The organism is Armatimonadota bacterium, from assembly GCA_031081585.1.
Lineage (GTDB): Bacteria > Sysuimicrobiota > Sysuimicrobiia > Sysuimicrobiales > Humicultoraceae > Geohabitans > Geohabitans tengchongensis.
Genome location: JAVHLY010000026.1, coordinates 1 through 43,564, shown reverse-complemented (window position 1 = coordinate 43,564; position 43,564 = coordinate 1). Strand labels below are relative to the sequence as shown.

Annotated in this window: 39 protein-coding genes and 2 tRNA genes; 8 read left to right on the top strand and 33 right to left on the bottom strand. The window is 71.0% G+C overall.

Features of this window, described 5'->3' with window-relative positions:
• Window positions 1-343 precede the first annotated feature (343 nt).
• From RB146_10760 to RB146_10610, 31 genes are all read right to left on the bottom strand, one after another.
• Window positions 344-769, bottom strand: coding sequence for a cupin domain-containing protein (locus RB146_10760; GenBank protein MDQ7829455.1), 426 nt, complete (start codon window positions 767-769; stop codon window positions 344-346).
• 36 nt (window positions 770-805) lie between these two features.
• Window positions 806-1,192: an ester cyclase gene (locus RB146_10755; GenBank protein ID MDQ7829454.1), complete on the bottom strand. Its 387-nt coding sequence runs from the start codon at window positions 1,190-1,192 to the stop codon at window positions 806-808.
• A gap of 136 nt (window positions 1,193-1,328) precedes the next feature.
• Window positions 1,329-3,302 (bottom strand): winged helix-turn-helix domain-containing protein, encoded by a 1,974-nt coding sequence (locus RB146_10750; GenBank protein MDQ7829453.1) that lies wholly within the window; start codon window positions 3,300-3,302, stop codon window positions 1,329-1,331.
• 188 nt (window positions 3,303-3,490) lie between these two features.
• Window positions 3,491-4,561 (bottom strand): aminopeptidase, encoded by a 1,071-nt coding sequence (locus RB146_10745; protein MDQ7829452.1) that lies wholly within the window; start codon window positions 4,559-4,561, stop codon window positions 3,491-3,493.
• 36 nt (window positions 4,562-4,597) lie between these two features.
• Window positions 4,598-5,380, bottom strand: coding sequence for an SDR family NAD(P)-dependent oxidoreductase (locus RB146_10740; protein MDQ7829451.1), 783 nt, complete (start codon window positions 5,378-5,380; stop codon window positions 4,598-4,600).
• Window positions 5,377-6,906 carry an FGGY family carbohydrate kinase gene (locus RB146_10735; GenBank protein MDQ7829450.1) on the bottom strand — a complete coding sequence of 510 codons (1,530 nt, stop codon included), beginning with the start codon at window positions 6,904-6,906 and terminating at the stop codon, window positions 5,377-5,379. The genes RB146_10740 and RB146_10735 overlap by 4 nt, the downstream gene beginning before the upstream one ends.
• A 14-nt stretch (window positions 6,907-6,920) precedes the next feature.
• Complete coding sequence (locus RB146_10730) at window positions 6,921-7,733, bottom strand: ABC transporter permease (GenBank protein ID MDQ7829449.1); 813 nt, start codon at window positions 7,731-7,733, stop codon at window positions 6,921-6,923.
• 107 nt (window positions 7,734-7,840) lie between these two features.
• Window positions 7,841-8,785: an ABC transporter permease gene (locus RB146_10725; protein ID MDQ7829448.1), complete on the bottom strand. Its 945-nt coding sequence runs from the start codon at window positions 8,783-8,785 to the stop codon at window positions 7,841-7,843.
• Window positions 8,786-8,799: 14 nt separating this feature from the next.
• The gene (locus tag RB146_10720; GenBank protein MDQ7829447.1) at window positions 8,800-9,636 is read right to left on the bottom strand and encodes a BtpA/SgcQ family protein; all 837 of its coding nucleotides are present in this window, start codon (window positions 9,634-9,636) and stop codon (window positions 8,800-8,802) included.
• A gap of 62 nt (window positions 9,637-9,698) precedes the next feature.
• Window positions 9,699-10,709 carry a hypothetical protein gene (locus tag RB146_10715; protein MDQ7829446.1) on the bottom strand — a complete coding sequence of 337 codons (1,011 nt, stop codon included), beginning with the start codon at window positions 10,707-10,709 and terminating at the stop codon, window positions 9,699-9,701.
• Window positions 10,710-10,756: 47 nt separating this feature from the next.
• Window positions 10,757-11,650, bottom strand: a complete 894-nt coding sequence (locus RB146_10710; GenBank protein ID MDQ7829445.1) for a prolyl oligopeptidase family serine peptidase — start codon at window positions 11,648-11,650, stop codon at window positions 10,757-10,759.
• Window positions 11,647-12,090, bottom strand: a complete 444-nt coding sequence (locus tag RB146_10705) for an ester cyclase (GenBank protein ID MDQ7829444.1) — start codon at window positions 12,088-12,090, stop codon at window positions 11,647-11,649. The genes RB146_10710 and RB146_10705 overlap by 4 nt, the downstream gene beginning before the upstream one ends.
• A gap of 46 nt (window positions 12,091-12,136) precedes the next feature.
• Window positions 12,137-13,687, bottom strand: coding sequence for an ABC transporter substrate-binding protein (locus RB146_10700; protein MDQ7829443.1), 1,551 nt, complete (start codon window positions 13,685-13,687; stop codon window positions 12,137-12,139).
• A 78-nt stretch (window positions 13,688-13,765) separates the two neighbouring features.
• On the bottom strand, window positions 13,766-14,833 hold the full coding sequence (locus RB146_10695) for an LLM class flavin-dependent oxidoreductase (protein ID MDQ7829442.1): 1,068 nt from the start codon (window positions 14,831-14,833) through the stop codon (window positions 13,766-13,768).
• 6 nt (window positions 14,834-14,839) lie between these two features.
• Complete coding sequence (locus tag RB146_10690; protein MDQ7829441.1) at window positions 14,840-15,433, bottom strand: DeoR/GlpR family DNA-binding transcription regulator; 594 nt, start codon at window positions 15,431-15,433, stop codon at window positions 14,840-14,842.
• Window positions 15,434-15,845: 412 nt separating this feature from the next.
• Window positions 15,846-15,921 (bottom strand) — tRNA-Gly (locus RB146_10685).
• A gap of 71 nt (window positions 15,922-15,992) precedes the next feature.
• Window positions 15,993-16,697, bottom strand: a complete 705-nt coding sequence (locus tag RB146_10680) for a phosphopantothenoylcysteine decarboxylase (protein MDQ7829440.1) — start codon at window positions 16,695-16,697, stop codon at window positions 15,993-15,995.
• A gap of 7 nt (window positions 16,698-16,704) precedes the next feature.
• On the bottom strand, window positions 16,705-17,766 hold the full coding sequence (locus RB146_10675; GenBank protein ID MDQ7829439.1) for a hypothetical protein: 1,062 nt from the start codon (window positions 17,764-17,766) through the stop codon (window positions 16,705-16,707).
• A gap of 40 nt (window positions 17,767-17,806) precedes the next feature.
• Window positions 17,807-18,478, bottom strand: a complete 672-nt coding sequence (locus RB146_10670; protein MDQ7829438.1) for a hypothetical protein — start codon at window positions 18,476-18,478, stop codon at window positions 17,807-17,809.
• Window position 18,479: 1 nt separating this feature from the next.
• Window positions 18,480-19,811, bottom strand: coding sequence for a serine hydroxymethyltransferase (gene glyA, locus RB146_10665; GenBank protein ID MDQ7829437.1), 1,332 nt, complete (start codon window positions 19,809-19,811; stop codon window positions 18,480-18,482).
• Window positions 19,812-19,864: 53 nt separating this feature from the next.
• Window positions 19,865-21,283 carry an FAD-dependent oxidoreductase gene (locus tag RB146_10660; protein ID MDQ7829436.1) on the bottom strand — a complete coding sequence of 473 codons (1,419 nt, stop codon included), beginning with the start codon at window positions 21,281-21,283 and terminating at the stop codon, window positions 19,865-19,867.
• Window positions 21,280-21,975 carry an HD domain-containing protein gene (locus tag RB146_10655; GenBank protein ID MDQ7829435.1) on the bottom strand — a complete coding sequence of 232 codons (696 nt, stop codon included), beginning with the start codon at window positions 21,973-21,975 and terminating at the stop codon, window positions 21,280-21,282. The genes RB146_10660 and RB146_10655 overlap by 4 nt, the downstream gene beginning before the upstream one ends.
• Window positions 21,972-24,041, bottom strand: coding sequence for a DUF4127 family protein (locus RB146_10650; GenBank protein MDQ7829434.1), 2,070 nt, complete (start codon window positions 24,039-24,041; stop codon window positions 21,972-21,974). The genes RB146_10655 and RB146_10650 overlap by 4 nt, the downstream gene beginning before the upstream one ends.
• Before the next feature lie 3 nt (window positions 24,042-24,044).
• Window positions 24,045-24,839 (bottom strand): carbohydrate ABC transporter permease, encoded by a 795-nt coding sequence (locus RB146_10645; GenBank protein MDQ7829433.1) that lies wholly within the window; start codon window positions 24,837-24,839, stop codon window positions 24,045-24,047.
• A 43-nt stretch (window positions 24,840-24,882) separates the two neighbouring features.
• Complete coding sequence (locus RB146_10640) at window positions 24,883-25,866, bottom strand: sugar ABC transporter permease (GenBank protein ID MDQ7829432.1); 984 nt, start codon at window positions 25,864-25,866, stop codon at window positions 24,883-24,885.
• On the bottom strand, window positions 25,850-26,848 hold the full coding sequence (locus RB146_10635) for an alpha/beta hydrolase-fold protein (GenBank protein MDQ7829431.1): 999 nt from the start codon (window positions 26,846-26,848) through the stop codon (window positions 25,850-25,852). The genes RB146_10640 and RB146_10635 overlap by 17 nt, the downstream gene beginning before the upstream one ends.
• Window positions 26,845-28,980, bottom strand: coding sequence for a beta-N-acetylhexosaminidase (locus RB146_10630; GenBank protein MDQ7829430.1), 2,136 nt, complete (start codon window positions 28,978-28,980; stop codon window positions 26,845-26,847). Before RB146_10630 ends, RB146_10635 begins: the two co-directional genes overlap by 4 nt.
• Window positions 28,981-29,007: 27 nt before the next feature.
• Window positions 29,008-30,264 (bottom strand): sugar ABC transporter substrate-binding protein, encoded by a 1,257-nt coding sequence (locus RB146_10625; GenBank protein MDQ7829429.1) that lies wholly within the window; start codon window positions 30,262-30,264, stop codon window positions 29,008-29,010.
• A 216-nt stretch (window positions 30,265-30,480) separates the two neighbouring features.
• A complete protein-coding gene (locus tag RB146_10620; GenBank protein MDQ7829428.1) occupies window positions 30,481-30,951 on the bottom strand; it encodes an Hsp20/alpha crystallin family protein in 471 nt (156 codons plus the stop codon).
• Between the two features lie 194 nt (window positions 30,952-31,145).
• Entirely contained in the window at window positions 31,146-32,174 is a 1,029-nt protein-coding gene (locus tag RB146_10615) for an asparagine synthase-related protein (GenBank protein MDQ7829427.1), read from the bottom strand.
• A gap of 33 nt (window positions 32,175-32,207) precedes the next feature.
• Window positions 32,208-32,297 (bottom strand) — tRNA-Ser (locus RB146_10610).
• A 44-nt stretch (window positions 32,298-32,341) separates the two neighbouring features.
• Between RB146_10610 and pruA the strand changes: the two genes are divergently transcribed.
• Entirely contained in the window at window positions 32,342-33,892 is a 1,551-nt protein-coding gene (pruA, locus tag RB146_10605; protein ID MDQ7829426.1) for an L-glutamate gamma-semialdehyde dehydrogenase, read from the top strand.
• A 198-nt stretch (window positions 33,893-34,090) separates the two neighbouring features.
• Here the strand turns inward: pruA and RB146_10600 are convergent, their stop codons facing one another.
• Window positions 34,091-34,267: a type II toxin-antitoxin system prevent-host-death family antitoxin gene (locus tag RB146_10600; GenBank protein MDQ7829425.1), complete on the bottom strand. Its 177-nt coding sequence runs from the start codon at window positions 34,265-34,267 to the stop codon at window positions 34,091-34,093.
• 91 nt (window positions 34,268-34,358) lie between these two features.
• Here RB146_10600 and RB146_10595 point away from each other — a divergent pair, with 91 nt between their 5' ends.
• The 6 genes from RB146_10595 (at window position 34,359) to RB146_10570 (ending at window position 41,900) form a co-directional block, all read left to right on the top strand.
• Window positions 34,359-36,395: a DEAD/DEAH box helicase gene (locus RB146_10595; GenBank protein ID MDQ7829424.1), complete on the top strand. Its 2,037-nt coding sequence runs from the start codon at window positions 34,359-34,361 to the stop codon at window positions 36,393-36,395.
• Between the two features lie 111 nt (window positions 36,396-36,506).
• A complete protein-coding gene (locus tag RB146_10590) occupies window positions 36,507-37,307 on the top strand; it encodes a hypothetical protein (protein ID MDQ7829423.1) in 801 nt (266 codons plus the stop codon).
• 35 nt (window positions 37,308-37,342) lie between these two features.
• The gene (locus RB146_10585) at window positions 37,343-37,528 is read left to right on the top strand and encodes a hypothetical protein (GenBank protein ID MDQ7829422.1); all 186 of its coding nucleotides are present in this window, start codon (window positions 37,343-37,345) and stop codon (window positions 37,526-37,528) included.
• The gene (locus tag RB146_10580; protein MDQ7829421.1) at window positions 37,525-38,697 is read left to right on the top strand and encodes a metallophosphoesterase; all 1,173 of its coding nucleotides are present in this window, start codon (window positions 37,525-37,527) and stop codon (window positions 38,695-38,697) included. Before RB146_10585 ends, RB146_10580 begins: the two co-directional genes overlap by 4 nt.
• 77 nt (window positions 38,698-38,774) lie before the next feature.
• Window positions 38,775-38,975 carry a cold shock domain-containing protein gene (locus RB146_10575; GenBank protein ID MDQ7829420.1) on the top strand — a complete coding sequence of 67 codons (201 nt, stop codon included), beginning with the start codon at window positions 38,775-38,777 and terminating at the stop codon, window positions 38,973-38,975.
• 45 nt (window positions 38,976-39,020) lie between these two features.
• A complete protein-coding gene (locus RB146_10570) occupies window positions 39,021-41,900 on the top strand; it encodes a tetratricopeptide repeat protein (GenBank protein MDQ7829419.1) in 2,880 nt (959 codons plus the stop codon).
• On the opposite strand, the gene RB146_10565 is transcribed toward RB146_10570, so the two are convergent.
• Window positions 41,855-42,541: a hypothetical protein gene (locus RB146_10565; protein ID MDQ7829418.1), complete on the bottom strand. Its 687-nt coding sequence runs from the start codon at window positions 42,539-42,541 to the stop codon at window positions 41,855-41,857. The two genes, RB146_10570 and RB146_10565, sit on opposite strands and share 46 nt — an antisense overlap.
• A gap of 176 nt (window positions 42,542-42,717) precedes the next feature.
• On the opposite strand from RB146_10565, the gene RB146_10560 reads away from it, so the two are divergent.
• On the top strand, window positions 42,718-43,563 hold the full coding sequence (locus tag RB146_10560) for a hypothetical protein (GenBank protein ID MDQ7829417.1): 846 nt from the start codon (window positions 42,718-42,720) through the stop codon (window positions 43,561-43,563).
• Window position 43,564 lies beyond the last annotated feature (1 nt).

The window sequence follows — 43,564 nt, the reverse complement described above, 5'->3', positions numbered from 1 at the left end:
CTGCCCCCGGTCTCTTTGTCACCACCGCAGGCAGCACGACGCCCATGCCAACGAGATGCGGACAGCCCGTGGAAAATTGCTGCCCGCACCTGCTCCGGCTGGCTCCCGGGTGCCATCCCTTTGCCCCGCCCGCTGGGGGCAGCACGATGAAACAGGCCCGGGGGCAGGCGGGGGATTGAGGGAGCCGACGGACCACGCTTGCCGGGTCGACCAGCAGACGCTCGAGGCGCGCAATCCGCGCCCTCAGGGCACCCTCGTCCCCCTCACCGCCCCCCGGTCCGGTGACGTGAGCCTCAGCGACGTCGAAGCCGATACGTCGCTTGCGGCGCCCCGCCATGGACGTCTACGGACGAACGGCCGTCGGCCTGCCTTCTTCGGCCGCGTAGACCACCAGGAACTTCACAGGCGTCGTGCCCCGGTTCAGGCCGTTGTGCCAGGTGCCCATGGCTTCTACGTACCCCTGTCCGGCCTGGTACTGCCTGGGTGGATGGCCGTCCGTCTCCACCGTGAACGTCCCTTCGAGGACGTAGACAAAGGTGGGGACGGGATGGCGGTGCCGGCCGACCTCCCCTCCGGGCGCGAGTTCGATGAGGAACGCCCTCACCTCGTTCCGGAAGAGAGGGAAAAGGATCGGCTGCCCGATGGAGGTGGTCGTTGTCTGAAGCACCAGCGAGGATTTGAACCCTTGCTGAGCCCCCGCGCCGGGGCCCAGGACGAAAATGGACGTCATTACCAGTCCCACCAGTCCGAGCCTGATGTTGGTTCTCATGCTCTACCCCCCTTTGCCCCGATTTCGGCGGTTTCCTCACGCGCTGGCAGCGGGAGCGCGGCGGATCCCGCCGATCTGTTCCAGAATGGCCAGCAGATCCCAGTTGACCCAGGACTCGACGATCTGTTGGCCCTGGACGTGGTAGAAACCGCAGCAGGTGGCCGTCCACCGCTTCCCGGTGGGGGGCACGCCCTGAAACAGCCCATGGTGTGTTCCGCGGGCGAGCAGGCGCGCCCCAACGATGTTGGCCTCCGTCACGAGCAGGGTGGGCGTGACCTCGAGGTCTGGGAAGGCCTGGAGGAACGCCATCACCCGATGCCTGAGGATGGGGCTGCTGATCAGCTCGTTGGCGGCGTCGAGGTCCTTCCCGTTCAGGATCTCGTCGAGAAAGTGCTGGACGACTGTTCTGGGATCTCGCGACACCCTTCCCACCCCGCCCGGGTGCGTCCTCGACCCTGCGGTCGGACAGCGAGAGCGTACGCCGGGGAGTCCCCAGTTGAGTGAGGTTTCGATGAGATGCTGGTGAGAACTGCGGGCGGACGGAGTGGCCCGCGGGCGATCAAGCGAGCAGGTGACGCCAGTCCCGTCTGAGCCGGTACCCGACGCCGCGGACGGCCTCGATGACCTCGCCGCGGGTGCCCAGCTTGCGGCGAAGTGCACAGACGACCGCGTCGACGACGTTGCTTCCCCTGCTGAACTTGTATCCCCAGACCTCCTCCAGCAGCTCGGCCCGGGACACCGTCCTGCCCTCGGCGTCCAGGAGGGCCTTCAGCACCCCGAACTCCAGCTGTGTCAGGCGAATCTGCCGGCCGTCCAGGGTCAGTTCCCGGGCCCTTTCGTCAAGGGCCGGTCCCCTGTCGATGCCCGTCTCTGCCGCCACGAGGCCGGCCAGCCAGCTATCGACCGACCCGGGGCCGAAATCCAACACCAGATTGCTGGGATCGAGCTGCGGTGCCACAGCGAACGCTGGTCCCGCCCCAGGCACGGGCAGCGCGCGGAACCCCAGGGTTTCGAGGACCGGCCCCAGGGAAGGCAGGACTGGCCCCGCAGCGTACACCCGGCGCAGATGAGGTCGCAGCGCCATATACGTGCGCTTCACATCCAGCCAGCAGGCGGACCGGGACACGGAGGGACCACTGCCATGTTCCAGGTCGAGGAACTGCCGCAGCCCAATCACCGTCTGCCCTCGAGGGATCGGGTGATCCTGGAGATGCCTCCACCACTTCTGGACCACCGGATCGTCCCGAAGGAGCGGCGGCGCTATCGCGTTGACGTCGAGGAGGCAGTAGAAGGCGATGATCGTCCCGTCCCGGTCCCTGATCACGGAGAAGGCCGAGGGCAGGCGCCTCCACCAGGCCTCAAGCAGTGCCGCGGCCTCCGGTGGCTCGTGCCGCTGGAAGATCTGGCGGATGGCCGAGGCGTCCTCCTGCCTGGCCGGTTCGACGGCGAGCGGCTGCGCCTCGGTGGGGAAGAACGCCTCCCGGACGAGCGGGTTTTCGACCAGGTAGAGCATGTCGGCGGTATAGCGCCACAGGTCCGCGGCCGCCGCGCCGCTCGCCTCCTGACGGAGCTGACGCCACGCCGCCTTCCGGTACTGCCGGTGCCGCTCGGGATCAGTGGACCGCAAAAGGCTCGAGATGGCCTCCTGAACCGTTTCGTGCACGACCAATCCGTCATGCCGCATCTCGACGAAGGGCAGCGCCTGAAGGCGCTCGAGGGCGCTGTGCGGATCCACGTCAGGGAGGAGAGCCCGAAGGAGCGTGAGCGTCGTGCGCCGGACAACCGAGGACGCCGCCAACGCCTGTCGCGTCACCGCATCGGACACGTCGGCGAGGTAGACGCGCGTCAGTTCCTCCACGACGCGATGAGCAGCGAGATCCTCGGTGCCCAGATCCGGCCGTTCTGCGACGGCCCTGGCCGCCAGCTTGATGGCGAGTGGGTGTCCACGGACGAGCGGGAGCAGACGCCGGCCCATGGTCGGCGAAACGCCCGAGCGGATCAGGAGTTCGAGAGCTGCCCCCTGGGGAAGGGGGCCAACGGGCAGCACATCAACCAGACCCTCGAGTTCGGACGAGGCGAGCCAGGCGGCGACCGGCGGCTGGCGCCCGGACAGGATCAGGCGGACGTTGGTGGGCAATGACACCACGAACACCTGCCGCAGCCAGGTGTCCATCAGACGGAACACCTCGTAGTTGTCCAGCGTCACGATCACGACGGGTGCCAGACGGCCGAGACGCGCCGCGGCCTGAGCCACCGTGCGCGTTCGACCGCCCAGGGCCCGCCCCACCTCCTGGAGGAAGCCACGCTCCGTGGGTTCGATCACCCTGCAGTCGAGCGCGACCACCGCGGCACCCGCCCGTCTGGCCCTGGCAGCGAAGGCCACCAACAGTGCGGACTTCCCCACGCCGGCGATGCCGTGCAGGTGGACGATATACCCTCGGGCGTCCTTCCCAAGGAGCTGCGCGAGCCTGCGGAGTTCGGCTTCCCGGCCGACCATGGCCTGAGCGGCGCGCGTCTGAGAGACCTGGGTCATGCGGGCAGGCATCCCACACCCCCTGCCGGGTTGCGCCGCAGCGAGAAGACCGTGGCTCGACTTGGGGCAACGTTCGTGGCGGCCGCCTGCTTTCCCTTTAGCGCTACCGGAACAGGGGGACCGGCGCTCCCGAGAGCTCCTCGAAAGACTCCAGCCTGGGTTGCCACCGGTCACGGTGGCACGGACGGCTAGAATCGAAAGCTTCCGTTTCTAAAGACCTCTTCTCCGTCGAGGCTGATGGTCCCACCTGTCCGCAAGTCCTTCACCACATCCCAGTGGATTGCCGAGTCGTTGGTACCACCGCACTCCGCGTAGGCGCGGCCCAACGCCAGATGAACTGTGCCCCCCATTTTCTCATCGAAGAGCACGTCACCAATGAAGCGGTCGATGCCAAAGTTCACTCCAACGCCGAACTCACCGACGCGTCTGGCTCCCACGTCGGTGTCAAGGATGCGGCACAGGAGGTCGGCGTTGGCGGACGCGGTGGCGGAAACCACCTGCCCGCGCTCGAAGACCAGGCGGATGTCGGGGATCCGCACCCCTCCGTAGACGCCAGGAAATTCAAAGGTGATGACGCCCTCTACGCTGTCCTCCACCGGGGCTGTGTAGATCTCCCCGTCAGGCATGTTGTGACGGCCGTCGCCGATGATGTAAGTCCGACCGACGGTGGAGAAGGTGAGTTCGGTCTCGTGGCCGGTGACTCGCACCGTCCGGGCACGCTGAAAGCGCTCGCGGATTTGCTCGTAGGTACGAGCCTCTTCCGCCCAATCGCGCAGGGTTGCCCGGAAAAAGAACGCCATCATCTCGTCCAGGGGCATGCCGGCCTGCTGGGCCAAGGCCTCCGTTGGGACTCGCATTAGCACCCACCGCGTCCCCTCGTTCCGGGCCCGGGACACTATCCCCATGGCACGCCGGTGTGCTGCGAGGACATCCGCTGGGACTCCCGCGAACTCGTGGGGGCTGCGCGCACCGCGCAACCCGATGTACGCGTCGGCCCAACGGATCTCGTCGAGCTCAGGTTCGGGCACCCAGTTCACCTGGATCTCATTGCCGTACTGCATCAGAGCCCGTTCCAGGTACGCGGAGCCAAACTGCACGTGGGGCAGCCCCCCCGAGCGGATCACAGCCTCATAGACCGCAACCGCCAGGGGAAAGGTCTCCGGCTCGACCATGACGATCAGGACCCGATCCCCCGGCCGGACCTCCGCGGAGTAGTTAACCAGGACTTCTGCCGTTCGCCTCCAGCGCTGGTCGATCACGGCTGATGTCCTCTTGCCTGGCGCCTTCCCGCCGCCTCACTCGGGCTCCCATTCCAGCCCGGCGATGGAGTAGCCGTGGTCTACAGTGAGGATCTGGCCGGTGAGGTGGTCGGAGAGTGACGAGGCGAGGAAGACCACCACACCCACCAGATCCTCAGGGCGGACAAGACTTCCGGTAGGTGTCCGGGTCAGGACCCTTTCCCGGTTGCGGGGGTTCTCCAGCCGAACCTGCATCCGCTCCGTGAGCACCACGCCTGGTGCGACGGCGTTCACGGTAATCCTGTGCGGAGCGAGGGCGACCGCAGTCGCCTTCGTGAACATGTGCAGCGCCGCCTTGGCAGAGCAGTAGGGCACCAGGACGGAGGTCGCCAGGTCAGCCACAATCGAGCCGACGTTCACGATCTTCCCGCCTCCCGCCCGTACCATATGGGGAACCACAGCGCTGGTGCAATGGAACGCCGTGTCCACGTTGGCGGCAAAAGTTCGCCGCCAGAGCTCGGGGGTGACCTCAACGAAAGGTCTGCGCCATGCCCCGCCGGCGTTGTTCACCAGCACGTCGCACCGCCCGAAGTGTGCCACGGTACCGTCCACCACAACCCGCGCCTGCGCCGGATCGGCTAGGTCGCCTTGCAGTAGCACCGCTTCGCGTCCCAGCGCCCGGATGCGTGCTGCCAGCGCCCCGGCCTCTTCGGGTCGGCTCCGATAGTGCAGAGCCAGGTCCGCCCCGGCTTCGGCCAGACCAATGGCGAGACGACGACCGATGCCTCCCGTCGCCCCCGTCAGCAGGATGGCGCGCCCATCCAACATTGGCGCGATCATCTTGGCTTTACCCTCCCCAATCGTTGGAAGATCCCGCCCTGGTCAAGGATCTCAACGAGGTGGCGGTATGCTCCATAGAGGTCTTCATAGAAGGCGGCATGGCGCTGAGTCGGCTCAAAGCGTTCCCGCGGGCGGGCGAAGACCTCTGCCGCCGCGTGAAAGTCCCGGTAGGCCCCCATGGAGACGGCGGCGCAAATGGCGGCTCCCGTCACTGCGGCGTCGGCCACATCGAGAGTCGTGACAGGGAGGCCCAGGACATCGGCGTGAATCTGGTTCCAGACCGGCGAGAGGGAGCCACCGCCGACCAGCCGCACTTCGCTGACCTCACCCCCCGCCTCCCGGACCGCCTCCAGCATCCAGCGGATCTCCAGGCTGATTCCCTCGAGGACCGCTCGGATGATGTGCGCCCGCGTGTGTGCCAGCCCCAGGCCCAGGATGGCGCCCCGAAACTCGGGACGGATGAACGGGGCACTGACGCCGTTGAAGGTGGGAAGCACCAGCAAACCTTCGGCCCCGGGCGGGACCGCCGCGGCCTCTTGGGCCAAGCGGTCATAGGCGGACTCGATCCCTTGCGCGTGCTGTGCCTGATCACGGGCCAATTCATCCCGAACCCACCGGAAGACGGCTCCCGAGGCCTGGGTGTGTCCCTCCATCTCCCAGGCCCCCGTCACCACGTGCGCGCCACAGTTCAGCACCCGTCGAGGATCGAGACGCGGTTCGGCAAGAAAGACCTGAACTCCCGCCGCCGTGCCGATGTTCACCATCACCCGGCCGGGAACGGTCACACCGCTGCCTGCACCTGCACACTGCCCGTCGCCGCCGCCCGCTATCACCCGCGTCCCCACCCGCAGCCCGCACGCCTCCGCTGCTCGCTGCGAGACGGCGCCGGCAACGGTGACCGACGGCGTTATCCGCGGCAGTTTCTCCCGGGGAAGGGCGAGGGCCGCGAGCAGGTCGTCGCTCCAGTCCATCCGACGGATGTCGAACGGGCCGAAGAACGTGGCCACCGAGGTGTCACAGAGGAGCTCGTCGGCGCCGAGCCACCGAAGGTAGAGCGTCTGGGGCGGCCCAACCACCCGGGAGCGTGAGAAGAGATCGGGCGCGTCGCGCTGCAGCCACAGGACTTTCGAAAGCCCGGTGTAGGGGACCAGGGGGTGCCCGGCGGTGTCGTAATAGCGCTCTGGGCCGACCGCCCGGCGGGCTTCTTCCAGTCGGGCGACGCCCCGCTGGTCCATCCAGACGATGTGGTTCGTCAGCGGCTCCCCGCTCCCGTCAAGCGCGATCACCGTTCCCCGCTGAACCGAGAGCGTGACCGCCTCGACCCCCTCGGGGGCCACCTCGGCCCGGGCCAGGGCCTCGCGCAATGCCTCACACTGCAATGCCCAGGTGCGATGAGGGTCCTGCTCGACACGGCCTGCCGCCGGGAAGAGCAAGCTCTGTTCCCGGGAGGTCGAGGCCAGCAGTGATCCGGCCAGGTCGAAGATACCGACCTTGATTCTCGTCGTCCCCAGGTCGATGGCCGCCACGTAGGGTCCCGGCTTCATCCTGCGCCACCAGTTCGTGTCTGTCCCCGCAGGTGCGGATCGGCGAGGTCGCGCAGACCGTCCCCAAGCAGGTTCAATCCCAGGACCGTCAGCATGATGGCCACGCCAGGGAAGATGGTGATCCATGGCGCCCGCTGCAAGAACATCCGCCCCGCAGCGATAATCGTGCCCCAGGTAGGGACATCGGGCGGGAGGCCCGCGCCCAGGAAGTCCAGGGCCGCCTCAGCCAGGACCGATTCAGCAAAGATGAAGGTTCCCTGGACAATCATCGGTCCGCGCGCGTTGGGCAAGACATGCACGCGAATGATCCGCCAGTCGGTGGCGCCCAGGGCCCGGCCCGCCTGAACGTATTCCATCTCGCGCAGGCTCAGCACGACTGCGCGGACGACCCTCGCCATCCGCGGCGTGAAGATGGCGGCCAGGGCAATGACCACGTTCTCCAGACGCTGCCCCGTCGCGGCCATGAGTGCGATCGCCAACAGGATCCCGGGGAAGGCCATGAGGCCATCCACCACCCGCATCAGGATGCGGTCCAACCGCGGGTGGAAGCCAGCGAGCATCCCGATGAGGGTCCCCAGTGCACCCGAGGTGCCCACCACCAGCCCGCCGATCAGCAGGGAGAGGCGAGCCCCGAAGAGGACGCGGCTGAAGATGTCCCGGCCGAGGTTATCGGTCCCGAAGGGGTGGGCCCATGTCGGAGGACTCAATCGGCCGAGCACGTCGAGGGTCGCCGGATCGTGCGGGGCGATCACCGGCGCAAGGAGCGCCGCCAGGGCAACGGCGCTGACGATCGTCCCGCCGATCGCCATCGAGACATTCCGCTGACCCACCCGGACCAGTGTGCGGAGTGACTCCCACCGGCCCCAGACAGGGGAAAGGGGACGCTCGTCAACGGTCAAGCGCTGCTCCGTCACGCTCATACGTAGGTGATGCGAGGATCCAGGTAGACGTAGATCAAGTCCACCAGGAGGTTCACGAGGACGTAGACAGTCGCGGCGAAGAGCAGGACTCCCTGGATGACAGGCAAGTCGCGGCGCAGTACGGAGGAGATCACCAGGAGGCCTACGCCGGGGATCGCGAAGACGGTCTCAACGGTGACCGCCCCGGCGAGCAAGGTCCCCATGGAAAGCCCGATGACCGTGACGACGGGGATCAGGGCGTTCCGGAGGGCGTGCCGGACCAGCACGCGGCGCCCGGGGACGCCCTTCGCCAGGGCCGTTCGGACGTAGTCCTGATGCAGGACCTCCAGCATGGCCGACCGGGTCATGCGGGCGATCAACCCGGACGCGCCGACTCCCAACGTCAGCGCCGGCAGGACCAGCGACCGCAGGGCGGCTGTCCAGTTCTCGTGGAGCGGCACGTATCCTGAGACCGGGAACAGGCCCAGCGCCAGGGAGAAGACCAGGATCAGGTTGAGACCCAGCCAGAAGCTCGGCATAGAGACGCCGAGCAGCGCTACGCCCATCAGCAGCTGGTCGACGAGGCTGTTCCGGCGCACGGCCGAGGCCACTCCTGCTGGAACGCCGATGGCCATGGCTACCACCATCGCCAGCAGCGTCAGCAGCACCGTCGGCTCCAGGCGATTGCGAATGACCTGGGTGACGGGGTCCCCCTCGAAGACGGAGCGGCCGAAATCGGCTCGGAGGACCCGCTGGTACCACCGCAGCAACTGGACCGGCACGGGCTCCTGCAGCCCCAGGTCGCGCCGCAGCTCCGCTACGCGGTCCGGTGAGGCATCAGGCCCCAACATTACCACGGCCGGGTCCCCCGGCGCCAGCCGGACGATGACGAAACCGACCGTCGCCACGATCAGCATGACCGGCACGAGGGCCGCCAGGCGGCGCAGCAGGTAGGCGAACACGAAGGCTGACTCCTCTACTCCCGAACGATTCCCGCCTCCGGTTCATTCTGCCGGAGAGCACGCACGACCCGCATCAGCGCCTCCACACGCCGAGGGTCCACGCGATTCCAGGTCACCCCGTCCACCTTGAAGCCGGTGCCCACGATGGCGCCGTCTGCCACGGCGAGCTTGCGACTCACGTTCTCGACGGTCACTCCTGTGTTGGCCAGCACCGGGACTTCCCCGGCGGCAGCCTTCACCCGTTCCAGAAGCTCATTGGCCACCTCCTCCCCCGTCATCGACCCCGACACGCAGAGGGCCTCAGCCATCGCGCTCATAACTGCCGAGCGTGCCACCGCCTCGATGGGACGCGGCGCCAGAGGGGCGGCGAATTCAGCATTGATGTTGTAGAACAGCTTGACGTTGGCCGCGCCGATGGAGGCGCGGTAGCGCCAGACCCGGCCCGGATCGGTATTCCAGATGCCGAAGTCGCCAGCATAGGCGCCCGTAAAGACGCCTCGGACGAACTGCGCTCCCGTAGCTTTGGCCACGGCTAGCGCGGCGAGCGGATCCCAGAGGACGTCCACGCCGAACGGCACTCGTACGTAGGGCAGGAGGTCCGTAACGATGCGCGTCATGCTCGCGACGACCTCCGGGCCGACGGTCAGCGTGTACGGCCGATCGTTCTCGTTGCAGAAGAGGACGCCATCCACCCCTCCTTCCTGGAGGGCATCCAGGTCAGCCCGGACCCCGCGGACGAGCGTTCGGAGCTCCGTCGACCCACTGAAGAGGGGGGTCCCCGGGAGCGCCGGCAGGTGGACCATGCCGATGATGGGCCGGGTGACAGCGAAGACCTCTTGGAACCAGATCATGACCATACCTCCTCAAACGGGTTCATGGAGCGTGGCGGCACTCGGCACAGCTACGGCAACGGTCATGGGGTTGTCCCTTGACCGAATTGAGGGTGCTGACCGCGCAAGGTCGCGATGAGACCGCTCTGAGGCAGGCCCTGCATGAGCGCGGCGGCTGCCCCGGGATGGATAATGCCGGCCTCGGTGATGATCTCCGTGATCAACGATGCCGGGACCACCTCGAAGACCGGATTGCGCACGGTCACCTGGCGATCGAGAGGTTCACGGATCTCCGGGGGCGGCGCCCTGAGAATGTCCGAGGCCGGCATTTCCCGGATTTGCAGGGGCTCCCCCCAGCGGGTGGTGGGGTCGAATTTGGACGTGTCCGCAGCGACACGGAAAGGGATCCCGTAGCGATGGGCCACGAGCGCCGCGGGGAAGGATCCCACCTTGCACAGGGCGCTGCCTCCCGCAGTCACCGTGTCCGCACCCACCACGGCCGAGGTACAGCTCCGCATCAACTGCCCCATGGCTGCGTCGATCCCGATGGTCACCGGGACCCCCAGGGCAGCCATCCGTGGAATCGTCGTCAGCCCTTCGTTTCCCGGTCGCGACTCAGTAGTGACCAACCGCACCCGTTTCCCCTCACTACGCGCCCGCTCGATCATCCGGAAAACCGTGGAGCTGATGCTGTAGGTGAAGATGACGTCCCCATCCGCGAGCAGAGCGGCACCAGTCGCGGCAACCCGCTCCAGCGCCTCCTCGAGCCAGCCGATGAAGTCTAAGGCAGCCTGTATGGCGTGCTCCCGGGGGGATGCCGGGTCCGATTCCTCCTGGACCTCAATGGCTCGCCCAACGAGGTGCAGCACCCGGGACACCGGTGCGATCGAGGGCGTGACCCTGATGATGGCAGCGAGGGCTGCCGTCATCTCCTCTCGGAACTCTTCGGAGCTCTTCGCGTCGCTTTGTCGAGCCGCCGAGGCAAGCGCCTGGGCTACCTCACGCGCCATGTCAGCTGCCCCGCCGATCAGGTCGTGTTCAATCCGATGGATTACCGTCCGCACAGCGGGGGGGATGGGGACAGAGTGGAACATCGTGCCTCCTATAACGGGGCCGTTAGGGCCCTCTCTCCGTTACGTCGTCAGAGGGCCTTGCGGTGGCGTAGCAGCCAACACAGGGCCAGGTCGTAATCGGCATACTCGTGCAGTCGCCAACCGGCCTCCCAGTCGCCCTGGGACGGAAGGGAGCCGTGACTCAGCGCGTGCTCGTACTCCGCCACTGGGCTCGTCACAGATCGGGACTTGATCTCACGGTAGAGACGTAAGGCGTGGTGCGTAGTTTGCCGCGGCACCACGGTGTCGAAGCGCGTCCAGTAGAGCATCAGGGGAGTGCGCGTGAGTCCCTCCAGGTAGGCAAACCCGCTGCGACGGTGATAGGCGTCCGGCACCTCGTCCGGATCCCCCCCGACTTCGCGAGCGATCCGCTCCCAGGTCCGGTAGGATCGGATGTCAGCCACAGGGCTCGTGCGCAGGTCCTCATACCAGGCGGCCAGGTCCACGACCGGGTTGAACGCGAAGCCGGCGGCGATGCGGTCGGGGTAGCGCCCCAGCAGGACGATCGCCTCGAGGCCCCCCATGCTGAGGCCGCAAGCGTAAACACGGCTGCGGTCCACGAGGAAACCGTGCGCGGGGAGCGCGTCGATCAGGAAGGCCATGTCGTCGATTTGCCCCTGGAAGGCGCAGGACGCCAGCGGCTCGACACGGCCGTGGCCGTGGGGCTGGAGGATCAGGACGCCATAGCGGTCAGCCAGGCCCCTCCACCCTTGATGGGTCCCTCGCTTCAGGCCCTCGATCCCCCCGGAGTAGTCTTGCGCCGCGGTCCAGCCGATCGGGTGCGGAGCGAGGACGAGAGGAAGCGGCTCTCCCAAGTCCGCTCCTGGCGCATGGACATCGGCCTGCTGCAGGGTGCCGTCGTAGGGCGAGTGGAAAGCGATGGTGATGTGCCGGCTGCGATCCGCCGGTGCAGTCCCGCTCACGCCCTTGTCCCATCCCCGTGCCGTAGCCCCAGTTGTTCCTCCGCCGTCTTCTGGTCCAGATAGATGCGGGCGCGGTGGATCTTGCCGTCCTTCAGCTCGAAAAAGACGCCTTCTCGGATCGCAAAGGACCTCCCTGTGGGCTGCACCCCCTTGAGGGGTTTCAGGAAGGTCGCCGTGAAGACATTCTCGACAGCCACCTGGTTGCCCTGAGCCACCATGTTCTGGGTCTCGATGCGGGCGTCGGGGTATGCCTCCAAGAACTCTTCCAGGAAGGCCCGGAACGCGTCCCGCCCTAGCGGCTCCGGGAAGTAGACCTCGTGGGAGGTCGTGTCCTCGGTGTGGAGCGAGAAGAAGCGATCGAGGTCGCGGTCATTGAAGGCCTGGATAGCTTGCCGAATGACCTCCTTGTTCCGCTCCTCCAACGTCTGCTCGGCTTTCACGGGAATCGCCTCCTCCGGGTCAGCACTCTCCAGCAGGCCGTCCCGGCTACCGCTGCAGCCAGGCGTTCCAGTAGTACAGGAGCAGCGGGCCAGTGAAGCCCTTGAGCTCCCGGCGGTAGGGCGAGAACCAGAAGAAGTCCCCGAACTTGATCGCCGGAAACTCGCGGTAGAAAATCTGTTGCCCCTGGCGCCAGAGGTCGGTGCGAACCTTCGGATTACTGTGACGGCTCATCAGGCGCAAGACGCCCTGCATGTTCCGGCTCTCATACCACCCCGGCCAAGTGGGGAGAAGGACCCAGAGGAAGGAGGGGTCGGGTACCGGTGTCACGCCTCCACTAGCGACATCCCAGAGGTCGGGGTTGCTCCAGCGGCTCAACAACGTAGGAAAGTCTACTACCTGCAGGTCGACGGTGAAGCCGGCGCGCTCGAGCATCGCCTTGGCGACTTGCGCGGAGATGCCATACGGCGGGACCGCCATCGACGTGAGCCAGCGCACGGGCTGGCCGCGGTAGCCGGCCTCCTGCAGGAGCTGACGGGCGCGCTCCACGTCCTGTCTCCGGTAGACCTCGGCTCCCGCGTCGTTCCACATCGGGTGCTCTTTGACCATCACACCGGGGTCGACTCGCCAGAACTGGCGCGGGCCCATAGTGCCCCGCATCACCTCCTCCTTGTTGGTGGCCAGGTGGAAGGCTTCCCGGAGGCGCACGTCGGCGAAGAGACCGCGGCGAACGTTGAACTTCGCGGTGAGCCACCAGGGGACGGGGTCGATCCATGGCTCGATGTTCGGGTCGGCCCGAAGGCGATCGTACTCGTCGCTGGGCGCGAACTGGATTTGATGGAACTCCCCCCGCTGCAGCCCGGCGACCCGAACGGCCGTGTCCGGCACGGGGACGAAGAGCAGAGCATCCAGGTAGGCGACCTTCCGTCCAGCCATCCCATCTGGCGGGTCGGTGCGAGAGACGTAGCGGTCGAAGCGCTCCAGCCGATAGTGGCGGTCCCGGATGTGCTCCACGAAACGGTAGGGACCCGTTCCGATAAAACGGCGGATGGGACCGGTCCCTGCCTCCTCGATGACTTCCCGCGGGTAGATCACCGCTGCCTGATGCGGCCATCCCAAAGCCTCGACGAGCAAGCTGTAGGGCTCCGTGAATCGCACAACAACCGTCGACGGGTCAGGGGCCTGCACCTCCTGGACGGAGTTGAAGACGAGCCTTCCCACGGTGCTGATGCGCCCCCAGCGCGTCAGCGACGCCGCGGCATCGGCGCTGGTCATCTCCCTCCCATGGTGAAAGAGGACCCCCCGCCGCAGCGTGATCGTGTATGTCCGGCGGTCGCTGCTCACAGTCCAACGCTCGGCGAGCATGGGCCGCGTCCTGAGCCGACTGTCAACGGTGAACAGCCCCTCGAAGATGTGGGCGGCGACGTAGCCGGCGGTGAACGACGTCGTGAACTGCCAGTCCAGCGTCGGCAGTTCACCGCTGAGGGCAACTCGGAGGGTCCCTCCACGGCTTGGCTGGAGCGCGGGTCCTGCCTGGACGGGCGAGAAGGACGCCACAATCATGCCGATTAAGGCGGCAAGCCTGAGCAGCTTTCTCACCGGATCACCTCCATTGGTCTCGTCCGCTGCACAGTGGTGGTGGACGGTCCGCCCGCCTGCTGCGGCCGGCCGCCCGAGTCATTGGTCCACGAGCCTTGGGACGAAGTATTCCGCCATCAGGCGGAGCTGCTCGCCGGGGTCGACACCTGCAGGGAAGACCCCCACGGCCTCTGTCACGCCGGCCTCGCGGTACCGCTCCAGCACCTCGAGGCACTCCTCGGGGGTCCCGGCTACTGAAAAATCGCGCACAAAGGCATCGCTGATGACCTCCCGGGCCGTCCCGCCGCTGGAGAGGCGCGCGTAGAGGTCCTCGAAGATCCCAAGGTCAAACTCGCCCAGCTCTGCAACACGCGCCCAGTGAGTCGGATCGGGGCCATAGGAATGGACGATGAAGAAGGCCAGCATCTCCTTGATGCGGTCCTTGGCGCGGCGTCCGTCCAGGTCCACGCACATGGGGAAGTACTGCACAACCTCGAAGTCATCCAGCGCGCGCCCGGCGCGCGCCGCTCCTCGGCGAATCAGCCGCAGGCTGTTCCGGACGTAGGGAACAGGGCAGAGGATGGAGAGAATTACCCCGTCACCCAGTTCTCCCGTCTGTTCGAGGGAGCGTGGGTACATGGAGGCGACGTAGATCCGAGGATTCCGATACGCCGGCGTAAAGTCGAGCCTCACGTCCTCCACGCTGAACTTGCGCCCCGCATGGCTGGCGGTCCCTGTGGTCAGCAGCTGACGGACGATGACCACCGTGTCCCGAACCGCGCTCAGCGGGCGAGTGAAGGGGATGCCCTGCTTGGCTATCGGGGGCTCCCAGGAGGCACCCACACCAAGGATCGCACGGCCACCAGCCAACTCGTCCACGGCGGCGAATTCCATGGCCATCCAGACCGGTGGATGGTCGTAGGGGTTGACCACACCCAGGCCGATGCGGATTCGCTCGGTCGCCCAGGCACAGGCCCCTGCGGTGGGCATCGCCCCCCGGAAGAAGGGTTCGTCGGTGATCCAGATGCTTGGGATACCCAGCGTATCCGCGTACCGAGCCAGTTCCACCGTGCGGCGGGTATCCAGGTCCCCCAGAACGAGGAAGCCGATGCCGCGGCGTCCCGGGGGACGGGCAGAGGCAGCCGAGCTCGCCTCGACGTCCGGCATCTCCCTTCAGGCCAGCGTCAGTCGGATCCCCATCTCGGAAAGGGCTTGCTGCCACTCCGGGGCGAGGTCGTTATCGGTGACGACATGGTGGACTTGGCGCAGATCACAGACGTGGACGAGGCTAACCCGGCCGAACTTGCTGGAATCGGCCACCAAGATGACCTCCTCCGCGGCTGCAATGGCGAGGCGTTTGATGGGGACCTCTGCGGGGGAGGCGTTGCCGATGCCTTGACGGTGGTCGACCGAGTCGGCACCGAGGAAGAGACGGTTGACATGGAGCTGACGCAACATCTCCTCGGCGAACGGGCCGACGACCGCGTAGAGCTCTCTGCGAACCTGACCCCCTACCACCAAGACATCCACCGTGGGGGAGTCGGCGAGGTCGAGAGCGGTCGGGAGGTCAAGGGCCACTGCGGTTATTCGGCGGGTGCGCGCAAACCGGGCAACGCTGCGGGCAGTCGATCCGGAGTCGAAGATGACCGTATCCCCCTCGGCAATCAGGGCAGCTGCCGCCCGGCCAATCCGCTCCTTGGCCTCCTGACGTAAGCGCACTTTCACGTTGTACTGAGGCTCGTAGGCGGTGCTGTGGGTGATGCTCATGGCCCCGCCTCGGGTCCGCACGATGAGCCCCTGCCGTTCGAGCGCGCGCAGGTCCCTGCGAACGGTTGGAAGGGACGCCCCGACTCGCTCAGCCAGGGCCAGCGTCGTCAGGCCCCCGTTTAGCTGGATCAGGTCGAGGATGACCTTCCTTCGATCAGGAACAAACATAGAAGAATCATAGAACGCTCAGAAGTTATACACTAATTGGGCATGATCGATCAAATTTTGTCAAGAGTTGAGTTGGGAGAGAAGTTGCTCCCTGAGAGAGGCGCCGTGCAGAGGGCTCCCAAAAACCTAATGCCGCTGCCGGCCGGGCTCCCCTTGCAGGGTTTGCAGGGGCTTGCCAAGGGCGGATTCAGGATGGGATGAACGCGACGGGACGCGGGTCAGAATCCGCGTCCCGACTGGGTGATGGAGCGGGCGACGGGATTCGAACCCGCGACCCTCGGCTTGGGAAGCCGATGCTCTGCCAGCTGAGCTACACCCGCTCGCTACCCTGCAGTATAGCCCGGACCAGGGGGGCAGGCAAAGGGGAACCCTGGGGATGCCAGGCAGCGCCTCATCGCGGCGAAGCCCGCCGACCCTCGGACCCGCTGGCACGGGGCCCCAGGCGCTCCTCCAGGAGCCCCACCAGCGTGCGGGCGATGGCCTCCTTGCCCTCCGCCACCGCCACCACCTCGCCGCTGGGGTCGACGAAGTACCCGGTGTGGCGGCCCGCCTCGATCTCCCGCTGATCGTTGGCCACCACCAGGTCGGCGCGGCTCTCCCGCAGCAGGCGCAGCGCGCTGGCCACCAGCTCCTGCCGCGGCTTGCCCACCTCCAGCTTGAACGCCACCAGGAAGGTCTGGGGCGCCAGCTCCTTCACCAGGCGCACCGCCTTGGGCGTGGGGACCAGCCGGACGACCCACTCCTCCTCCGAACCGGTCTTGCCCGGGCGCACCTGGGCCGGCGCGAAGTCCAGCACCGCCATGTTGTGGACCACGGCGTCGTAGCCCCCCGGCAGCTCCTGCCGGAAGGTGTGGATGAGGTCCTCCACCGTGTCCACGGCGACGAAGGCCAGGTGGTCGCGCATCCCCCCGCGCACGGTGGGCAGCACGCTGGGGCGGCCGTGCACGTAGGTCACCGAGGCCCCGCGCTGCAGCGCCTCCTCGGCCACGAAGGCCGGCAGCCGTCCGGTGGCCTTGTTGGTGATGTACCGGATGGCGTCGAGGGGAGCGCGGGTGGGGCCCGCGGTGATCAGGAGCTTCCGGCCGCGCAGGCTCACGCCGCCATCATACCCTGCCCGAGCGGACCCCGGCCCGACGCACGCGCAGCCGCAGGCCCCGCGGGGCCGGGCGGCAGTCCAGCACCTGGAAGCCCGCCTCGCGCAGTGCCGCCTCCACGGCGGGCTTGCGCCCCTCCCGCACCAGGAGCAGCACGCACCCTCCGCCGCCCGCCCCGCACACCTTGCCGGCCGCCGCCCCGGCCAGCCGCCCGACTTCCAGCGCGCGCTCCACGGCCGGCGTGGAGACGCCCTCCGCGAGCTGGCGCCGCTCCTGCCACTCCTCCTCCATCAGGCGGGCGACCGCGGCCAGGTCGCGCGTGCGCAGCGCCTCGGCCATGGCCCAGGCGATGCGTTTGATGGCCCGCAGTCCGCGCACGGTCTGGGGCACCCCGTCCAGGTAGGCCTTGATCATGGCCCAGTTGGTCAGGCCCGAGACGTGCGGCTCGCCGGTGAAGGCCAGGACCAGCCGCTCGGCCAGCCCGTCCAGGCGGCGCGGCGGGAGGAGGGGCGTGACGCGCTCTCCGTCCACCCCGAAGCGGATGGCGTTGAGGCCGCCGCAGAGCGCGGCATAGTAGTCCTGCTTGCCGGTGGGCGCGGCGATGGACTGCGCCTCCAGGCGGGCGGCCACGTCCACCAGGTCGCGGCGGATCCCCCGCCGGCCGCGGCGACGCTCCCCGGCCGCCAGCAGGGCCACCAGCAGCGCGGAGGAGGCGCCGAGCCCTGAGCCGCGCGGGGCCTCCGCCCGCGTCACCACCCGCGTGCGGGCCGGCAGCCGGGTGTAGCGCACGGCCCGCGCCACCAGGTCCAGCGGCCCGCCCACCGGCAACGCCGCCGCGTGCGGGGCCTCCACCCCCATCCCCAGGTCCTCCGAGTAGAGGGCGACGCCGGCCGGGTACGGCTCCAGCCGCACCCGGCCGTAGATCCGGACGGCCAGGTTCACGGTGACGACCTCGCCCTCCAGGACCGAGATGGGGTAGATGTCCAGCGTGCCACCGGCCAGGTCGACGCGGTTGGGCGCGGCGGCCTCCACGATGTACCCGGGGCGCCGCCGGGGAGGCGCCGTCGCCACGGTCGCCATCAGCGCAGGGGGCAGCGGGCGCCCGCCGCCATCATCCCATCACCCGGTCGAGGGCGCGGCGGAACTGGGCGGTGGCGGCGGCGACGCTGGCGGGATCGGCGCCCGTGACCACCGCGCCGATCATCACCGCCCACACCCCGGGGATGGCGAAGTAACGCTCCAGGTCCTCGGGGCGCAGCCGCCGCTGGCTGGGGACGATGAGGCGGCGCCCGCTGGCCTCGGCGGCCTGGGCCAGCGCCACCAGGTCGCCCGCCACGGGCGGCCGGCCGTAGCCGTCGGGTGGGACCAGCGCGGCCTCGGCCCACTCCCCCGGCAGCGCCCGCAGCGCCGCGAGCGCCGCCGGCGGGAAGTCGTGGGGGATCGCCGGGATCACCGGCACCCCCGCGTCGTAGAGGTAGAGCGGCAGCCGGGTGAGGTAGGCGTCGAGGAAGGCGAAGCGCCGCAGCGCCGGGACCTCCTCGGGCCGGACCATCTCCTCCTCCCCGGGCACGAGCCCCACCGGCACTCCCACGCGCAGCACGCGCTCCAGGCGGTCCATCTCCACGGCGAGGGGGCCGAAGACCGTCCCCGAGGCGCGGTGGCGCACGTTCACGTGCGCCTTGAGCAGGTCCGCCCCGCCGTCGGCCGCGGCGCGCGCCAGCGCGGGGTCGTTGCGGGGCAGGCTGACGATCAGCAGCCCGCGCCGGTCGTACCAGGCCGGCACCCTACGCCTCCGTCCCCGGCACGGGGAAGGCGCGGCAGAAGTCGCGCACCGCGTCGCGGATGCGGGCCAGCGCCTCGTCGGCGGCGATGGCGGCGCGGAAGGCCCGCAGGGCCTTCGCCCGCTCCTCGCGCCCTTCGGGCAGCGTGAAGCCGCTGATCCGCTCCGCCACCTCGGCGATCCACGCGGCCAGCTGGCGCATCTCCCCCTCGCGCATGCCCCGGGTGGTGGCCGCCGGCGTGCCCAGCCGGATCCCCGACGGGTAGAAGGGGCTGCTGGGCTCGCCGGGGATGGTGTTCTTGTTCACGGTGATGCCGACGCGGTCGAGGGCCTCCTGCAGGAAGATGCCGCGCCCCGGGCCCGTCGGGGTGAGGTCGACGAGCAGCATGTGGTTGTCGGTGCCGCCGGTGACCAGGCGGAACCCGTGCGCCAGCAGCGCCTCGCCCAGGGCCCTGGCATTGCGCACGACCTGCCGGCCGTACTCGACGAACTCCGGCTGCATGGCCTCGCCGAGGGCCACGGCGATGGCCGCCGTCTGGTGGTCGTGCGGGCCGCCCTGCAGGCCGGGGAAGACGGCACGGTCGACCTTCTCCGCCAGCTCGGGGTCCTTGGCCAGCCCCTTCTCCGTCACCAGGATCATGGCGCCGCGGGGGCCGCGCAGCGTCTTGTGGGTCGTGGTGGTGACGACGTGGGCGTAGGGCACCGGGCTCTTGTGCACCCCGGCGATGACGAGGCCGGCCACGTGGGCGATGTCGGCGGCGAAGTAGGCGTCCACCTCGTCGGCGACGCGGGCGAGCTCCTCGAAGGGGAACTCCCGCACGTAGGCGGTGGCGCCGCACCAGATCAGGCGCGGCCGGTGCTCGCGGGCCAGGCGCCACACCTCGTCCAGGTCGATGTAGCCGTCGGGGCGCACGTGGTAGGGGACGCTGCGGAAGAACGACCCGGTGACGCTGACCGGCCACCCGTGCGTCAGGTGCCCGCCGTCGGGCAGGTTCTGCCCCATGATCACGTCCCCGGGCCGGCAGGTGGCCACGTAGACGGCCAGGTTGGCCGGGCTGCCCGAGTAGGGCTGCACGTTGGCGTGGGGCGTGCCGAAGAGGCGGCGGGCGCGCTCCTGGGCGAGGCGCTCCACCGCGTCCACGTGCTCGTTGCCGCCGTAGTAGCGCCGGCCAGGGTAGCCCTCGGAGTACTTGTTGGTGAAGACGGTCCCCAGCGCCTCCAGCACGGCAGCGGAGACGTAGTTCTCCGAGGGGATCAGCTCGACGCCCTCGAGCTGGCGCCGCCGCTCCGCCTGCAGGATCTCGAAGACCTCAGGATCGCGCTCGCGCAGGCTCATTCAGGCACCTCTCACGACCCCCACAGACGCCTCGCCCTGCCGGGGCCGGTCCACTATCCCAGGAACGCCCCGGCCCGCCGCAGGCGCGCCTGCAGCTCGCCCACCGCCACCTCCCGCGGCCCCACCCCGGCGCGGGCGCCCATGGCCGCCGCCGTCCCCGCGGCCTGGGCGATGGCCATGACGATGGCGCTCACCCGGAAGGCGGCGAAGGCCTCGTGAGTGGCGGAGATGCACCGCCCGGCCACCACCCAGTTGTGGCCGCCGCGCGGGAGCAGCGACCGGTACGGGATGGTGTAGAAGTCCCCTGCGGGCAGCCGCATCGCCACCAGGCGCGCCGAGGCCGGGTCGTGGATGTCGATGGGGTAGGCGCCGCAGGCGACCGCGTCCTCAAACTTCCGCCCGGCCAGGATGTCTTCCTGTGTCAGCACGTAGTCTCCGATGATGCGGCGGGTCTCGCGTACCCCGATCTGCGCCGGGGTCTCCAGCAGGTAGGCGCCGGCGAAGCCGGGGACGCGGGCGCGCAGGAAGTCTACCACCTGGTAGGCCTGGCGGCGCCCCTCCACCTCGGCGGCGGCCAGGTCGCGCCCCACGGTGCCGAGCCGCCCCAGCACCCGCGTCGTGTTCACCACCGCCTCCCCCGGCCGCACCCCCTCGAAGACGAGGAGGCGGTCGCGGGGAACGGTCCACTCGCCGCTGGCGCGGGCGGCCTCCACCAGCGTCTTGAAGCCGGCGAAGCCGCGGACGGGCAGGCGGCGCAGCCACTCCACGTCGAGGCGCTCCCGCACCCCCTGCCCGTGCTGGACCTCCTCGGGGTGCTCGCCGAGGTAGGCCATGACGGCCTCCCAGTCCACGCCGCCGAGGCGCATCATCAGCGTCATCGGCTGGACGCGCCCGTCCGATGGCCGGCCGACCTCGGCCGCCCCGCCAGCGCTGACGGTCAGGTCGGCGTCGCCGGAGGCGTCCACGTACACGGCAGCCTCGAGGCGCTTCACCCCGTCCTTCTGCCAGACGCGCACCGCGCCGATGCGCCCGTCCGCCGCCTCGGCCTCCAGGAAGACGGTGTGCAGCCACAGGTGCACCCCCGCCTCCACGGCCAGCTCCAGCAAGACGCGCTTGAGCCCCTCGTAGTCGAAAGGGGTGACGGTGTAGGCGAAGTCCACCGGGTCGGGGACGTGGCCGGGGGAGGCCCCCAGCGCTACCAGGCGGTCCACGATCTCCTGGGGGATCCCCTGCACGACCTGGCGCTCGCCGGCATGGAAGCCCATGATCGGCGCCACCATCGCCGCGGTGAGGGTGCCGCCGAGGAAGCCGTACCGCTCCACGCACGCCACCTGTGCCCCCTCGCGCGCCGCGGCGACGCTGGCCACGGTGCCGGCCGGCCCGCCGCCGATGACGACCACGTCGTAGCGTTCACCCGGCTGTCCGGGCGCCGCCCGTGGGATCTCCGCCCCTGCGGGGCCGCGAACGCTCACGGGCGGCGCTCCTCCGGAACCAGCCTCCCTGGTCCGGCTGGCCGAGACCCGCGCATGGCCGCGACAGAACGGTCTCGAGCCCCTGAACGCTCCTGGGCATGCACGAGGCCCGCCATCCGGCGGACCGCCCGCTGCAGCTCGGCGGCCATGGGCCCACCTTCCCGTTCCAGGAAGATCCGGGCGGCCCGCCGGTAGTACCAGAGGAGGTCACGCGGACTGCGCGGCCGGAAGCGCTCCCAGACCCGGTCTCCCACCCGGGCGTGGTCCGCCAGGATGGCCCGGGCGTTGTGCAACTTGTCCGCCAGCGAGACCCTCAGCACCTCGCGCGGGACGTGGCGCAGGTGGGCCAGGTAGGCCTCCTTGCGCAGCCGCCAGGGCGGTTTTGGCTCGTCGACCGTGTCGGTGCAGCCTTCGACGATCGCCAGCACCCGCGGGCCGAACCTGCGCCTGATCTCGGCCCGCCGCACTGCGACGGGGACCCCACCGCGGTCCTCCAGCGCGTCATGGAGGAGGGCGGCAACGGCCTGTGCCTCGTCGCCGCCGTCCTCGAGCACCAGGGCGGCCACGCCCAGGAGGTGCGCGACGTAGGAGACGCGGGTCCCCTTGCGGGGCTGCTTCGCGTGCCAGCGGACCGCGCAGCGCAGCGCCGCCTCGAACCGCGGCGACGAGGCAACGGGGCGGGGACCGGTCATCCCGGCACCTCCCGCTCGGCCCGCGCCTCCACCTCCCGGATGAAGACGGACTTCGCGAAGGTGTCGCTGTGGGTGGTGACGTGCCCGGCGGCCAGCTCCCGCTTCAGCCGGGCGTAGGCCGCCGCCTCCTCCGGGTGGGCTCGCAGGTAGTCGCGGAAGCGCAGGTACCGCTGCCAGAAGGGACTTCCCACCACGACCGCGTGCACCTGGGCCACCCGCTCCCCGCGGGCGTTGTTGCGCCGGAAGTAGCGGCGGTTGGGCATGGAGACCTCCAGCTCGGGGACGTACTCGTACCCGAGGCGGCCCAGCGGCTCGACCAGGCGGTCCAGGTCCTCGAGCCGGGCCACCCCGATCATGATGTCCAGGACCGGCTTGGCCGCCAGGCCGGGCACGGCCGTGCTCCCCACGTGCTCGATGCGCGGGGCGGGATGGAGCGCAGCCAGGGCGTCGGCCAGCAACGCCCGCTCCGACTCGAAGAGCGCCGGCCAGCGCGGGTCGTAGTCCACCACCACCGGTGGGCGCGGCTGCGGGCCGGTGCCGCCCAGGGAGAAGTCCACCGCCGCCTCGAAGAGACGGTTCCACGGGAAGCGCACGCCCTGCACCTCGACCGGCGCGCCGAAGGTGCGGGCGAGCGGCGGGGCGACCTGCTCCCGGAAGAGGCGCAGGGCCGCCGCCTCGAGGGTCGGGCGGCCGTCGGCCAGGTGGGACGGGCTGACCCCCTGCTCCAGCGCCAGCGCCCGCAGCGCCGGCCGCACCACCGCCTGGTAGCCCCAGTCGTCGAGCAGGCGGGCCAGCAGCATGCGGCGCGCCGCGCGGTCGGAGCCGTTCACGGTGGACCGTCGCAGGTGGTAGACGACCACCGCCTGGGCCAGCGCCGAGCCCAGGGTGTTGCTGGCGGTGTTCCACCCGGCGTAGGCCACGATGCCGGCGAAGGCGCGTTCGGTGAGCAGCCGCTCCACCAGCCGCCGGTCGGCGCCGTTGGCGAAGCGCACGTCCGCCAGCGCCACCACGCGCTCCTCCCGCACCGCCCCCCGCACCTGGTCCGCGGCAGCCGCGTCCTCCGGCGCCCACTCGCCGGCGACGTCCGGCTGCCCGTCCTGTCCCATCGCCTCCTGCTGCTCCGGGCCGGCGACGTTGTGCACCCACAGGAGGATGTCCTCGTCACCTTCCACCGGGCGGCAGCCGCAGGTGGCCACGTGCTCCAGGACCGTCCGGGCCAGCGGCACGGACTCGTAGCGGGGGACCAGCCCGGCCGCCCCGGGCGCCGTGTACAGGACCCGCACGCGCGGCGCCTCGCCCGTGGCCTCGTTCAGCCAGCGGGCGAACAGCCGCGCCCCCAGCTCGTCCGCGCCGGTCGTCACCGCCGCCGTGCGCGCCTCCAGCGCCCGCGCCAGGCGCTCCAGCACCTCGCGGTCCTGGCGCGAGAGGCTGCGCGGGGTGGCGTCGTCCTGCCCCACCAGGAGCGCGCGCAGGCGCCCGCGGGCCGCCGCGGCCAGCAGCTCCACCGCCACCAGCAGGTGGCGCTGCCGCTGGCGCAGGAGCGCGTCCACCACCGAGCCGGGGAGGCGGTCGGCCGCTTCCTGCACCGCTCCGTAGGCCTCCGGCCCCGCCGCCCGGAAGGCGTCCACGGCGGCCATGTAGGCGTGGAGCGCCTCGCCGTACTCCTCCCAGTAGGCCGGGTCCTCCTCTCCGCCACCGGCGACCGGCGTGCGCAGGACCACCGCGCCCAGGTAGGTGGGGATGCGCGCCGCCAAGGCCTGCACCCGGTCGAGCCAGGGGAGGAGGGCGCGCCAGGGGCGGACGGACTTGCGCGAGGCGACGAGCCCGCCGAAGCACAGCATCTCAACGGCGGCGATGCAGGCCACCGGGGAGCTGCGCGCCGCCTCGGTGTCGATCCACGCCCACAGCGCCTCCAGGTCGGCGGCGCGGTAGCGGTCGCCCAGCAGCTCGAGCGGCGGCGTCCGCACCTCCACTCCGGCGGCGCGGGCCAGGTCGAGGACCGTCTCGCGCGTGGCCGGCCGGTCGTCCAGCGGGACGAAGAGGAGCGGACCGGGCGGCGTCGCCATGCCCTAGCGCACCGCCCCCAGCGTGATGCCGCGGACGAAGTAGCGCTGGGTGAAGACGAAGACCACCAGGATGGGGATAGTCATGATCACCGCCCCCGCGGCGATGAGCCGGGTGTTGTGGGCGAAGAGCCCCGACAGGTAGAGCAACCCCACCGCCAGCGGGTAGCGCTCCGGGGACTTCAGCACGACCAGCGGCCAGAGGAAGGAGTTCCAGAAGGCCACGAACTCGAAGATGGCCAGCGTGGCCAGCCCGGGGGCGATGAGCGGCAGCATGATGCGCCGCCAGATGGCGAACTCCGAGGCCCCGTCGATGCGTGCGGCGTCCTCCAGCTCCTGGGGGATGGTCAGGTACTGCTGGCGCAGCAGGAAGATGCCGAAGACCGAGACCGCGCTTGGCAGCACCACCGCGGCGTAGGTGTCGATGAGGCGCAGCTTCGTCATGGTGACGAAGTTCACGATGAGCCCCACGTGCCCCGGCAGCATCAGCGTGCTCAACAGGGCGAAGAAGACCAGGTGGCGGCCGGGGAAGCGCATCCGCGCCAGCGGGTAGGCCGCCAGCGCGCACAGCAGCAGGTTCAGGCCGACCCCCGCCCCGGTGATGAGCACGGTGTTCAGCAGGAAGCGCGGGATGGGCATCGTCCGCCACACCCCGAGGAAGTTGTCCAGGCCGACCGGCCAGGGCAGCGGCGGGGGGAAGCCGAAGACGCGCCCGCCCACCCGCAGCGCCGTGGCCAGCAGCCACAGGAAGGGGAAGGCGGTGAAGAGGGCGAGCAGGCTCAGGCCCGCGTAGGTCAGCACCGTGCGGGCGCGGGCCCCGCGGGACGGCCGGCGCGGGCGGCGGCTAGTAATCTTCGAACCCTCCCCGCCGGAAGACGACGAAGTTCACCGCCGAGAGCGCCATCACCCCGACGGCCAGCACCACCGCCACCGCCGCGGCGTAGCCGAAGTCGAAGCGCTGGAAGCCCACGTCGAAGATGTAGAAGAACAGGGTGAAGGTGCGGAACATCGGGCCGCCGCCGGTCATGACGTAGATCTCCTCGAAGACCTTCACCGCGGCGATCACCGAGATGGTGCTGGCCACCAGGATGGCCGGCCGCAGCAGCGGCAGGGTGATGTGGCGGAAGACCTGCCAGCGGCCGGCGCCGTCGATCATGGCCGCCTCCTCGTACTCCGGCGAGATCGCCTGCAGCCCGGCCAGGTAGATCACCATGTAGTAGCCAAGCCCCTTCCACAGCGTCACGAACATCACGGCGTAGAGCGCCAGGGTGGGGTGGCCGAGCCAGGCGATGGGCCGGTCCAGCAGGCCCAGGCGCGTGAGGACGTAGTTGATGATCCCGTCCTGCTCGTAGAGCCACCGCCAGACCAGGCCGACGACGACGATGGAGGTGATCACCGGCACGTAGTAGGCGGCACGGAACCAGGCGATCCCGCGCAGCGGCCGGTTGACCGCCACGGCCAGCAGGATGGCGCAGACCTGCAGGACCGGCACCACCAGCACGTACTTCAAGGAGTTCGAGAGGGCGAGCCAGAAGAAGCGGTCCTCCCACAGCCGCCGGAAGTGCGCCAGCCCGACGAAGCGGGCGGGCTCGGTGCCGAGCAGCGTGCGCAGGTTGAACTCGTAGAGGCTGAGCACCGTGCCGAAGGCCACCGGGTAGAAGGTGAAGAGGGCGAGCAGCGCCAGGCCCGGCAGGAGGAAGAGGTAGGCGATGGCGGTGGTTCGCCACTCCCGCACCGTCAGGCCCAGCACGCGGCGCCGCCGGATGCCGGGGGCGGCCAGCGCGGGGGCGGCCTGGGGCGGCGCGACGGCCTCAGGGGGCCAGCGCATGGCACAGCCGGCGCAGCGACTCCACGTACCGGTAGTTGACGTCCATGTGGTCGTCGTCGAACTCCTGGTGCTCGTGCGGGACCCCCAGGCGCTCCAGGCGACGGTGGAGGATGCGCGCCCCGTAGTGCAGGGCGAACTGGTCCCGGCTGCCGCACTCGATGTAGACCAGGCGCATCCCCCGCAGGGCGTCGGCGTGGCGCTCCACCATCACCACGGGGTCCCAGGCCAGCCAGCGCGCCCACACCGCCTCGTCCAGCTCGCCGGTCTCCACGTCCACCGGCAGGTCGAACCCCAGCGGCGCGGCCGGGTTGGGGGAGTAGGCCATGGCCATCGCCACCAGGAGGACCAGGGCCTCCACCATCTCCTGGGGCTTCTTCGGCGCGGCGTCGAAGGCCCGCAGGAAGGCCTCCAGCCCGCCGTGCTTGCGGACCGTGTCCAGGCCCTTCCAGAACGCGGGCTTGTAGCAGGCCTCGAAGTACATGTCGCCGCTGTGCGCGGCCACCGCGCCGAAGACCTCGGGGTGGCGCATCGCCTGGACGAGGGCCCCGTACCCGCCGCTCGACTTACCGTCGAGGCCGCGGTGCCGGGCGGCGGGTCGCGTCTTGTAGCGGCCGTCGATGACGCCCACCAGCTCGAGCAGCGCGTCCTCGTACCGCCCCGTGGCCGAGGAGTTCAGGTACTGGCTGCCGCCGTAGCGGGTGAAGCCGTCGGCCATCACCAATAGCGCCGGCGGCGCGCCCTCGGCGATCACCCGGTCCATCAGCTCGGGGAGCGAGGGCACCCACGGCCTGTAGTTCACCTGCCCCAGTCCGGTGCCGGTGAAGCCGTGGAGCCAGTAGATGACGGGGTACGGGCCGCCCGCCTCGTAGCCCGGCGGCAGGTAGACGGGGATGGCCCGCTCCGCGGGGTCACCCAGGGGGTTGTCCTGCAGCGACGCGAAGGTGACCCACTCGATGCGCACCTGTCCCCGCAGCCGCATCATGGCCGCTCCTCCAGCAACGTGACCGCGAAGATGGCCGGGGTGGCGTCGGTGCCCCGCGAGACCACCTCGAGGGCGGCGATCTCCCGCTCGGGGTGCGGGTTGACCCAGCGCAGCAGGGAGAGGCGCACCTCCACCCCCGCGAGCGTCCGGCCGGCCCAGCCGATCTCCTGGGCGATGCTCACCGGTTCGTCCAGCCAGGAGCCGACGTGCCGGCGGTACTGCACCGGCAGGCGTTCCGCCGAGCCGTCGACGTAGCGCAGCGTGTAGGTGGCCACCTCCTCGCCGAAGCGTCCCGCGGGGTAGGGCGTGGCGTGCAGCACGGCGATGACGGCCGCCCGCCGGCCGAGCGGCAGGCGCACCGCGGCCGGCAGCCCCCGCAGCTCCTCGCGGGCCCCGCGCAGCAGCACGATGGACCGCCCGCCGTTCCGCGCCGGGTCGAGGATCTCGAAGAGGATGCCGCCCAGGCGCACCCGCCCGGTGGGCAGCGTGCGCAGGTCGTACTCCCGCCCCTTCCCCAGCCACCCCTGCCCGTCCTCGTCCACGTGGCTCCGCGTGGCCGCGCGGCGCAGGTCCACCAGGTGGCCGCGCACCGCGGTGCGCCGGCGGGGGATGCCCTCCCACTCCTGCTTGAAGCGGGCGGCGGGGTCGTACGCCACGGTGGACGCGGGTGCCGTCATCCGCGGGTTCCAGAAGAAGTCCGCGGCCAGCAGGTAGGTGTAGAGCTGGTGGTACTGGCGGTCGAGGGCGGTGCGGTTGTTGAAGTGTCCGGTCCAGGTAGTGCGCACCAGGCCCAGCACGTCCTGCCGCTCGGCCTCGCGGGCGAACCCGGTGATGTTGCCCGGCTTCCACCACGTGGCCGCCAGCGTGGGGAAGCCCCACGCCTTGAAGCGCGCCAGGCTGGGGTAGCGGGCCGCCTCCTGGTACTGCCAGTCCACCATGACGATGTCGCGGGGGAGGCGGCCGATCTCGGGGGCGAAGTCGTTGGTCAGCAGGACGTCTCCCCACATCATCGTGCCCACCCCGCGGCTCTTGAGGAACTCGTACAGGCGCAGGGTGTCCCGCACGAACAGCTCGCCGAAGCCCAGCCGCTTCCCCTCCGCCGAGTAGGGGAAGGGGACGACGTTGCGCACCTCATCGTGGCCGATGTGCAGGTAGCGGGGGCGGAAGAGCTGCACCGCCTCGTCGAGGATGGGCAGGACCACCTCGTAGACCCGCGGGTTGAGCGGGTTGTAGACGTAACGGGCGTTGGACTGGTCCGGCGGGATCTCCAGCAGGTCGAGGTTCTGGTCGTTGTGGTAGAGCCACTCCACGTGGCCGAGGGTCTGGATGAGGGGGACGACCTCGATGTGGTGCTCGCGCGCCACCTGGAGGAAGCGGGCCACCTGTGCCTTGGTGGCCCCCGATGGGTGGCGGATGGCGGGAGCGCTGTCCCACTGCACATACTCCGCCTCGGCGATGAGCATGTTCACCTTGAACTTGCTCAGCACCCGCTCGATGAGCGCCGTGTGGAACTCGGCGGAGGCGTTGTCCAGCAGGACGTGCACCGCCCGGACGGGGTGGGCCGGCCCGTCGCGGACTTCGACCCCGTGGAGCGCGGCTCCCTCCCCGTGGGGGAAGAGGAGCTGGCGCAGGGTCTGTACGGCGTAGTAGGTGCCGCGGCGGTCGACCCCCGCCGCCACCACCACCTCGGGGGTGACCTTGAGGACGTAGCCTTCCGGGCCGGGGTCCTGCGGCGACAGGCGCAGCCCCTCGCCCGCCAGCAGGGCGGCGCTCCAGCGGTTGAGGCCCGGTTCGCCCAGCACGATGACGTTGCGGGGCTCTGTCACCTGACCGGCGCGCACCACCGGGAGCGGGCGGCCCGTGCGCGCCTCGACCTCGCGGTTCAGGTCGCGGGCGGCGTAGAGGTCTTCGGGCGCCGCCTCGTCGCCCACCACGATGCGGGTCTCGGCGGTGAGGAGGAACGGCCGGTCGAGCCAGCGCACGGCGCGTGGCTCGGGGATGAGGACCGGCCGGCCGGGGGTGGCGGGCGTCCAGGCATCAGGGACGTCCACGCCGGATCCCCCGGCGGGGGCGGGGAGCAGAGCGCCCAGGAGGGCAGCCAGCAGGAGGGCGAGCCGGACGCGATCAGGCATGACCTGTGCGGGGGAGGTGCGACGCCGCTACAGCCGGGCGTTCCACTGCTTGACGGCCCAGTCCAGTGCCTCCCGGGGAGACATCTTCCCGTAGAACGCGCTCTCCACCGCCTCGCGGAAGACCCGGTAGAGCTCGGTGGCGTTTGGCACGACCACGGTGAGGTCGCGGGCCAGGGGGAGTTCGGCGGCCGCGATCTTTCGAACCTTCTCCTCAGGCGTGGCGCCCCCCTGCTTGAAGAAGGGGTGGGCCGCCGCACCCCGGGTGGAAGGCAGGATCACCACCTGCCGGGCGAACTCGAGCTGGTTCTGGTCGTTGGTGACGAAGAGGGCGAAGTCCACCGCCTCGCGCTGCGCCTTGCTGGCCTTGGGGACGGAGACTGTCATCGTCGGCAGGTGGATCACCCGCGCCTTGCCCTTGGGGTACGGGGCCACGAACGTCTGGGCGTACACCTCGGGGTTGTCCTGCTTCACCCGCAGCAGGAACTGCGGGCCCGTCACCAGGATGCCCAGCTGCCCCGCGCTGTACCGCTCCGTCGCGCCCAGGTAGCCACGGCGCAGGGTGTCCTCCGGGAAGTAGTCCTGCTTGAAGAGCTGCACGTACCGCTCCAGGTAGGCCACGTGGGCGGGGGAGTTGAAGACCGCCCGCTTCCCGTCGGGGCTGAGGATGGGCAGGCCGTTCTCCTGGAAGCGGTGCAGGAGGCGTATCGAGTCCACGTTCGGCATGAAGCCGTAGACCTTCGTCCGGTCCTTGATGGTGCGGGCGTGGGCGATGAGCTCGTCCTCGGTGGACGGGGGGTCGTTGGGGTTGAGCCCCGCCCGCCGGTAGAGGGCCACGTTGTAGGCCAGGACGTTGGGGGTGACGTACCAGGGGATGCCGTAGGTGCGGCCGCGGAAGCGCGCCGCCGCCCACAGTCCCTCGAAGTAGCGGCCCTTCTCGGCCGCGGGGACGGCGGCATCCATGTCCACCAGCACCCCCTGCTCCGCCAGGCGGATGGAGAGTTCGGTGTTCAGGTTGACGACGTCGGGCGCCACCCCGCCGGCCAGCGAGGCGAGCAGCTTCTGCTCGATGGCCGCGAACTGGACGTCCACCCAGCGGATCTTCACACCCGGACGGGCCCGCTCGTAGGCGGCGACCACCCCGTTCACGTAGTCGGTGAAGAACGGCTGGAGGGCGATCGTCCAGAACTCGAGGGTGACGGCAGGAGCGCCCCGGGCGGGGAGCCCGACCAGACCGAGCACGGCCAGGGCCAGGGCGACGACGGGTGCGACGGCGCGGCGACGCATGACACAGCCTCCCGCTGTCCCTACGACAGCCTCGCTGGTCGGGTTCGGGACGGAGTGCGGGAGTCCTCCCCCGGAGGCCATCGACCCGAGGGCACGGCGCTACCGGGAGGCGGGGCGGGATCCATCGAGGAACGCCACCCGGGGGGCCCCCGGGAAACGCGACGGGGCCGCGGCCTGCGACCGCGACCCCGCCACGTGTTCCAGACCGACCAGGGCCTACCGCCCCGTGGTGAGCACGGGCTCGGGCGTCACCTCCACCTGGATCTTCCTGGGCAGGGCGTGCTCCGCCAGCGGCGCGGTGATCTCGAGGACCCCGTGGACGTACCGGGCCTGGATGTCGTCCGCGCGGACAGTCGAGGGGAGGGTGATCGTCCGCTCGAACGGCCCGTAGGTGAACTCGCCGAAGACGTAGTCGTCCCGCGGGACCTCGTACTCGAGCTTCCGCTCGCCCTTGATGGTCAGCGTGTTACCGGTGACGGAGAGGTCCACGTGCTTGGGGTCCACGCCCGGCAGAGCCACGCGGATGTACAGCCTGTTGTCCCGGTAGAACGCCTCTGCCGCCGGGGTCCAGGAACGGGTGGAGGAGACCAGGGGCTCCGCCCCAAAGGCCCTGGCGAAGAGGTTCGCCATGTCCCGCTGGAGGTTGAAGAGTTCCTCGAACGGCGACCAGCGCTCCCAGCGCAGCACACTCCCCCACCTCCTTGCAGAGTCCACCTCCTTGCAGAGTCTGGTGTGAGAACCTGATCTGGGAGGCAGGTCCTGTCAAGGTTTTCCCCCTGCCTCCTCTAAAAACCTTAAATGATAGTTCAGGCGGCTGTCAATAGGCCCATTTGCCCGGTAAAAAGCCGAAAATTAGGCTCTTGGCCACCCGGCAAATGGTCTTAAAACGAGGCTCCCTGGGGTGTCGTTTCCTCTTGGGCCCCCAGCGGCTGCCACCCCACCACCTGGAAGGTCTGGAGCCGGCGGTTGGCGGTCGGGACCCACCGCACCCGGACCGGGAAGGCGAAGTCGGGCGCGAGGCGGCCCTGCGCCACCCAGGCCCTCCCCGCCGGATCGCCGGCCAGGGCGGGACCGGCCAGCACCGTCAACTCCACCGGCCCGTCCACCAGGTGCACTTCGTCGAGGACCGGGATGCGCTCCAGCGCCGTCCGCAGGCGCTCCCACACCTCGGGCGAAGGCAGGGGGCGCAGGTTTACTAGCCCGATGTTGCGCCTCAGCGGACCGACGATCTTCACGTTGGCGAGCTCGACGCTCACCCCCGCCTGGCGCAGCCCCTCCAGCAGGACCTCGTTCGCCTCGGCCACGGCCCGCCCGTGGTAGGCCGGGTTCACCAGCGGCTTGAGGAGGTGCTTCAGCTTGCACCCCTCCCGCCGGGGGTGCTCGCCGATGCGCGGGACCTGCAACCCCAGGTGGTCGGCCAGGGCGCGGATCTGCGGCTTGTCCAGGTCGAGGAGGGGGGCGTAGTACCCGTTGCAGACCTTCATCCCCCGCTGGCCCCACGTGTCGCTGCGATTGGAGCCGGTGAGGACCAGCCGCCCCATGGCCACCTTCCGCACCATGCCGAGCTTGATCTCGCGGGTGCACCGGTTGCAGGCGGGGCCGTTCCGCTGGATGCGGTGCTGCATGACCTGCCCCAGCAGGCACTTCTGCCGCAGCCCCAGCCGCTCGGCCATCTCCAGCACGATGGCGTTGCCGCGCCGGTAGGCGTAGTCGCCCATGTTCACCGTGACCAGGAGGACCCGCTCGGGGCCGAGGGCGTCCCGGGCGAGGGCGGCGACGGTGGTGCTGTCGAGCCCGCCGCTGAAGGCCACGACCACAGGCTGCCCCTGCGTCGTCGCGCGGATCTCGGCGCGCAAGGCCTCGGCGAGCCGCGGGGGATCGTCGCGGAGGTCCTCCGGGAGAGCGGCCACCGGGGGAGAGAGCTGGTGGGGTGGGAGCGAGACTGGCGGAGAGGGTGGGATTCGAACCCACGAGAGCGTTTCCGCCCTAGCTGCTTTCAAGGCAGCCCCGTTCATCCGCTCCGGCACCTCTCCAGGGCCTGATTATAATGGAAGGCGACACGCCCCGGAGGTGGTCCATGGCGCTCCCCGAGTTCCGCAACGAGCCCTTCTCCGACTTCTCCACCGACGCCCACCGCAACGCGATGCGCGCCGCGCTCGACCAGGTGCAGCGCGAGCTGGGTCGGGAGTTCCCCCTGCTCATCGCCGGGGAGCGCCTCCAGGGTGACGGCACCTTCACCTCCATCAACCCCTCGCGCAAGGAGGAGGTCGTCGGCGTCTTCCCCCGGGGGACCCCGGCGCACGCGGAGCGGGCGATCGAGGCGGCGGAGCGGGCCTTCGAGTCCTGGCGCCGGGTACCGGCCGAGGAGCGCGCGGCCATCCTCCTGCGCGCCGCCGACCACCTGCGCCGGCGGAAGTACGTGGCGGCGGCCTGGCAGGTGTACGAGGTCGGCAAGAACTGGGCCGAGGCCGACGCCGACGTGGCGGAGACCATCGACCACCTGGAGTGGTTCGCCCGCGAGGCCCTGCGCTACGCCCGCGGCCAGCCCACCGTCCCCCACCCGCAGGAGTACAGCGAGTACGTCTACCTGCCCCTCGGCGTCGTCAGCGTCATCCCGCCCTGGAACTTCCCCCTGGCCATCCCGGTGGGGATGGCCGCCGCGGCCATCGCCGCCGGCAACACCGTGGTGCTCAAGCCCAGCAGCGACTCCCCGGCCAACGCCTACGTCTTCGCCGAGGCCATGGAGGCGGCGGGCCTGCCGCCGGGCGTGCTGAACATCGTCACGGGGTCCGGCGCCGACGTGGGGGACGTGCTGGTGCGCCACCCGCGCGTGCGCATGGTGGCCTTCACGGGGTCCAAGGAGGTGGGCATCCGCATCTACCAGGAGGCGGCCAAGGTGGCCCCCGGGCAGATCTGGCTCAAGCGGGTCATCTGCGAGATGGGCGGCAAGAACGCCGTGGTGGTGGACGAGGAGGCCGATCTGGAGGAAGCGGTGACGGCGGCGGTGGCGAGCGGCTACGGCTTCCAGGGGCAGAAGTGCTCCGCCGGCTCGCGCCTGGTGGTCACCGCGCCGGTCTACCGCGACGTCCTCGAGCGCTTCGTGGAGAAGGTGCGGGCGCTGGAGGTGGGGCCGGCGAAGGACAACTACCCGGTCGGACCGGTGATCAACGAGCGCGCCATGCGCACCATCCTCGGCTACATCGACGTCGGCAAGCGCGAGGGGCGCCTGGCGGCGGGGGGCGAGCCCGCCGACGGCGACGGGTTCTTCATCCAGCCCACGGTCTTCGCCGACGTCGACCCGCGGGCCCGCATCGCCCAGGAGGAGATCTTCGGGCCCGTGGTGGCGGTGATCCGCGCCCGCGACTTCGACGACGCCCTGGCCATCGCCAACGCCACCGAGTACGGGCTGACGGGCTCGGTCTTCTCGCGCAACCCGGAGAAGCTGGCCCGGGCGCGGCGGGAGTTCATGGTGGGCAACCTCTACCTTAACCGCAAGTCCACCGGGGCGCTCGTGGGGGTGCACCCCTTCGGCGGCTTCAATATGAGCGGCACCGACGCCAAAGTCGGCGGCCCGGACTACCTGCTGTACTTCCTGCAGCCCAAGGTGACGTCGCTCAAGTGGCGCTGAGAGCCGGAGGACCGACGCGACCGGGAGTCTCGCCGTTGGAGTTTCGAAACCGCGAGGTGCCCGTCAGAAGGCGGAAGGCGCTGCTCATCCAAAGGCTGCGGCCGTCCGTGCGTCACGGCCACTCGGTCCGGACCCAGTGCTGTTCGGTGTTCGTGACGGAGCGCCTTGGAGCGAGAGCGGTCAGGGGCGTCGTGACGTTCACAGTCGCGCGACCCACTCGTCGAGCGTCTCCCGGCGGCGGACCCGGGCGAGACGCGCCACCGCCCGTCCGCGGATCGTAATGGTCCACTCCCGGCCCTGCTGGACGTCGCGCAACAGCTCACTGAGCCGCGCGCGGGCTTCCCGCACCCCCACGCTGTGCGGGACCTGACGCACCGGGCGCTCTCGCGCCGACGACGCTCTCCGCCTTGCCCGTCTCGACTTTGCCTGTCTCGACTTGGTGGTCATCGTGACTACACTATAACGGATGCCCGGCATCCCTCAGGTCCAGGTCACCCTCCACCCCGGCCTCGAGCCCGTCCTGCGCGAGGTCGGCGAGGTCCCCCCGGGCCCCTTCGTCCCCGCGCGCTTCCAGGTGGACGCGCTGGAGGCGGTGCGCCGGGGCGACGTGCTGGTCTCGGCGCCCACCGGCAGCGGCAAGACGTGGATCGCCGAGCGGGCCATCGCCGAGCTCCTGGAGCGCGAGGGCACCGCCTGGTACACCACCCCGCTCAAGGCGCTCTCCAACCAGAAGTTCCTGCGCTTCCAGGCCCTCTTCGGGGAGGACCGGGTGGGGCTGCTCACCGGCGAGCGGCGCATCCGCCCGCGCGCCCCCGTGGTGGTGGCCACCACCGAGATCCTGCGCAACGCGCTCTACGACGGCGCGCTGCACGTCGACCTGGCCGTCCTGGACGAGGCCCACTACCTGGGCGACCCCGAGCGCGGCATGGCCTGGGAGGAGATCGTCCTGCTGGCCCCCCCGCTCACCCACCTGCTGCTCCTGTCGGCCACGATGCCCAACGTGGACGTGCTGGCCGACTGGCTCGCCCGGGTGCGCGGGCGGCGGCCTGCCGTGGTGAGCGAGACGCAGCGGCCGGTCCCGCTGCGCCTGGTGCTGATGGACGCCCGCGGGCACCTGCTGCCGCAGGACCTGGCCGGGCGGGTGCGCGGCGGGGAGCGGCGTCCGGGGTGGCTGCTGACCCTGATGCGCGAGCTGGACGCCGCCAGTCTGCTCCCGGCCATCCTCTTCTTCCCGTCTCGCCGGGAATGCGACGAGGCGGTGCGCGAGCTGACCGGCGTACGCGGCCCCGGGGAGGAGGCGCGGCGCGAGGCCTTCACCCGGTGGGCGCAGCGCTTTCCCTACCTGGCGGGGCACCGCTTCCGCACGGCCTTGGTCCGCGGGGGCGTCGCGCCGCACCATGCCGGGCACCTCACCGCCTGGCGCCTGGTCGTGGAGGAGCTGCTCGACCGCGGCCTGGTGCGGGCGGTGGCCGCCACCACGACGCTGGCCAGCGGGCTGGACGTGCCCGCGCGCACGGTGGTCTTGACGACGCTGGCGCGGCAGAGCCCGGAGGGGCGCGTCGACCTGAGCGCCACGGAGTTCCACCAGATGACCGGGCGCGCCGGGCGCCGGGGGCGGGACCGCGTGGGCGTGGTGGTCCTGCCGGCCTCGACGCGGGCGGAAGCGCTGATGGGCCTCGCCCTGGCCGGGGCCGAGGTCGAGCCGGTGCGCTCGGCCTTCCGCCCCGGCTACACCCAGGTCCTCAACCTCTTGCGCCGGCGCACGCTGGCGCAGGCGCTGGACGAGCTGGCGCGCTCCCTGGCCGCCTACGAGGCGGAACGGTTCGGGTGGAGCGGGGGTGAACTCTCCGGGCGGCAGCGGCGCCGCCTGCGGTTGCCGCGAGGTGCGGCTGCCCGCGCCTTCGAGCGCGCGCGCGACCCGCTCACCCAGACCTTCCTGCTGCGGGCGGCGCTGCTGCAGGCGCTGGGCTACCTCGACGAGGAGGCTCGCCTCACCGAGGACGGGCGGTGGGCCGCCGAGCTGCGCCATCCCCGGGTGCTGGTGCTGGCCGAGGTGGTCCGCCGCGACGGCGTGCCGGCACAGCCGCCGCGCCTGGCCGGCATGGCCGCGGCGCTGGGCTCGGAGCGTCCACCCCGCGCAGGGGGGGAGCGGGTGCGCCTCGGCGGCCTGGCTTCACTCGTCCGCCGGCTGGCGCGCCTGGAGGCGGAGTTCGGGCTGGAGCCCAACCCTGTCGAGGAGGAGTTCCGGCAGGAGTGGGACCGCCGGCGCCGCCGTGCCCTGGCCTCGCCCGCTGAACGCCGGGCCGCCGCCGCGGAGGCCTGGGCCGGTGGGGCGGAGTGGGTGCCGCTGGTGCAGGCGCTCGACGTGGAGGAGGGGGACCTGCAGCGCATCATCCTCCAGGCGGCGGAGGCCCTGTTGCAGCTCGAGGGCCTGCCCCACGAGCACGTCCGGCAGACGGCGCGCGCGGCCCGCCGGGCGCTCCTCCGTCCGCCGGTGATCTAGCACGGGTCACCCACCCACTCGTGGGAGCACGAAGCGGGTAGCGCGGGGAGCGAAGGAAGTCCCGCCACCGCCACCTTACAGCACTGACAATCCGCCGGGACGAGGGGCGACATGGCCTGCCGGGAGAGCTCGCTCGACTTCCTCCGCAGCCTGGGGTACACCGCCATCCACCTGCCCCGCGAGCGCATCGCGCCCCTCGACCTGGTGGGGCGGCTGCCCGGCGGGCGGGCCCGCCACCTGGGCTCGCTCACCGCCCTCATGGTGGGCGACGGCGAGGTCCCCCCGGTGACCCGCGACGAGGTGGTCGCCGAGATCAGCGGCCGGCACACGGACGCGCTCGACGTGGGGATCGGCCTGCGCCTGCTGGTGCGCTTCCTGAGCGCGCTGGCGCCGGTGACCCTGGCCCTCGACGCCGTCTTCGAGCGGGCCCGGCGGATCGAGTTCACCTACGAGGACGTCCGCTCGGACAGCGTGGACCTCATCGCCCTGCGCCGGTGGCTGGGCCGCCGGCCTCCCCTCGACCACACCAACCCCGTCATCGACGACTACTTCATCGGCGAGGGCGAGGCGGTGGTGATCACGCGCACCCTCAAGTCCAACCGCTTCGGCGTCACCGCCTACGACGAGGCGGAGCAGCGGCTGGCCATCGACCTCACCCGCCAGCGCCGGGCGCTGGCCGAGGCAGGGGTGGAGGTCACGCAGGACGCCCGGTGGAAGACCTCCTTCAGGGGCTCGGTGCGGCTGGTCTTCGCCTTCCAGGGGTTCCTGCTGCGCATCGACTCACGCGGGCTGCACGTCTCCGACGACGTGCCGCCCGAGATGGGGCTGCTGGCGGTGGCCCCGGTCCTGGGCGAGGAGGTGCGCCCGCGCCCCGTGGTCTGGCCCGCGCACGGACTCCTCCGGCTCGACTGACCCTGTTCTTCGTCGGCCTGCTCGTCGGGTTCGTCGTGGGCGTGCTCCTGACGCTCTTCCTGCGCCTGCCCCTCGCGGACTGGCCCACCTTCATCCGGGCGGCCGCGACCGGCTTCGGCCTGGGGCTCGGGCTCGTCGCCGTGGCCTGGGCGGTCAGCCTGGCCGTCCGCCTGCTCGACCGGCAGTCCCAGCGCCTGCGCGGCGGGGCCGGCGAGCCGTGACCGCCGTCGTCCTCGGCGCCCTGGCCTTCGGGGCGGGCGTCGGCTACGGGCTCGTCGTCGTCGCCCTCCTCGTGGTGCTCAAGCAGGCGGCGCTCGAGCCGGCCTGGGAGTGGCTGCTGGAGTGGGTCGAGCAGCGCTTCCTCCCGCCCCACCCGGCCGAAGCGCGCCGCTCCACCATGGCGGGGCGCGGGGAGATCGTGGTGGTCTCCGACCTGCACGTGGACACCTGGGACCGCGCGCCGGAAGGGCGGGCGGCGCGGGAGGCGGCGCTGCAGGCCTTCCTCGACGCCATCGAGCCGACGACGATGGACCTGGTCATCAACGGCGACCTGCTGGACGCGCCGCCCCGGCCCGACGACACCTGGCAGGGCGCGGGGGTGGAGCTGCGCGGCAGCCTCTTCCCCAAGTACGAGGAGGTCCTGGCCGACGTGGGGGAGGTGGCGAACCGCGCACCGGTCCCGGTCACCGTCACCCTGCTCTACGGGAACCACGACATGGCCGCCAGCGGTCTGCGCTACGACCTGGTGCGCCGGCCGCACCTGCTGCGGCGCCTGCGCCTGCCGGTGACCACGGCCTGGTACCCCAACGTGATCATCGGCGTCCCCGCCGACCCCACACGCTACGGCCAGGAGCCCTACCGCTTCTACATCGACCACGGCCACTTCTACGACCCGGTGCTGCTCCTCTACCTGCGCGACTTCCTGGCGGCCGCGCTGCGCCGGGACCTGCGGCGGGCCTTCACCGGATTGGTCCTGGTGGGGCAGCGCCGCGGCGCGGAGCAGCAGCCCATCCCCCGGCCGGGCCTGGCCCCGCCGCGCCCGCGTACCCTGGACCAGCGCGTGGCCGCCTGGCTCGTGCGCTACCGGTGGCGGTGGAAGGCCCGGCGCGTGGCGGGGCAGCGCAGCCGGGCGGAGGTGGCGGAGGGACGCCGGCCGCTCACCGGCATCCTCTTCGGGCACACCCACCTGCCCGACCGCTACACCTTCCGTTTGGGCGGCGTGCGCGGGATGATCTACGTGAACACCGGGGACTGGGCCGGCGACACGGGACACGGCACTTACACGGTCATCACCCAGGACGGGGTGGTGACGCAGCACGACTGGCTCGACCCCGCACGCCGCGCGCCGCACCACAGGGGCGCGCCGCACCACAGGGGCGGCGGAGCGTAGGGGCCGGGTAGTGTGGAGCGCGGGAGCGTGCGGCCGGGAGTGCGCGGCATAGGCCGCGGGACGAGGGGGATGCGGGCATGCGCGGGCGGGTGAGCCGGTTCGACCAGGGCAAGGGCTACGGGTTCATCGAGGGCGAGGACGGGCGCGAGTACCTGGTGCACTTCACGGCGGTGCGGTCCGACCTGGACGCGATGCGGCCGGACTGCCTGGTGGAGTTCGCGCCCGTGAAGACGCCCAAAGGGCTGCAGGCCGACGACGTGCGCCCGGTGGACGCGTAGGGGCACCCGCACGCCCGCTGAAGGTCCACCGCGAGGCGACCGCCCATGACGCCGTTGCCCACCGGCACCGTCACCCTCCTCTTCGCCGACATCGAGGGATCGACGCGCCTGCTCCACCGGCTGGGCGACCGGTACCCTGCACTGCTCGAGACCTTCCGGGAAACCGTCGGCCGTGCCGTGGAGCGGCACGGCGGGACCGTCGTGGATGCCCGGGGGGAGGAGCTCTTTGCCGCCTTCCCCGGCGCCCGCAGCGCCCTCGCCGCCGCCGCGGCCATCCAGGAAGCCACGGCCCGGCCGCTCCGGCCGGAGACCCCGCCGCTGCACGTCCGCATCGGGCTGCACACGGGCGAGCCTGTCGTGGCCGGGACGCACTACGTCGGCATCGACGTCCACAGAGCCGCGCGGATCTGCGCGGCCGGCCACGGAGGCCAGGTCCTCCTCTCCGCGGCTACCCGCCATCTCGTGGTGGACGACCTGCCGGCAGGCGTGACGCTGCGCGACCTGGGCCTCCACCGCCTGAAGGACCTCTCGGAGCCCGTGCACCTCTACCAAGCAGTGCTCGCCGGCCTGCGCGCCGACTTCCCGCCCCTGCGCTCGCTCGGCCCGGTCCCCCACAACCTACCGGTGCCGCCGACCAGCTTCGTCGGCCGTGAACGAGAGCTGGCCGAGGTCCGGGACCTCCTGGAGCGGGCCGGGCTGGTCACGCTCACCGGGTTCGGGGGGAGCGGCAAAACCCGTCTCGCCCTGCAGGTGGCGGCGGGCCTCCTCGACAGCTACCCGGACGGGGTGTGGCTGGTGGACCTCTCCACGGTGAGCGATCCCGACCTCATCCCCCACACGGTGGGCGCCGCGGTGGGCCGGCGGGAGGAGGGCGGGCCCACGACGCTTGCGGTCCTCCTGGACTACCTGGCGTCGAAGCGGCTGCTGCTCGTCCTCGACAACTGCGAGCACCTCGTGGGGGAGTGCGCGCGCGTCGTCGAGGCGATCCTGCGCCGCGCGCCGGGGATCAGGGTGCTGGCGACGAGCCGCGAGGTCCTGCGCGTCCCCGGCGAGGTCGTCTACGCGGTCCCGCCGCTCTCCCTGCCGGCTGGACCGGACGGCGACCCGGCCACGGTGCTGGCCTCGGAGGCTGCCCGCCTCTTCCTCGAGCGGGCCGGCCTGGTCCGCCCGCCGCGCTCCCTGCACCCGCAGGAGGCCAGGGCCGTGGCGGCCATCGCCAGGCGGCTGGACGGGATCCCGCTGGCCATCGAGCTGGCCGCCGCCCGCGCCCGCGTGCTCGCGCTCGAGCAGATCGTGCAACGGCTCGACGACCGCTTCCGCCTGTTGAGCCGCCCGGCGCGCGGCGCCGTCCCCCGCCAGCAGACCCTCCGCGCGACGATGGACTGGAGCTACGACCTCCTGCTGCCCGAGGAGCAGGCGCTGCTGACGCGCCTGGCCGTCTTCGCCGGGACTTTCGACCTCGAGGCGATCGAGGCGGTGTGTGCCGATCCGCGGCCCGGCAGCGGGCAGGGGGCGGGCGTCCTGGACCTGCTCACCAGCCTGGTGGACAAGTCCCTGGTGATGGTGGAGCCGTCCACGGACGTGGCGCGCTACCGGCTGCTGGACACGGTGCGGGCGTACTGCCGGGAGCGGCTCACTGCCCCAGACCTCGCCGCCCTCCAGGACCGCCACCTCCGCTACTGCACGGGGGTGGCCGAGGTGGCGGAGCCGCACCTGCGCGGTCCCGAGCAGCAGCGGTGGCTCGCGCGCCTCGACCGGGAACACGACAACCTGCGCGCCGCCCTGGCCTGGTCCGTCGGGCGGCCCGAGGCCGTGGGGTGGGGGCTGCGCCTGGCCGCCGCGCTGTGGTGGTTCTGGTACCGGCGCGGGCACTACAGCGAGGGACGGCGCTGGCTGCGCGCCGTGCTGACGGCGGCCGCCGCCGAGCCTGCGGCCCTGCGCCTGAAGGCCCTGTACGCCGCCGCCTACCTGGCATGGCGTCAGGGCGACATGGGCGAGGCCGAGACGTACTCCCTGGCCAGCGTGGGGCTGGCCCAGGAGCACGGGGAGCCGCTGCCGCTGGCCTACGCGCTCCTGGTCCGCGGCATCGTCGTCCGCGCCCAGCGCCGCCCGGCGCTGGCCCGGGAACTGCACGAGCGCGGCCTGGCCCTCTTCCGTCAGGTGGGGCACCTCGAGGGCATCGCCTGGTCCCTGCGAATGCTGGGGATCGTGGAGTGGCACGACGGCCGGATGGAGCAGGCGCGGGCGCGCTTCGAAGAGGCGTGTGCGCTGCTCGAGCAGATCGAGGACGGGTGGGCGGTGATGGTGTGCCTCAGCGACCTGGGCCGCGTGGCTGCCCACCGCGGCGACGACGAGGCGGCGGAGAGCCTGCTGCGACGGGCCCTCGACCGCTACACCTCCCTCGAGGACGAGATGGGGATGGCCAGCGCCTGGGAGCTCCTCGGGGAGGTGGCCGCCCGGCAAGGGCGCTTCGACGAGGCGGACGCCCTCCTCGCCCGCAGCCTCCACCTGTACGAGAAGCTTGGCGACCGCTGGGACATCGCTGCGGTGCACGCGGCCATCGCCGAGGCCGCCGAGCGCCGGGGGGAGCACGCGCGGGCGCGGACGGAGTGGATCGACGCGCTGCGTCGCTGGCGCGACCTGGCCGACCGCCAGGGCGTGGCCCGCTGCCTGGAGGGGCTCGCGCGCCTCGCGCGCGTGTCGGGCCAGGAGGAGCGCGCCGCGGCCCTGGCGCACGCGGCGGATACGGTGCGCGGGAGCCCCCGCCTCCCGGCCACGGCCGACACGCCACTGTCAGGCATGCTCCCGGCCGCCCCCGAGGCCCTCCGGGCGGTCATCGACGAGATCGTCGCGGCCGTGCTGAGCGACCCCGTCCCCGGTCAGAACGACTTGCCCACGGTCAGGAAGAAACCCGACCAGCGGTAGGTGCTGCCGCTGAAGCTCGACTCCCGGAACCCGAAGCTGAAGTCCCAGTCGTGGCCGCGCGTGATCGCGGCGGTCGTGGCGGCGACCGGAAGCGAGGCCACGAGCGCTGTCACCGGAGGCGAGGGCATCTTGTAGCGGACCGCCACACTCCAGTCCGTGCCGCTGCGCGGCCCCAGGTAGGCCGCGGCCCCGACCGTGAGCGACCAGCCGCCGGAGTCGGCGAACGGGACGATCGGCAGCATGGCGTCGAGCCCCACGCCCAGGTGGCTGGTGGAGACCGCCCCCGCCTGCACGGACCGGAAGCTGGCCAGAGCCCGCCAGGTCACGCGCTCCATGGCCACCCGGTACGCGCCGTCGACGCGCCACAGGGTGTCGGTGCCGAGGCCGTCGGAGCGGCTGCCCGTCAGGACCTCGAGGCCGAAGCCCCAGGGCGCATCCGGAGAGGTGAAGCCGTAGCTCAGACCCCACAGGAAGGTCGTCCAGGAGCCCCCGGCGCCCCCGTCGATGGACGCCGATGCGGGCCAGCCGACGATCCCGATGCGGTGGAAGTACTGGGGACGCTCCTGCGCCTGGGTGGGTATCGCCCCGGCGAGGACGAGGGCGGCGACGAGCAGGACGTGCGCGACGAGCCCCTTCCGCATCGCGGCCTCCTTGGTGTCCACCGCACGGCTGCGACGTCGTCGGCGGGCTGACCTGACGTTGTTCCGGGGCGGTCGGGAGAATCCTGCCTGGGCAGGATTTGGCGGGCCCAAATGCCAAGAGGCTCTGGCCGGGCTGCCCTGGACCGGGGTGCCGTTCGATCCGAGGAGGCGACACCATGGAGATCACGGTGAACGACCAGAAGGTCTTCGCTCTGGCCGCGGCCTTCACCCTAGAGCAGGCGCGGGAGCGCGCCTGGGACCACAAGACCGCCGCCTTCGGCGCCGTCTCCCGGCTGCTCCTGCGGCCCAAGGGCGATGAGATCACGGTCGCCTCCATCGAGAAGCGCTTCGACCCGCTGTGGCACGCCGTCGCGCACAAGCGGCTGGTCTACGACCGCGGCCGGGAGTACCGGGTGCCGGTGGCCGACCAGGCGGTGCGCGGCGTGACCATCGACGGCCGGGACTACCCGGTCGCCCAGGGCCCCGCGCCCTCGATCATCCTGCGGGGCGTGGAGCACTGCGAGGAGGACGTACGTGCATCGCTCCTCGTCGACGGTGTGAGCGGCGAGGAGACCCAGGCGCCCGCTGCGCTGCAGGCGCCGCGCGAGGAGGTGATCGACCTGGCCGCCTTCGCCCCGGCCGACGCCGTGGTGGTGCCGCCGGAGGTGAAGGCCTCCCAGGTAGTGCAGCGGCTCGTCCAGCGCCTGATGACCCCCTACGAGGCCGACCAGGTCTTCGAGGAGCGGATCGAGGTGGAGCACGTCCACCTGCTCTACGTTCCGGTCTTCGCCTTCGAGTACGCCTGGACGGCCAGGGGGAAGAAGGCGGTGGTGGAGTTCGACGCGCTGAGCGGGCAGGTGCGGACGGACGGGCGGGCCTTCCAGCAGCAGGTCCGCCGCATCTTCAACCGGGACGTGCTCTTCGACCTGGGGGCGGAGACCATCAACCTGGTCGTCCCGGGCGGGGCCATCCCGCTGAAGATCGGCAAGGCCCTCCTGGACCGCCAGCGCTCGAAGCCCTAGC

Bases quoted from the DNA above. Each gene is read 5' to 3' on its own strand.
- RB146_10760 (MDQ7829455.1), bottom strand. From the start codon at position 769: ATGAGAACCAACATCAGGCTCGGACTGGTGGGACTGGTAATGACGTCC.
- RB146_10750 (MDQ7829453.1), bottom strand. From the start codon at position 3,302: ATGACCCAGGTCTCTCAGACGCGCGCCGCTCAGGCCATGGTCGGCCGG.
- RB146_10740 (MDQ7829451.1), bottom strand. From the start codon at position 5,380: ATGATCGCGCCAATGTTGGATGGGCGCGCCATCCTGCTGACGGGGGCG.
- RB146_10730 (MDQ7829449.1), bottom strand. From the start codon at position 7,733: ATGGCGATCGGCGGGACGATCGTCAGCGCCGTTGCCCTGGCGGCGCTC.
- RB146_10720 (MDQ7829447.1), bottom strand. From the start codon at position 9,636: ATGATCTGGTTCCAAGAGGTCTTCGCTGTCACCCGGCCCATCATCGGC.
- RB146_10715 (MDQ7829446.1), bottom strand. From the start codon at position 10,709: ATGTTCCACTCTGTCCCCATCCCCCCCGCTGTGCGGACGGTAATCCAT.
- RB146_10695 (MDQ7829442.1), bottom strand. From the start codon at position 14,833: ATGCCGGACGTCGAGGCGAGCTCGGCTGCCTCTGCCCGTCCCCCGGGA.
- RB146_10690 (MDQ7829441.1), bottom strand. From the start codon at position 15,433: ATGAGCATCACCCACAGCACCGCCTACGAGCCTCAGTACAACGTGAAA.
- glyA (MDQ7829437.1), bottom strand. From the start codon at position 19,811: ATGAGCCTGCGCGAGCGCGATCCTGAGGTCTTCGAGATCCTGCAGGCG.
- RB146_10655 (MDQ7829435.1), bottom strand. From the start codon at position 21,975: ATGACCGGTCCCCGCCCCGTTGCCTCGTCGCCGCGGTTCGAGGCGGCG.
- RB146_10650 (MDQ7829434.1), bottom strand. From the start codon at position 24,041: ATGGCGACGCCGCCCGGTCCGCTCCTCTTCGTCCCGCTGGACGACCGG.
- RB146_10640 (MDQ7829432.1), bottom strand. From the start codon at position 25,866: ATGCGCTGGCCCCCTGAGGCCGTCGCGCCGCCCCAGGCCGCCCCCGCG.
- RB146_10635 (MDQ7829431.1), bottom strand. From the start codon at position 26,848: ATGATGCGGCTGCGGGGACAGGTGCGCATCGAGTGGGTCACCTTCGCG.
- RB146_10630 (MDQ7829430.1), bottom strand. From the start codon at position 28,980: ATGCCTGATCGCGTCCGGCTCGCCCTCCTGCTGGCTGCCCTCCTGGGC.
- RB146_10625 (MDQ7829429.1), bottom strand. From the start codon at position 30,264: ATGCGTCGCCGCGCCGTCGCACCCGTCGTCGCCCTGGCCCTGGCCGTG.
- pruA (MDQ7829426.1), top strand. From the start codon at position 32,342: ATGGCGCTCCCCGAGTTCCGCAACGAGCCCTTCTCCGACTTCTCCACC.
- RB146_10595 (MDQ7829424.1), top strand. From the start codon at position 34,359: ATGCCCGGCATCCCTCAGGTCCAGGTCACCCTCCACCCCGGCCTCGAG.
- RB146_10590 (MDQ7829423.1), top strand. From the start codon at position 36,507: ATGGCCTGCCGGGAGAGCTCGCTCGACTTCCTCCGCAGCCTGGGGTAC.
- RB146_10575 (MDQ7829420.1), top strand. From the start codon at position 38,775: ATGCGCGGGCGGGTGAGCCGGTTCGACCAGGGCAAGGGCTACGGGTTC.
- RB146_10570 (MDQ7829419.1), top strand. From the start codon at position 39,021: ATGACGCCGTTGCCCACCGGCACCGTCACCCTCCTCTTCGCCGACATC.
- RB146_10565 (MDQ7829418.1), bottom strand. From the start codon at position 42,541: ATGCGGAAGGGGCTCGTCGCGCACGTCCTGCTCGTCGCCGCCCTCGTC.
- RB146_10560 (MDQ7829417.1), top strand. From the start codon at position 42,718: ATGGAGATCACGGTGAACGACCAGAAGGTCTTCGCTCTGGCCGCGGCC.